This window comes from Cupriavidus ulmosensis (genome assembly GCF_977008105.1).
This window is the reverse complement of sequence record NZ_CDRMWP010000003.1, coordinates 171,628-228,212: the sequence shown is the minus strand read 5'-3', so window position 1 is coordinate 228,212 and position 56,585 is coordinate 171,628. Positions and strand designations below refer to the sequence as shown.

General features: G+C 65.1%; 50 protein-coding genes and 3 pseudogenes (2 of these 53 only partly in view). 20 read left to right on the top strand and 33 right to left on the bottom strand.

Features of this window, described 5'->3' with window-relative positions; genetic code table 11:
* The 3 genes from ACWTPI_RS35020 to ACWTPI_RS35010 form a co-directional block, all read left to right on the top strand.
* Positions 1–2,306, top strand: the 3' portion of a protein-coding gene (locus ACWTPI_RS35020; protein WP_454733270.1) for an efflux RND transporter permease subunit. Its footprint begins 865 nt before the window's first position; 2,306 of the gene's 3,171 nt are visible here — the last part of the coding sequence; its start codon lies beyond the left edge, outside the window; the stop codon is at positions 2,304–2,306.
* Complete coding sequence (locus tag ACWTPI_RS35015; protein ID WP_454731557.1) at positions 2,303–2,650, top strand: copper-binding protein; 348 nt, start codon at positions 2,303–2,305, stop codon at positions 2,648–2,650. Before ACWTPI_RS35020 ends, ACWTPI_RS35015 begins: the two co-directional genes overlap by 4 nt.
* Positions 2,651–3,073: 423 nt before the next feature.
* Positions 3,074–3,238 carry a hypothetical protein gene (locus ACWTPI_RS35010; RefSeq protein WP_454731556.1) on the top strand — a complete coding sequence of 55 codons (165 nt, stop codon included), beginning with the start codon at positions 3,074–3,076 and terminating at the stop codon, positions 3,236–3,238.
* A 64-nt stretch (positions 3,239–3,302) separates the two neighbouring features.
* Here the strand turns inward: ACWTPI_RS35010 and merA are convergent, their stop codons facing one another.
* The 4 genes from merA to merT are packed head-to-tail and all read right to left on the bottom strand — an operon-like array spanning position 3,303 to position 6,105.
* The gene (gene merA, locus ACWTPI_RS35005; RefSeq protein ID WP_454731555.1) at positions 3,303–4,988 is read right to left on the bottom strand and encodes a mercury(II) reductase; all 1,686 of its coding nucleotides are present in this window, start codon (positions 4,986–4,988) and stop codon (positions 3,303–3,305) included.
* 32 nt (positions 4,989–5,020) lie between these two features.
* Positions 5,021–5,440, bottom strand: a complete 420-nt coding sequence (merC, locus tag ACWTPI_RS35000) for an organomercurial transporter MerC (protein WP_454731554.1) — start codon at positions 5,438–5,440, stop codon at positions 5,021–5,023.
* Positions 5,441–5,465: 25 nt separating this feature from the next.
* Positions 5,466–5,741, bottom strand: a complete 276-nt coding sequence (gene merP, locus ACWTPI_RS34995; RefSeq protein WP_454731553.1) for a mercury resistance system periplasmic binding protein MerP — start codon at positions 5,739–5,741, stop codon at positions 5,466–5,468.
* 13 nt (positions 5,742–5,754) lie between these two features.
* Positions 5,755–6,105, bottom strand: coding sequence for a mercuric ion transporter MerT (gene merT, locus ACWTPI_RS34990; RefSeq protein ID WP_454731552.1), 351 nt, complete (start codon positions 6,103–6,105; stop codon positions 5,755–5,757).
* Positions 6,106–6,177: 72 nt separating this feature from the next.
* On the opposite strand from merT, the gene merR reads away from it, so the two are divergent.
* Positions 6,178–6,603: an Hg(II)-responsive transcriptional regulator gene (gene merR / locus ACWTPI_RS34985; protein ID WP_454731551.1), complete on the top strand. Its 426-nt coding sequence runs from the start codon at positions 6,178–6,180 to the stop codon at positions 6,601–6,603.
* Between the two features lie 104 nt (positions 6,604–6,707).
* Here the strand turns inward: merR and tnpC are convergent, their stop codons facing one another.
* The 7 genes from tnpC to ACWTPI_RS34950 form a co-directional block, all read right to left on the bottom strand.
* Positions 6,708–7,052 (bottom strand): Tn3 family transposase post-transcriptional regulator TnpC, encoded by a 345-nt coding sequence (tnpC, locus tag ACWTPI_RS34980; protein WP_454731550.1) that lies wholly within the window; start codon positions 7,050–7,052, stop codon positions 6,708–6,710.
* Positions 7,045–10,044 (bottom strand): Tn3 family transposase, encoded by a 3,000-nt coding sequence (locus ACWTPI_RS34975; RefSeq protein ID WP_454731549.1) that lies wholly within the window; start codon positions 10,042–10,044, stop codon positions 7,045–7,047. Before ACWTPI_RS34975 ends, tnpC begins: the two co-directional genes overlap by 8 nt.
* Before the next feature lie 99 nt (positions 10,045–10,143).
* Entirely contained in the window at positions 10,144–10,803 is a 660-nt protein-coding gene (locus ACWTPI_RS34970; protein WP_454734089.1) for a 2-deoxy-5-keto-D-gluconate 6-phosphate aldolase domain-containing protein, read from the bottom strand.
* 102 nt (positions 10,804–10,905) lie between these two features.
* Positions 10,906–11,685, bottom strand: coding sequence for a PRC-barrel domain-containing protein (locus ACWTPI_RS34965; RefSeq protein WP_454734088.1), 780 nt, complete (start codon positions 11,683–11,685; stop codon positions 10,906–10,908).
* A 268-nt stretch (positions 11,686–11,953) separates the two neighbouring features.
* Positions 11,954–12,301: a hypothetical protein gene (locus tag ACWTPI_RS34960; RefSeq protein ID WP_454734087.1), complete on the bottom strand. Its 348-nt coding sequence runs from the start codon at positions 12,299–12,301 to the stop codon at positions 11,954–11,956.
* Positions 12,302–12,376: 75 nt separating this feature from the next.
* Entirely contained in the window at positions 12,377–12,532 is a 156-nt protein-coding gene (locus ACWTPI_RS34955; protein WP_454734086.1) for a DUF3309 family protein, read from the bottom strand.
* Positions 12,533–12,727: 195 nt separating this feature from the next.
* Complete coding sequence (locus tag ACWTPI_RS34950) at positions 12,728–13,447, bottom strand: Crp/Fnr family transcriptional regulator (RefSeq protein ID WP_454734085.1); 720 nt, start codon at positions 13,445–13,447, stop codon at positions 12,728–12,730.
* A gap of 593 nt (positions 13,448–14,040) precedes the next feature.
* On the opposite strand from ACWTPI_RS34950, the gene ACWTPI_RS34945 reads away from it, so the two are divergent.
* The 3 genes from ACWTPI_RS34945 (at position 14,041) to ACWTPI_RS34935 (ending at position 23,095) form a co-directional block, all read left to right on the top strand.
* Positions 14,041–14,196: a DUF3309 family protein gene (locus ACWTPI_RS34945; RefSeq protein WP_454734084.1), complete on the top strand. Its 156-nt coding sequence runs from the start codon at positions 14,041–14,043 to the stop codon at positions 14,194–14,196.
* A 91-nt stretch (positions 14,197–14,287) separates the two neighbouring features.
* Positions 14,288–14,464, top strand: a complete 177-nt coding sequence (locus tag ACWTPI_RS34940) for a CsbD family protein (RefSeq protein WP_454734083.1) — start codon at positions 14,288–14,290, stop codon at positions 14,462–14,464.
* 51 nt (positions 14,465–14,515) lie between these two features.
* On the top strand, positions 14,516–23,095 hold the full coding sequence (locus tag ACWTPI_RS34935; protein WP_454734082.1) for a GH36-type glycosyl hydrolase domain-containing protein: 8,580 nt from the start codon (positions 14,516–14,518) through the stop codon (positions 23,093–23,095).
* Between the two features lie 30 nt (positions 23,096–23,125).
* Here ACWTPI_RS34935 and ACWTPI_RS34930 read toward each other — a convergent pair whose 3' ends face one another.
* Entirely contained in the window at positions 23,126–23,383 is a 258-nt protein-coding gene (locus ACWTPI_RS34930) for a hypothetical protein (RefSeq protein ID WP_454734081.1), read from the bottom strand.
* Positions 23,384–23,721: 338 nt separating this feature from the next.
* Between ACWTPI_RS34930 and ACWTPI_RS34925 the strand changes: the two genes are divergently transcribed.
* A complete protein-coding gene (locus tag ACWTPI_RS34925) occupies positions 23,722–23,943 on the top strand; it encodes a glycine zipper 2TM domain-containing protein (protein ID WP_420992449.1) in 222 nt (73 codons plus the stop codon).
* A 67-nt stretch (positions 23,944–24,010) separates the two neighbouring features.
* On the opposite strand, the gene ACWTPI_RS34920 is transcribed toward ACWTPI_RS34925, so the two are convergent.
* From ACWTPI_RS34920 to ACWTPI_RS34910, 3 genes are all read right to left on the bottom strand, one after another.
* The gene (locus ACWTPI_RS34920) at positions 24,011–24,529 is read right to left on the bottom strand and encodes a hypothetical protein (protein WP_454734080.1); all 519 of its coding nucleotides are present in this window, start codon (positions 24,527–24,529) and stop codon (positions 24,011–24,013) included.
* Between the two features lie 119 nt (positions 24,530–24,648).
* Positions 24,649–25,110 carry a PRC-barrel domain-containing protein gene (locus ACWTPI_RS34915; RefSeq protein ID WP_420992451.1) on the bottom strand — a complete coding sequence of 154 codons (462 nt, stop codon included), beginning with the start codon at positions 25,108–25,110 and terminating at the stop codon, positions 24,649–24,651.
* A 37-nt stretch (positions 25,111–25,147) separates the two neighbouring features.
* Complete coding sequence (locus tag ACWTPI_RS34910) at positions 25,148–25,513, bottom strand: BON domain-containing protein (RefSeq protein ID WP_420992452.1); 366 nt, start codon at positions 25,511–25,513, stop codon at positions 25,148–25,150.
* Between the two features lie 363 nt (positions 25,514–25,876).
* On the opposite strand from ACWTPI_RS34910, the gene ACWTPI_RS34905 reads away from it, so the two are divergent.
* Positions 25,877–26,158 carry a hypothetical protein gene (locus tag ACWTPI_RS34905; protein WP_454734079.1) on the top strand — a complete coding sequence of 94 codons (282 nt, stop codon included), beginning with the start codon at positions 25,877–25,879 and terminating at the stop codon, positions 26,156–26,158.
* 67 nt (positions 26,159–26,225) lie between these two features.
* Here ACWTPI_RS34905 and ACWTPI_RS34900 read toward each other — a convergent pair.
* The 8 genes and pseudogenes from ACWTPI_RS34900 to imuA all read right to left on the bottom strand — a co-directional run bounded on the left by ACWTPI_RS34900 (position 26,226) and on the right by imuA (position 32,192).
* Positions 26,226–26,761: pseudogene (locus ACWTPI_RS34900) on the bottom strand (ATP-binding cassette domain-containing protein).
* A gap of 88 nt (positions 26,762–26,849) precedes the next feature.
* Positions 26,850–27,356, bottom strand: coding sequence for a hypothetical protein (locus tag ACWTPI_RS34895; RefSeq protein ID WP_454734078.1), 507 nt, complete (start codon positions 27,354–27,356; stop codon positions 26,850–26,852).
* A gap of 3 nt (positions 27,357–27,359) precedes the next feature.
* Positions 27,360–27,770 carry a hypothetical protein gene (locus ACWTPI_RS34890; protein WP_454734077.1) on the bottom strand — a complete coding sequence of 137 codons (411 nt, stop codon included), beginning with the start codon at positions 27,768–27,770 and terminating at the stop codon, positions 27,360–27,362.
* A gap of 102 nt (positions 27,771–27,872) precedes the next feature.
* Entirely contained in the window at positions 27,873–28,160 is a 288-nt protein-coding gene (locus ACWTPI_RS34885) for a hypothetical protein (RefSeq protein WP_454734076.1), read from the bottom strand.
* Between the two features lie 15 nt (positions 28,161–28,175).
* Positions 28,176–28,493 carry a hypothetical protein gene (locus ACWTPI_RS34880; RefSeq protein WP_454734075.1) on the bottom strand — a complete coding sequence of 106 codons (318 nt, stop codon included), beginning with the start codon at positions 28,491–28,493 and terminating at the stop codon, positions 28,176–28,178.
* A 64-nt stretch (positions 28,494–28,557) separates the two neighbouring features.
* Positions 28,558–30,093 (bottom strand): annotated as a pseudogene (locus tag ACWTPI_RS34875) (PHP domain-containing protein); the annotation flags it as partial.
* A gap of 7 nt (positions 30,094–30,100) precedes the next feature.
* Complete coding sequence (locus tag ACWTPI_RS34870; RefSeq protein WP_454734074.1) at positions 30,101–31,564, bottom strand: Y-family DNA polymerase; 1,464 nt, start codon at positions 31,562–31,564, stop codon at positions 30,101–30,103.
* Positions 31,491–32,192 (bottom strand): translesion DNA synthesis-associated protein ImuA, encoded by a 702-nt coding sequence (imuA, locus tag ACWTPI_RS34865; RefSeq protein ID WP_454734073.1) that lies wholly within the window; start codon positions 32,190–32,192, stop codon positions 31,491–31,493. The genes ACWTPI_RS34870 and imuA overlap by 74 nt, the downstream gene beginning before the upstream one ends.
* 235 nt (positions 32,193–32,427) lie before the next feature.
* Here imuA and ACWTPI_RS34860 point away from each other — a divergent pair, with 235 nt between their 5' ends.
* Positions 32,428–34,440 (top strand): hypothetical protein, encoded by a 2,013-nt coding sequence (locus tag ACWTPI_RS34860; RefSeq protein ID WP_454734072.1) that lies wholly within the window; start codon positions 32,428–32,430, stop codon positions 34,438–34,440.
* 406 nt (positions 34,441–34,846) lie between these two features.
* Here ACWTPI_RS34860 and ACWTPI_RS34855 read toward each other — a convergent pair whose 3' ends face one another.
* Positions 34,847–35,089 carry a hypothetical protein gene (locus ACWTPI_RS34855; protein WP_454734071.1) on the bottom strand — a complete coding sequence of 81 codons (243 nt, stop codon included), beginning with the start codon at positions 35,087–35,089 and terminating at the stop codon, positions 34,847–34,849.
* 1,281 nt (positions 35,090–36,370) lie between these two features.
* Between ACWTPI_RS34855 and ACWTPI_RS34850 the strand changes: the two genes are divergently transcribed.
* Positions 36,371–36,694 carry a DUF6884 domain-containing protein gene (locus ACWTPI_RS34850; RefSeq protein ID WP_454728007.1) on the top strand — a complete coding sequence of 108 codons (324 nt, stop codon included), beginning with the start codon at positions 36,371–36,373 and terminating at the stop codon, positions 36,692–36,694.
* An 86-nt stretch (positions 36,695–36,780) separates the two neighbouring features.
* Here the strand turns inward: ACWTPI_RS34850 and ACWTPI_RS34845 are convergent, their stop codons facing one another.
* The 9 genes from ACWTPI_RS34845 to ACWTPI_RS34805 all read right to left on the bottom strand — a co-directional run bounded on the left by ACWTPI_RS34845 (position 36,781) and on the right by ACWTPI_RS34805 (position 47,028).
* The gene (locus ACWTPI_RS34845) at positions 36,781–37,368 is read right to left on the bottom strand and encodes a cysteine dioxygenase family protein (RefSeq protein ID WP_059414316.1); all 588 of its coding nucleotides are present in this window, start codon (positions 37,366–37,368) and stop codon (positions 36,781–36,783) included.
* The gene (locus tag ACWTPI_RS34840) at positions 37,365–38,123 is read right to left on the bottom strand and encodes a dienelactone hydrolase family protein (protein WP_059414318.1); all 759 of its coding nucleotides are present in this window, start codon (positions 38,121–38,123) and stop codon (positions 37,365–37,367) included. Before ACWTPI_RS34840 ends, ACWTPI_RS34845 begins: the two co-directional genes overlap by 4 nt.
* A gap of 2 nt (positions 38,124–38,125) precedes the next feature.
* On the bottom strand, positions 38,126–39,817 hold the full coding sequence (locus ACWTPI_RS34835) for a rhodanese-like domain-containing protein (RefSeq protein WP_059414320.1): 1,692 nt from the start codon (positions 39,815–39,817) through the stop codon (positions 38,126–38,128).
* Positions 39,814–41,181, bottom strand: a complete 1,368-nt coding sequence (locus ACWTPI_RS34830) for an MmgE/PrpD family protein (RefSeq protein WP_059414322.1) — start codon at positions 41,179–41,181, stop codon at positions 39,814–39,816. Before ACWTPI_RS34830 ends, ACWTPI_RS34835 begins: the two co-directional genes overlap by 4 nt.
* Entirely contained in the window at positions 41,181–42,191 is a 1,011-nt protein-coding gene (locus tag ACWTPI_RS34825; protein WP_059414324.1) for a Bug family tripartite tricarboxylate transporter substrate binding protein, read from the bottom strand. The genes ACWTPI_RS34830 and ACWTPI_RS34825 overlap by 1 nt, the downstream gene beginning before the upstream one ends.
* 295 nt (positions 42,192–42,486) lie before the next feature.
* The gene (locus ACWTPI_RS34820) at positions 42,487–43,395 is read right to left on the bottom strand and encodes a LysR substrate-binding domain-containing protein (RefSeq protein WP_059414326.1); all 909 of its coding nucleotides are present in this window, start codon (positions 43,393–43,395) and stop codon (positions 42,487–42,489) included.
* Positions 43,396–43,533: 138 nt separating this feature from the next.
* Positions 43,534–43,881, bottom strand: coding sequence for an ABC transporter permease family protein (locus ACWTPI_RS34815; protein WP_059414328.1), 348 nt, complete (start codon positions 43,879–43,881; stop codon positions 43,534–43,536).
* A 472-nt stretch (positions 43,882–44,353) separates the two neighbouring features.
* Positions 44,354–44,596 carry a hypothetical protein gene (locus ACWTPI_RS34810; RefSeq protein WP_059414330.1) on the bottom strand — a complete coding sequence of 81 codons (243 nt, stop codon included), beginning with the start codon at positions 44,594–44,596 and terminating at the stop codon, positions 44,354–44,356.
* On the bottom strand, positions 44,593–47,028 hold the full coding sequence (locus ACWTPI_RS34805) for a DUF6531 domain-containing protein (RefSeq protein ID WP_156173992.1): 2,436 nt from the start codon (positions 47,026–47,028) through the stop codon (positions 44,593–44,595). Before ACWTPI_RS34805 ends, ACWTPI_RS34810 begins: the two co-directional genes overlap by 4 nt.
* Positions 47,029–47,939: 911 nt before the next feature.
* Between ACWTPI_RS34805 and ACWTPI_RS34800 the strand changes: the two genes are divergently transcribed.
* The 9 genes and pseudogenes from ACWTPI_RS34800 to ACWTPI_RS34760 all read left to right on the top strand — a co-directional run.
* Positions 47,940–48,872 (top strand): DNA-binding protein, encoded by a 933-nt coding sequence (locus tag ACWTPI_RS34800; RefSeq protein ID WP_059414333.1) that lies wholly within the window; start codon positions 47,940–47,942, stop codon positions 48,870–48,872.
* Between the two features lie 292 nt (positions 48,873–49,164).
* A pseudogene (locus tag ACWTPI_RS34795) lies at positions 49,165–52,097 on the top strand (Tn3 family transposase).
* 265 nt (positions 52,098–52,362) lie between these two features.
* A complete protein-coding gene (locus ACWTPI_RS34790) occupies positions 52,363–52,692 on the top strand; it encodes an ArsR/SmtB family transcription factor (RefSeq protein ID WP_059414336.1) in 330 nt (109 codons plus the stop codon).
* A gap of 2 nt (positions 52,693–52,694) precedes the next feature.
* Entirely contained in the window at positions 52,695–53,195 is a 501-nt protein-coding gene (locus ACWTPI_RS34785; protein ID WP_059414338.1) for an ArsI/CadI family heavy metal resistance metalloenzyme, read from the top strand.
* Positions 53,196–53,260: 65 nt separating this feature from the next.
* Positions 53,261–53,773 (top strand): arsenate reductase ArsC, encoded by a 513-nt coding sequence (locus ACWTPI_RS34780; RefSeq protein WP_059414340.1) that lies wholly within the window; start codon positions 53,261–53,263, stop codon positions 53,771–53,773.
* The gene (gene arsB / locus ACWTPI_RS34775) at positions 53,770–54,834 is read left to right on the top strand and encodes an ACR3 family arsenite efflux transporter (RefSeq protein WP_059414342.1); all 1,065 of its coding nucleotides are present in this window, start codon (positions 53,770–53,772) and stop codon (positions 54,832–54,834) included. Before ACWTPI_RS34780 ends, arsB begins: the two co-directional genes overlap by 4 nt.
* A gap of 9 nt (positions 54,835–54,843) precedes the next feature.
* A complete protein-coding gene (arsC, locus tag ACWTPI_RS34770) occupies positions 54,844–55,266 on the top strand; it encodes an arsenate reductase (glutaredoxin) (protein ID WP_059414344.1) in 423 nt (140 codons plus the stop codon).
* A complete protein-coding gene (arsH, locus tag ACWTPI_RS34765) occupies positions 55,263–56,027 on the top strand; it encodes an arsenical resistance protein ArsH (RefSeq protein WP_059414346.1) in 765 nt (254 codons plus the stop codon). Before arsC ends, arsH begins: the two co-directional genes overlap by 4 nt.
* Positions 56,028–56,044: 17 nt before the next feature.
* Positions 56,045–56,585, top strand: the 5' end (the start) of a protein-coding gene (locus tag ACWTPI_RS34760; RefSeq protein ID WP_059414348.1) for an MFS transporter. Its footprint extends 674 nt past the window's final position; only the first 541 of its 1,215 coding nucleotides appear in the window; its start codon is at positions 56,045–56,047; its stop codon lies beyond the right edge, outside the window.

The following is a 56,585-nucleotide window of genomic DNA, read 5'->3' as shown; positions in this document are numbered from 1 at the left end:
TCGTGCTGCGCTCAGGCAAGAATGCCCTGGAGACCATTGAAGCGGTCAAGGCCAAGCTCGCCACCTTACAGAAGAGCCTGCCCAAGGGCGTCGAGATCGTTACGACGTACGACCGCTCGGCACTGATCAAGCGGGCGGTGGCCAATCTCACCACCAAGCTGATCGAGGAATTTGCGGTCGTGGCGCTGGTCTGCCTGGTGTTTCTGTTTCACCTGCGCTCGGCGCTGGTGGCCATCGTCTCGCTGCCGCTGGGCGTGCTGGCCGCCTTCCTGGTGATGCGCTACCAGGGGGTGAATGCCAACATCATGTCGCTGGGTGGCATTGCCATCGCCATCGGCGCGATGGTCGATGCCGCGGTGGTCATGATCGAGAACGCGCACAAGCATCTCGAGCACTGGCATGCCGACAATCCGCAGCGCGAACTCCGCGCCCATGAACACTGGCGCGTCATCGGCAAATCTGCCGCCGAGGTTGGGCCTGCCCTATTCTTCTCGCTGCTGATCATCACGCTGTCGTTTATTCCGGTGTTCACACTGGAGGCGCAGGAGGGCCGGCTCTTCTCGCCGCTCGCCTTTACCAAGACCTATTCCATGGCGGCCGCAGCGGGATTGTCCGTCACCCTGGTACCGGTGCTGATGGGTTACATGATCCGCGGCAAGATCCCGTCGGAGCAGGCCAATCCGCTCAATCGCTGGCTGATTCGCGGCTACCAGCCGCTGCTCGGCAAGGTCCTTGCATATCCGAAGACCACCCTGGCGATCGCCGCCGTGCTGCTCATCGCCACCGCGTGGCCCATTATGCGCATTGGCGGCGAATTCATGCCGCCCCTGGATGAGGGCGATCTGCTCTACATGCCCTCGGCGTTGCCAGGCCTCTCCGCAGGCAAGGCCTCCCAGCTCCTGCAGCAGACCGATCGGCTCATCAAGACCGTGCCGGAGGTGGCGACCGTGTACGGCAAGGCGGGCCGCGCCGATACCGCCACCGATCCGGCGCCGATCGAGATGTTCGAGACCACCATCCAGTTCAAGCCCAAGGACCAATGGCGTGCCGGCATGACCACCGACAAGCTGGTCGAGGAACTGGATCGGGTCGTCAGGGTGCCAGGGCTGTCCAACATCTGGGTGCCGCCGATCCGCAACCGCATCGACATGCTCGCCACCGGCATCAAAAGCCCGGTGGGGATCAAGGTCGCCGGTACCGACCTGAAGGAAATCGATCGCCTGGCCACGCGCATCGAGGAGGCCGTCAAGACGGTTCCGGGGGTCACTTCCGCGCTGGCCGAACGGCTCACGGGCGGCCGGTACATTGACGTCGATATCGATCGGGGCGCTGCGGGTCGGTACGGCCTGAACATTGAAGACGTTCAGGCGATCGTCTCATCGGCCATCGGTGGCGAAAACGTCGGCGAAGTGGTCGACGGGCTCGCGCGCTTTCCCATCAATGTCCGGTATCCGCGTGACTATCGGGACTCCATCGAGCAACTGCGCAGCCTGCCCATCGTGACCGACAAGGGGCTGCAAATCACGCTGGCCGACGTTGCGCGCATCCAGGTCGTGCAAGGGCCGCCCATGCTGCGCAGTGAAAACGCGCGACTCTCCGGGTGGATCTACGTCGACATTCGCGGCAGGGACCTGCGCTCTGCCGTGCAGGACATGCAGGCGGCGGTCGCCAAAGCCGTCCCGATGCCAGCCGGATACTCCCTGAGTTGGTCGGGGCAGTTCGAGTATCTCGAGCGCGCCACCGCGAAGCTGAAGGTGGTGGTCCCGTTCACGCTGCTGATCATCTTCGTCCTGCTCTATCTGGTATTCGGCCGTCTGGATGAGGCACTGCTCATCATGGGCACCCTGCCGCTGGCCTTGATCGGCGGCTTCTGGTTACTCTATCTGCTGGGGTACAACCTATCGGTCGCGGGGATTGTCGGCTTCATCGCACTCGCCGGGGTCGCTGCGGAATTCGGCGTCATCATGCTGCTCTACCTGAAACACGCTTGGCAAGCACGGCTCGAGGATGGGCAAAGCAATCTCGCGGCCCTGCTCGATGCCATCGAGGAAGGCGCCGTGCTGCGTGTGCGCCCAAAGGCGATGACCGTCGCTGTGATTCTGGCCGGCCTGCTGCCGATCATGTGGTCGCACGGCACCGGCTCAGAAGTGATGCAGCGCATCGCTGCGCCAATGGTCGGCGGCATGGTGACGGCGCCGCTGCTGTCCATGTTTGTGGTCCCGGCGGTGTATCTGCTGCTACGCCGCCGTCAGATCAAGCAAACTTCCCTTTCCCCCAACCTCACACCTCAGGAGGAATCGCAATGAAACACCTCAAGACCCTCGCCGCCGCCCTGGCCATCATTGCCGCACCGGCTGTGTTCGCCGTGGGTTCGATGGACGGCATGGACATGAAGGCACCCGCTGCACCCGCTGCCTCACAACAAGCGGCTCGGCCGGTGTCCGCAGAAATCAAGAAGATCGATGCGCAGACCGGCAAGGTTACGCTCAAGCACGGCCCGATTGAGAACTTGGGTATGCCCGGCATGACCATGGCGTTTCCGGTCAAGGATCGCGCCTCGCTTAGCAAGTTCAAGGAAGGCGATGCCGTGTCGGTGACCTTCGACAAGGTGGATGGCGCGCCGACGGTCGTTGACATGCAGCGCAAATAATCCGCGCCATGCGCGTACGGCTTGCTGCCAACGGCCGTGCGCGTTCTGACCCGCCGGCAGGGCCTAGCAACGTCAAGCCGGTAGGCATTGGCGCCTTTGCGCAACGATCCTGGCTAGCCAAATCCGAATCGAAATCAGACCGTGCGCCACAACCCTTTTGATCTGCCCCACGATGTCCTCGTCGTCGTCCTGAGCTCACTGGCAATCATCCTTGGTATGCTCGGACTGTTTGCTTGGTATCTGCGACGACAGCACGGCTCTCGCCGGCGAACCCCCAACCAGCATGGCACGGTCTCGCGCAAGCGCACCAGGAGGTCGACGAGACGGCGTAAATAGCGGTCGGAAAGGGGGCGTCCACGGGTTACCTGCTTGCCGCTACGGCGCGCACGGGTGGGGGCTTGGCTTCCATTGAATCATCATGGTATGGGCGACGTCGGTGCCCAGGCCGCCGCTACTTTGCTTGCATCCGGGCTAGCAACAGCTCAGGCCACCCATCATGCGCTGATGCATCAAAAGCATGCCTACCACACCAAGGATGGCAAGCACGCCGATGGCAGCGCACACAATCAAGATGACTTTCCAAATTGACGATTTGTTCACGCTTTGTCTCTCATAATGCCAGCTGATGCCGGCAAAGTGTTTCCCTTTCTCGTCATCCGGCACAACAGGATAGCTGGCTCACGTCTTTACTGAACGTCTGCGCCGCGAGCTTCAGGCCCTCGACCATTGTCAGGTACGGAAACAACTGGTCTGCCAGCTCCTGCACGGTCATCCGCGCCCGGATCGCCAATGCTGCCGTCTGGATCAGTTCGCCTGCTTCCGGCGCCACCGCCTGCACGCCGATCAAGCGGTCCGATCCTGCCTCGGCGACCAGCTTGATGAAGCCGCGCGTGTCGAAATTGGCGAGCGCGCGCGGCACGTTGTCGAGCGTCAGCAGCCGGCTATCGGTCTCCATGCCGTCGTGGTGGGCTTCCGCCTCGCTGTAGCCCACGGTGGCGACCTGCGGGTCGGTGAACACGACCGCCGGCAATGCGCTCAAATCGAACGCGGCATCGCCTCCGGTCATATTGATCGCCGCGCGGGTGCCGGCCGACGCCGCCACGTAGACGAACTGCGGCTGGTTGGTGCAGTCGCCGGCGGCGTAGATATGCGGCGCCGTGGTGCGCATGCCATTGTCGATGACGATGGCGCCCTGCGCGGTGACCCTCACACCCGCCGCCTCCAGTGCCAGCTCACGCGTGTTGGGCGCGCGGCCCGTGGCGACCAGCAACTGGTCGGCGCGGATCTCGCCGTGTCCGGTAGTGAGCACGAATTCGCTGTCGGCGTAGGCCACCTGGCTGGCCTGCGTGTGTTCCCGCACTGTGATGCCCTCGGCGCGGAAGGCGGCCGTGACGGCCTCACCGATCGCCGGGTCCTCGCGGAAGAACAGCGTGCTGCGCGCCAGGATCGTGACCTGGCTGCCGAGCCGAGCGAAGGCCTGCGCCAACTCCACAGCCACCACCGACGAGCCGATCACGGCCAGCCGCTTCGGCAGGGTGTCGCTGGCCAGCGCCTCGTTCGAGGTCCAGTACGGGGTGTCCTTCAGACCGGGGATCGGCGGCACCGCCGGACTGGCGCCAGTGGCGATCAGGCAGCGGTCAAACGCCACCTCGCGCTCCCCGCCTTCGACCACGCGCACGCTCAGGGTGTGCCCGTTCTGGAAGCGGGCCTCGCCGCGCAGCACCGTGATGGCAGGCGTGCCTGCCAGGATGCCCTCATACTTGGCGTGGCGCAGCTCATCGACACGCCCCCGCTGCTGGCCGAGCAGGCGCTCGCGCAGGATCGCCGGTGGCGTGGCCTGGATGCCCCCGTCGAACGGGCTTTCGCGACGCAGATGAGCGATGTGGGCCGCGCGGATCATGATCTTGGACGGCACGCAGCCGACATTGACGCAGGTGCCGCCGATGGTGCCGCGCTCGATCAGCGTCACCCGCGCGCCTCGCTCGACGGCCTTGAGCGCCGCCGCCATCGCGGCGCTGCCGCTACCAATGACGGCAATGCGCAGGGCGCTGGCTTGGTCCCCGCCCTTGTCGCCGCCGCCCAGCCAGCCTAGGGCCTTGTCGAGCGGGCTGCCGCGATTTTCCGCCGGCGGGGCCTCGGCGAGCATGGCCCGGTAGCCGAGTCCGGCCACGGCCGCGGTCAGCGCATCCGGCCACGTGTCGGGCTCGGCAGCGATCCGCGCCGTCCCCTTCGGGTAGGACACGACCGCCGACCGCACGCCCGGCACCTTCTCCAAGGCATCCTTGACGTAGACGGCGCACGCGTCGCAGGTCATGCCAGTGATCTTCAGGTGGGTCATGCCACAGTTCCTTCTATCATGGCCAACGCGCGTCAGCCGCGTTTGGCCAGCAGTTCACAGGCGTCCGGTGCGCCGCAGCGCTTCGCCGGCGAGACGAAGTCCCAGATCGATACCCCGACCATGAAGGCCAGGCCGACATAGAGCAGCGCTTCGCTGCACCAGCCAACCATCAAATACACCGCGGCCAGCACAAGGAGCGGGCCGATCACGCCGAGCGCGGTCCGTTGCCACTGCCGATGGTTAAGCCATCCGATCCCATTGGCGAGCAGCGCGATGCCAGCGAACGCCGGCAGCAGGATACGAATGAACAGTCCCTCGTACTGACGCAAGAAGCCCAGGCTAATGGCCGCGCCCAAGCTGGCGATAGCGGGAAAACAACTCGCACAACCCATCGCCGAGACGACGCTGCCGAGGGCACCGGCCTTGTTGACCATGCGCATGATCAGTCCCATGGCGTCGCTCCCTCGCTCCCGTGGCTTACTGCTTGACGCTGGACAGATAGCCCGCGTTCTCGGTCGCCTTGGTCAGTTTCTGCACGCTGGTCTTGGCATCATCGAAGGTGACGACGGCCTCGCGCTTCTCGAAACTCACGCTGGTCTTACTTACGCCGTCGACCTTGGAGAGCGCTTTCTTGACCGTGATCGGGCAGGTCTCGCAGGTCATGCCCGGCACGGACAATGTGACGGTTTGCATCGCGGCCCATGCGGGAGCGACGGCGGCGGCGAGAGCGAGGGCGGCAAACAGCTTTCTCATGGCGAACTCCTGATCAGTAGAACCATGGCGTGACGTAGGGAAATCCGAGCGCGACCAGAACCAGCAGGGCGACGAGCCAGTACATGAGCTTGTAGGTGGCGTGTACCTGCGGGATGGCGCAGGCCTCCCCCGGGTTGCAGACTTGCGGCGGACGGAAAATGCGCCGCCAGGCGACGAACAGCGCCAGCACTGCGGTGCCGAGGAACAGCGGCCGGTATGGCTCCAGCGCCGTTAAGTTACCGATCCAGGCCCCGCTGAAACCAAGCGCGATCAGGACCAGCGGCCCCAGGCAGCAGGTGGAGGCGAGGATGGCGGCGAGCCCGCCGGCGAAGAGCGCACGGCGCCCGGCTTGCGGTTGCGGCATGCGTTTGTCCTTTCGAAGTAGGAAAGGGATAGCGTAACCTTACTTCCGTACTAATGTACGGAGCAAAGCGATATGTGGAGCGAATTGGAGAACCTGACCATCGGCGCCTTCGCCAAGGCGGCTGGTGTCAACGTGGAGACCATCCGGTTCTACCAGCGCAAGGGGCTGCTGCCAGAGCCAGACAAGCCCGCCGGCGGGATTCGTCGCTATGGCGAAACGGCTGTGGTCCGGGTGCGCTTCATGAAATCGGCCCAGCGGCTGGGATTCAGTCTGGAAGAAATCGGCGAACTGCTTCGCCTGGAGGACGGCACTCATTGCGCGGAAGCCAGCAGCCTGGCCGAGCGCAAGCTCAACGACGTGCGCGCAAAGCTTGCCGACCTGAGACGCATGGAGGCCGTGCTGTCTGAGCTGGTGTGCGCCTGCCATGCCCGCCAGGGCAACGTATCCTGCCCGCTGATCGCATCGCTGCTAGCGGGAAAAGTTCGCCAAAGGGCGTAGTGGATGCGGCTACGCTGCTCCAGCTCGTTCCGGCTTCTGCTTCTGCCGCTTCGTCGCAGCCGGCCTCACATGTGCCGTCTCGACGGGCAAGCGACCTGGCCGAGTCAGACATCGTCGCGGGGGCGCAGCGGCTCTAGTGGGCGCAGCGCATGCACGGCGCGCTTGAGCAGCACGATCCAGTCGTCCAGTTCTTCTATGATGGCCTCGGCTTGGTCCACGAGGGTCGGACCAGTGGTTGGATACGACAATGCGGCGCCGTTGATCAGAGTATGTGCCATGCCGTGCAAGCACAGCAGATCGTCGCGCAGCCCGGCTGGCTCACAGCAACGCGCGCGGATCGCATCGAGTTGGTCCACCACGCGCAGGATGGTGGTCGTGTCGAACGTGTCCCGAAGCGCTTGCAACGCCTCGGCGTCGACCCTGCCGTAAGGGGTATCGGTGTCAGGCATGACGCGGTTTGCGGACGGAATGGGCGGGGCCGGCAAAGAGGCTGTCGCGAATCCAGGCTTCCGGCAACCGCTCCAAATTGAGTTTATAGTCGCCGAAGCGCTTGATGTTGCTGGTGAGGTAGGGACTCAGGAAGCCGATGTCGGCCACGTCGACCTTGATCCCTTCCTTCACCATCGCGCGCAGGGCCTGCATCATGTCCGCCGTGTTCTGAAGAATCACGGCCGAGGCGATCAGGTCGTTGTAGCGCAGGCGCTTCTGCTGTTCGTCGGGGTCGTTTTCGGCCAGCACGTCACCGCCGAATGAGAACCATTTGGCAAAGCCATTGTAGGACTCGATCTTGTTGGTGGTCGCGGTGATCTCCTGGCGCAACTCGCGGCTGCCGATCCATTCGAGCAGGAACGCTGTGCGCACGACCTTGCCGAGTTCCTGCGCCGCCAGAAACAGGCGGTTGCGGCGGCTTTCCGAGCCGAACCGGCGCAGCAGGAGCGGCGAGGAGATTGTTCCGGCCTGAATCGATAGCGCTACCTGCATCAGGTCCTGCCAGTGGAAGGCGATCAGCTCCCAGTCCACGATGTCCGAGAACAGCCGGTCGATGTGCTTGTATTTGGTGTTGGCATCGGCTCGGTAAAGCTTCAGATCCTGCCAGTTGCGGATGCGCGGCATCAGGTTGATGCCCAGCAGATGCGTGAAGGCGAACACCGCGGCCGACTGGCCCTGGGTGTCGGCGTGCACGGTATCGGCCTCGACACTCAAGCCGGCCTTGAGCAGACCCTCGATCACGTAGATGGCTTCCCACACGCCGGGCGGAATGAAATGCCGGAACACCGCGATGTAGTTGTCGGCCACGTGCCGGTAGGCCACCGCGCCCATCTTGCGGTAGCGGAAGTGGTAGCCGGCCAGCAGGTTGTTGTCGTAGAAGTCGTACTGAGTGCCGTCAGCCGCGACGGTCTTGCCATCCCCCCAGTGCTTGGGCAGGTCGAGCCGCAGATACAGTTCGATCAATTCCCGCTGCGCGGTTTCGAGACGCTCCAGGCTCAGATGCCGGCGGTTGACGAACGACATCATGTGCGGCGTGACCCGATCCCCCATATGGCGGGCGGCCTGGGTGGGCCCCAGGTTGCAGCCCATGGCGAAGATAGTCAGCAGGTAGCGCTCGGCGGCATTGCGGATCTTGGGGTCGCTGCCGGAGAGCGGGCCGAAGTGCCGCGTGAAGTGGGTCCAGTGCTCGATGTTGGCCAGCACGTCCAGCAGATTGCGCGTGGGCATGCGCCGGATCAGCGCCTGTTGCAGGGCCACCGCGCTGGCCGGGATCTCCCTGGCGATCGTCCGCTTGAGCACGGGTTCGCCGTCCTGGCCGATGGTGACGTGCTGGCGCTTGTCGGGAAAACTGGCATCCAGCGTACGCGCCGTGTCGGTCAGCCACTGGCGTAGATGCGCCACGAAGTCCTGCGCGTTGGCCGGCATGTCCAGCTTGGCGCAGTATTCGGGCAGGCGCCGTTCGCATTCCCGCCAGGGCAGTAGGTGCGCACGGTAATCGGCAAAGGCATCCGACCCCACCACGCACAGGTCGCCGGAGCGTAGCTCGTTGACCATATGCGAGAGCACGCAGAGTTCCAGGTAGCGCCGATTGGTGGGGGCGCCCTGGTCGTGGGGGCGGCGCACCAGCTTTCGCCAGCGTTCCGAGGCGAAGCTCACATCGACGTCGGCGGCAATCCATTCGCGATGCAGGGATTCGTTGTCCAGCACCACCGCAAGTGCCGCCAGCAGCGTGCGCGACTGGCTGGTCGACTCCCATTCAAGCACCTGCGCCAGGCGCAGCATCACGGAGCGGTGCGCGCGGAAATGCCGCCATAGCAGCGGCAGGTAGTTGTTGCCGCTGAAGGCCCGCACCTCGGCGCAGCTCTCGCGCAGCGGCTCCAGATCGCCGGACGGCGCGAGGAAGCGGCGCACCTGCCGGCCGATCAGCGCGTCGTCCTGGCCATCGGCGACGATATCGACCACGCCGTCGAGCAAGGTGACCAGCTTCTCCATCTGCGCGCGCTGACGGGACTGGATGCGCTCCATCTCATCGCGCGCCCGCTTGTGGATGGTGCCCATGCGACGGATGAACATCTCCGCGAGATCGTCGCGGGTGCGCACGCGCATATGGTTAAGCAAGGCGACGATCAGCGTGTAGCGCTTCTCAGGCAGGATCTCCCGTAGATTGGCCGCGTCCAGGCTCATGGCCTGGCTGGCCAGCGAGCGCAGCTTCGAGGCGGGCACGCCTGCGATTGCGCGAGAGAAATCGCCAAGACCGTCGAGTAAGGTCAGGTGTTCTATGAGTAGGCTGAGATGCTTGCGTGATGGACGGCGCGCGTGGCGCTTGATGTTGTTGTAGGCGGTCAGGCGGTTGGTGAATTCCCGGGTGAGAAGCCGGTCCAGCCGCTGCCGTTCCTCATCCGACAAGCGCCTTGCGACGCGTCGAAACAGCGCGGTCTGCGTGCGGGTGTGAATCTGCTCGGCGATGTTGTCTAGGGTGGAGAACGCTGGCAGCTCGACCTGGCGCAGGATCAGCGCATCGATGGTGGCATTGATGATGTCCACTTGCTGGTCCATCGTTTCCGCGGCTTCGCGCGCGGCGCGGATCGTGACCTCGTTGGCATCCGTGCCAATATAGGGCTGGACGCCGAGAAATTCGCGTACCGCCGTGTAATGCCGGTACAGCGTGGGGGACAGCTTGCGGTCATAGCCAAATGCGGCATCTAGCGCCAGACCAGCGCTGGCGCGCACATGGTCGATCACGACGACGGGAATGCTGTCCAGGTTGGGGAAGTAATGCAGTTGCTGGAAGACCTTCAGCAGCACCAGCAAGCCAAGTCGCGGACCTTGTCCACGGGTTGAGCGGGTGGCCCACTCCAGTTCCTCGGCATCCGGCGTGTAACACGCCTGTAACTCCTTGGTGGAGAAAACCTTCGGGAAACTCGGGTAGGCGGTACGCTCGACGGTGGCCATACAGGATCTCGGCAATCTCTGAAGGGCCAGCCAGTCTAGCCGAGGACGATGGCAAAGTTCCAGACCAGAGTTATAACTAACCGAAATGTTTTTGCTTATCTATATAACCCCAGGGCTTATGATCGCCGATTGGCCGCATCTTGGCATGATCCCGACATCGGGTTCGACGCCCGCGTCCTGCAGGGCGCGGATCGCCTGGCGCATCAGCGCGGGGCGTGTGTGCCGGTCATAGGCATCCTTGTCCATCCCGGCCTGCCACATCTGCGCTTCGGTGGCCGGCACCAGCAACTCGAACATGAAGCGCTGCCCGGCGTGCCGGCAGTAGTCCGCGAGCCGCCTCAGGCGCGCCGTCTGCCGGAGGTTGAGCGCGGCGTCGTCGGCGGGGTTGTAGCGCACCAGGACCTTGGCGAAGGTCGGCCTGAACGCTTCGATATGCTCCGCGAACGCTTCGCCGTACTCGAACTCGAATTCGCCCGGGCTGCTCTTTTCGACCGAGAGCGCGGTCACGTAGCCGTTTTTCCTGGCGTCGTGCAGAATGCTCGCGCCGAATTCCTCGTCGACCAGGATGCCCGCGCAGGACGCCGGCACGCCGTTGTCGACCGCTTCCTGGAAGCCGTCGTAGATGATCTGCTTGCTGCTGGCCACCGTATCGCGCTCGGCGGGCGTCAGCGGCGGCTGGAAGCGGAACATGCCGGCCACATAGGACTGGCGATGATCGAACGGCAGCAGGTAGAGCGATGCGTTGTAGCCGGGCTTCATGATGGTCCCTCCCGGAGCCGGCGCTGGCGCCGGATCCCTGGGTTGATGACGCCGCCGTGTCCAGCCGTGGTGCATGGCGTGCAGGCTGATACTCCGCCCGTTTCAGTGCGGGCGGGCGGAAACGTCGCCGGCGGGCTGGTTGAGCCAGTAGCCCGGCTGGCCGTAGTACCGGTGGATGCTGGCTTCCTGCCGCCGGTCCAGGCGTACTTCGTCGTCGTAGCGCGGCGCGGCCTTTAGCACCGCGCGCGGCAGGTCGAGCGAGACCGTCGCGTCGGGCCAGTTCACGCTCTCGATGGCTTTCACGGGGATGACGATCCGGTCTCCAAGTAGCCAGTTGCTGGTGCTGGCGATGACGTAGCGCAAGGCCCAGGTCCGCACGTCGACGAGCAGGCCTTCCAGGTGGCCGATGTCGCCGTCGCGGGCATGCATGGCGTAGTGCGCAATGGCCTCCGCGCTGCGCAGATGCGTGCCGCCGCCTTCGCCGCGTTCCTGGTCGGATTCGCTGTGGCCCGCCGCGACTTCGCCCGCGGATAGAAGTCCTTCCCGGAAGCCCGCGCCGCCCCAGTAGTCGGCATAGCCGTTGTAGGCCAGGTAGTCGGTCTCGTGTTGCCGCGAGGCCGGCTTGCACGCGTCGACGTCGGGGCTGTGCATCACCTGCGCCTTGGTGATCGTCACCTCGATGACGTTGTCCAGCCATTCCGACCGTCCGACCGACAGGGCCGGGATCAGGACGCGCCGGCTCGACAGCCAGTTGCCGGTTTCGACCAGCAGGTAGCGCACCACCCATGCCTTCTCGTCGAAATAGAGGTCCTTCATCACGCCGATTTCGCCGTCCGTCGCGCGGATGGGGTAGCTTTCCAGTTCTTCGATGCTGCGTAACATGTCTTGTCCTCCTGCAAGCGCGCCGGGGCCGGGCTCGCCTGGATACAGCCGGCCCGGCCGTGTCCCGCGCAGCCCATGCGTGGGACACGGTGCTGCCGCGGCCGGGGCAGGCGGCTCCAGCAGCGCCGCCGCCATGGCGCTGGGCAGCGGGAGGGGCGTCTCGGGCCGGAAGCGAGGGAAGGCAAATGCCATGAGGCGGTCTCCGTTGGGTGGGGCGGGTGTGGACCGGGCGCGTCGCAGGATCGCAGGCACCGGGCCTGCGCGCCCGTCAATGGATCACAATCCTCCGCGCGCCATGGGAACGCAGCCTGTATAGCAAGGCGTGCCACCAGGACGCCGCGGCGCGCGGCACCAGCGCTACCCGGCCGGGTGGCGCCGGCGCGGCGAGCGTGGCCGCGGCCAGCAGCCCCCCGGCATCGTCGCATTCGCCAACCAGCGCGAGCGCGGCGCGCTGCGGCAGCGTGGCGTAGATCACCGCGAGAACGTCATCGAGTGCCTGCGCGCTGGCGAAGGGGCCGAAACGATAGATCCACGCCCCGTCGACCTCGGCGAAGAACCAGCTGGAGGGCGTGGTGCGATACGTCACCACCGCGATGCCCGGAATGCCCGATTGCATGAAATGCTCCCTGCCCATGCGCGTGGCATGGACGTCGCCGGCAGGGCCGCCTCAAGAAAGGGGCGCTGCCCGCATTCAGATCCTGCCGAAGAGGGCAAGGATCAATATCACCAGCAGCAACGCGCCCAGCACGCTGCCGGGCATATAGCCCCAGGCGCGGCTGTGGGGCCACACCGGCACGACTGCCATCAATGCCATCGCCAGTACGACGACCACCAGAACGCTCAACATGGTTCTCTCCCTGCGGTTCGCTGCGCGGCAGGGCTTGTCATCGGCCCGCCCGCATGGCGGGCACGAGGCCGGCCCATGAGCGAAGACTGGCACGGTAGCGCCGTGGTGTCGGTACGATGGCGGACATGTGCGCATGGGTACGCGTACCGGCGTCGCACCGGCGCATGCCCGGGGCGGGCGTGCTCTCGCTATCCGTCAAACGGCCTGCATGTCCGGCAGCAGGCGGTCGAACTCCTTCTTCACCACGGCATAGCATTCGCACGCGTGTTTTTCGAGCCCGGGCCGGTCGAGTACCGAGATATGGCCGTGGCTGTAGTGGATCAGGCCGGCGTTCTGCAGCTTCAACGCGGCTTCGGTGACGCCGGAGCGCCGCACGCCGAGCATGTTGGAGATCAGCTCCTGCGTCATGGTCAGTTCGTTGGTCGGCAGGCGGTCGATGCTCAGCAGCAGCCAGCGGCAAAGCTGCTGTTCGATGGAGTGATGCCGGTTGCAGACCGCGGTCTGGGCCATCTGCGTGATCAGGGCCTGGGTGTAGCGCAGCAACAAGCGCTGCACCGGGCCGCCGCGCGCGAACTCCTGTTTCAGCAGCTTGGCATTGAGCTTGTAGCCGTGGCCGGCGCTTTGCACGATGGCGCGGCTCGGCGTGGTCTCGCCGCCCATGAACAGCGCGATGCCGACGATCCCCTCGTTGCCGACGATGGCGATCTCGGCCGATGAGCCGTCTTCCATCACGTAGAGCAGCGATACGATCGCGCTGGTGGGAAAGTACACCGAGCCCAACTGGTCGCCGGACTCGTAGACCACGTGCCCCAGCGGCAACTCGACCGGCACGAGGTGCGGTGCGATGCGCAACCAGTCCGCTTCGGGCAGCACGGCAAGCAGATGGTTGGCCTTCGGGTCATCCAGGGCACTCATGTTGCGCCTCCAGCGCCGGCCAATCGGAGGAGCCGGCATGTTGGCGGCAAATTCGCGCGGGCTTTTTGGTCGCGCGAATTTGCCGCCGCTAAAAATATAGTCCAGCGCGATGCCAGGATCATGGGATGATGGCGACACATTGCAGCGGCGCATACGCGCCGCTTGCTGCACCCGGGGCCGATGCATATCCATCACTTTTGTCCCGCCGCCATGCTGTGGCCGGACTGTTCACCGAAGCGTTCTTCAGTCCCGTTTCTCGCACCCGTTCCAGACCCTGTCCGTACCGCGCCGCCTGCGGATCGATGCGCGTCGTCTGACCGGCATCGGTGCTCCCATTGTGAGTCATGGTGCCCGTGTTATGGCGTGGGCCTTTGTATTTTTTTCCGCATGGCCTTGCGCGCTGCATTCCCGCCTGCGTCATTGTCCGTCAGCGTACCGACATTCTCCCCGCCAGATGGCAAGGTGGCGGCAACGGTCAGGCCGGTTCCAAGGTAACGCGGCCGGCTACGCATCGGGCTCGATGATTCTGGCACCGCTGGCGCAGCGCAGCGGTGGCCTGGCCAAAAACGCGGAGTCGGGGAAAGGGGGGTTCCATGTTAGGAGCCGTATTGCTGGTCGTGCTCGTGCTGGTCCTGCTCGGCGCCATGCCGACGTGGCCGCACAGCCGCTCGTGGGGCTACATGCCCAGCGGCGTGCTGGGCGTGCTGCTGATCGTGGTGCTCGTGCTGGTGCTGACAGGCCGCTTCTAGGCCCGCCGGGGCGTCGGTACACCGGCCGGCGTCGCCGCGCGCAGCGCCCGGCTGGCCAGCCGGCCAGCCGCCTTCTTCAAGGAGCGATGTCATGAACGAAAGCCAGGTGAAGGGCCGTCTCGAAAAGGCGAAGGGCAAGCTGCGGGAAATGTTTGGCAAGACCACGGGCCGGAAGACCACCGAGATCAAGGGCAAGGCCGAACAGGTCGTCGGCGAGGCGCAGGCTTCCTACGGAGACGCGAAGGAACAACAGCGCAAGCAGCCGTAAATGCGGCAAGCGCACGCGGCAAGCGCGCGGCAGCCCAATTCAAAGGTGTTCATGTATTCAGCACTGCTCCGTACGTTCGACTCTTCCTCACCAGCATCACCATGGACCAACGCCGCGCCCATACGCGAGGAGTTGTTCGGCACCGAACGGCTGGAGCAGCATGCGCAAAGCCTCGCCGCGGCCCAGCCGGTCACGCCGCGGCCGCCGCGCGTGCCGACCTTGCGCAGCCGTCTCAATGACAATGCCAAGGTGCTGCTGGCAGCCTACCGCGCCAGCGCGGCCGAGCTGGAAAGCGGCAAGGGCGTGGAGCCCGCGGCCGAATGGCTGCTCGACAACTACCACCTGGTGGAAGCGCAGATCCGCGAGATCCGCGACGACCTGCCCGCCGGCTACTACCGCCAGCTGCCCAAGCTGAGCGAGGGGCCGTTCGCCGGCTACCCCAGGATATTCGGGCTGGCATGGGCCTTCGTGGCCCATACCGACAGCCATATCGACCCGGACATGCTGCGCCGCTTCATTGCCGCCTATCAGGGTGTCCAGCCCCTGACCATCGGCGAATTGTGGGCGGTCGCCATTACCCTGCGCATCGTGCTGGTGGAAAACCTGCGCCGGCTGGCCGAGCAGATCACCACCGGGCGCGCCGCGCGCGCCGACGCCGACGAACTGTCGAAGCGGCTGCTGGTGTCGGGCTGCGCCGGTTCCGCGCTCGACATCGACATCGCCTCGCGCTCGGCGTCGCCGCTGTCGGAGCTGTTCGCCGCGCAGCTCGCCAAGCGGCTGCGGGACCAGGATCCGCGCACCACGCCCACGCTGGGCTGGCTGGAGCGGCGGCTAAGCCTGCAGGGCGTGTCGATCGACGACGTGGTGCGGCACGCGCAGCAGCGCCAGGGCGCGGCCAACGTCACCGTGCGCAATGTCATTACCAGCATGCGGCTGATTTTGGATATCGACTGGGCCGAGCTGTTCGAAAGCGTGAGCCTGGTCGACCGGCGGCTGCGCGACGGCAGCGCGTTCGCGGCGATGGACTTCGCCACGCGCAATCTCTACCGCAGCGCCATCGAACAACTGGCGCGCGGCTCGCCGCTGCCGGAGCTCGAAATCGCCGACGCCGCGCTGGCGGCCGCGCGCGCCGCGGCCGCCAGCGCGCACAGCGCGGCGCAGGCCGAACGCACCGGCGACCCGGGTTATCACCTGATCGCGGAGGGGCGGCTCGCCCTCGAGCAGGCCATCGGCTTCCGCCCGCCCGCGCGGCTGCGTTTCAGCCGCCTCAACATTGCCTTCGGCATCGGCGGCTACGTGGGCGCGATCCTGCTGACCACCCTTGCCGTGCTCGCCGCCGTCCTGTGGGTGCTGGCCGCGGTGTCGGAACCCGTGCTCGCCGGCGGCTGGCTGGTGCTGCTCGGTGCCCTCGGCTTCGTGCCCGCGAGCGAGGTGGCCACCGCGCTGGTCAACCGCGCGATGGCCTGGAGCTTCGGCGCGTCCTTGCTGCCCGGGCTGGAGCTGACCGCCGGCGTGCCGTCCTCGCTGCGCACGCTGGTCGCCGTGCCCACGCTGCTGGCCAGCGAGGCGAGCCTGCGCGAGCAGATCGAGCGCCTGGAGGTGCACCACCTGGCCGGTGCCGGCGGCGACCTGACCTTCGCTTTGCTGACCGACGGCGCCGACGCGGACCAGGAAGCGGTGGCGGCCGATGCTGCGCTGCTGGCCGTGGCCGCGGACGTCATCGGCGAGCTGAACCGCCGCCACGGGCCGGGGCCTGCGGGCGAGCGCTTCCTGCTGCTGCACCGGCGCCGCCTCTTCAATGCCAGAGAACGCACCTGGATGGGCTGGGAGCGCAAGCGCGGCAAGCTGCACGAACTCAACCGGTTGCTGCGCGGCGCCACCGACACCAGCTACGTCGGCGCCGACGGCGGGCCGCCGCAAGTGCCCGCCGGCGTGCGCTACGTCATCACGCTCGACGCCGACACGCGCCTGCCGCGCGACGCGGCGCTGCGGCTGATCGGCAAGATGGCCCACCCGCTGAACCGGCCGCGCTTCGACGCGCAGTTACGGCGCGTGGTGGGCGGCTACGCCGTGCTGCAGCCGCGCGTGACGCCCTCGCTGCCGGTGGGTAACGAGGGATCGGTGTTCCAGCGCATCTTCTCGGCGCCCGGCGGCATCGATCCCTACGCGGCAGCCGCGTCCGACGTCTACCAGGACCTGTTCGGCGAGGGTTCCTATACCGGCAAGGGCATCTACGACGTCGACGCCTTCGAGCGCGCGCTGCACGGCCGCATCCCGGAGAACGCGGTGCTCAGCCACGATCTCTTCGAAGGCGTGTTCGCGCGCGCCGGACTGGCCTCGGATGTCGAGGTGGTCGAGGATTTCCCGTCGCGCTACGACGTCGCCGCCAAGCGCCAGCACCGCTGGACGCGCGGCGACTGGCAACTGCTGGGCTGGATCTTCAAGGGTCGTGCCGGCAGCGAGGCGGTGCCGATGCTGGGCCGCTGGAAGATGCTCGACAACCTGCGGCGCGCGCTGCTCGCGCCGGTGCTGCTGCTGGCCCTGGGCGCATGCTGGCTGCTGCCGCTGGCGGCCGGGCTGTGGGCCACGCTGATGCTGCTCGCCGCGATTGCGTTCCCGGCGTTCTTTCCCGGCCTGTTTTCGCTGGTGCCGCATCGCGCGGGCATCCAGATGCGCAACCACGTGCGGATGCTGGCGCGGGACCTGCAGGTCGCGGCCACGCAGGTGCTGCTCACCATCGCCTTCCTGCCGGACCAGGCCTGGCGCATGGGCGACGCCATCGCGCGCACGCTGGTACGCCTGCGCTTCACGCGACGCCATCTGCTGGAGTGGAGCACGGCCGCGCAGTCGATAAGCAGCCCGCGGCTGGATCTTGCCGGTTTCTACCTGAAGATGGCGGGCGGGGTGGTGCTGGCGGTGGCCATGATGGCCGGCGCGCTGGCGGTGGCGCAGCCGTCCTGGCCGCTGGCGCTGCCGTTCGGGCTGCTGTGGCTGCTGGCGCCGGCGCTGGCGCTGGGCGTCAGCCGTTCGCCCACGGTGGCGCGGCGACTGCTGCCGTCCGAGCCGGACGCGCGCGACCTGCGCCTGACCGCGCGCCGCACCTGGCGCTATTTCGAGACCTTCGTCACGCCGGCCGACAACATGCTGCCGCCTGACAACTTCCAGGAGAGGCCGCGGCCCGTGGTGGCGCACCGGACCTCGCCCACCAATATCGGCCTCTACCTGCTCTCCGCCGTTGCCGCGCGCGATTTCGGCTGGAGCGCCACGGTGGCGACGGTCGAGCGCCTGGAAGCGGCCTTTGCGTCCATGCGCAAGCTGCCGCGCCTGCGCGGGCATTTCTACAACTGGTACGACACGCAGGACCTGCGCGCGCTCACGCCCGCCTACGTGTCGTCGGTGGACAGCGGCAACCTCGCCGGCCACCTGATCGTGCTGGCCAATGCCTGCGAGGAATGGACCGATGCCGCCGCGGCGCCGGACTTGCGCCCCGGCATGGCGGACACCGCCAGGCTCGCGCGCGAGGCGCTCGCCAGCCTGGCCACCCCGGGCGGCGAGCGCGGCGGCATCCTGGGCGGGCTGATCGAAGACATCGAGGCGCGCCTGGCCGGCACCGAGCCGATGGCCACGCTCTCGCCCACGCTCCGGCGGCTGACGGAGAAAGCCGCCATGACGGCCCGCGAGATCCTGCCCGCGGCCGGCGACGACACCCTGGCCGACCTGGCGTTCTGGGTCGAGGCGCTGCGCAGCACCATGGCCGGCCACGAGCAGGACCGGCTGCAGATCGCCGCCGCGCCCGCGGCGTTCGCGGCCCGCGTGCACGCGCTGGCGGCCGAGGCGCGCGAGATGGCGCTGGCGATGGACTTCTGCTTCCTGTTCGACCGCGAGCGCAAGCTGCTGTCGATCGGCTATTCGCAGGAGGACAACCGCCTTGACGTGAACTGCTACGACCTGCTGGCCTCGGAAGCGCGGCTGGCCAGCCTGTTCGCCATCGCCAAGGGCGACGTGGCCACGCGCCACTGGTTCCACCTGGGCCGCACGGCCACGCCGCTGGGCAACGGCTCGGCGCTGATCTCGTGGTCGGGGTCCATGTTCGAGTACCTGATGCCGTCGCTGGTGATGCGCGCGCCGGGCGGCAGCCTGCTGGAGCAGACCAACCGGCTGGTAGTGGAGCGCCAGCAGGCCTACGGGCGCTCGCTGGGCGTGCCGTGGGGCGTGTCCGAGTCCGCCTACAACGCGCGCGACATGGAGTTCACCTATCAGTACTCCAACTTCGGCGTGCCGGGGCTCGGCCTCAAGCGCGGCCTGTCGGACAACGTGGTGATCGCGCCCTATGCCACCGCGCTGGCCGCGATGGTCGATCCGCAGGCGGCCCAGCGCAATTACGTGCGGCTGGCCGGCATGGGCGCCAAGGGCCGCCATGGCTTCTACGAGGCGCTCGATTTCACGCGCTCCCGCCTGCCGGAAGACGAGGACTTCGCCATCGTCCGCAGCTACATGGCGCATCACCAGGGCATGACCATCGTCGCCATCGCCAACACGCTGCACGCGGGGCAGATGCGCGAGCGCTTCCACCGCGAGCCGATGATCCAGGCCACCGAACTGCTGCTGCAGGAGCGCATGCCGCGCAACGTCGCCATCTCCCATCCGCGCGCCGAGGAAGTGAAGGCGTCCCGGGCCGAGGCGGGCCACGAGGATTCCACCGTGCGCCGGTATCCGGGGGCCGCCGCGGGCACCACAGCGGGCGCCGTCGTCACGCATCTGCTCTCCAACGGCCGCTACGCCGTGATGCTGACCACCGCCGGCGCGGGCTACAGCCGCTGGCGCGACCTGGCCGTGACGCGGTGGCGCGAGGATGCCACGCGCGACGACGCCGGCTCCTTCATCTTCCTGCGCGACACGCAGGGCGGCAGGGTCTGGTCTGCCGGCCCTCAGCCTGGGCAAGGCGAGGCGGAGGAAGAGGACGCCGGCAGCGACGTGGTCTTCGCCGAGGACCACGCCGAATTCATCCGCCGCGACGGCAGCCTGCTCACCACGCTCGACGTACTGGTCTCCGGCGAGGACGACGGCGAAGTGCGGCGCGTGTCGCTGGCCAACAGCGGTCGCCGCCCGCGCGAGATCGAACTGACCTCCTACGCGGAGCTGGCGCTGGCCACGCCGGCCGCCGACGACGCGCATCCCGCGTTCTCCAAGCTGTTCGTCGAGACCGAGTACCTGGCCGAGTTCGGCGCGCTGATTGCCACGCGCCGCCCGCGCACCGACGGCGAGCCGGGCATATGGGCCGCGCACTTCACCGTGGCCGAGGGCGACGTGGTCGCGGATCTCCAGCACGAGACCGACCGCGCGCGCTTCCTGGGCGCCGGCCTGGCGCCGCGCGCGGCCGGCGGCGCGCGGCTTGCGCAGCCGCTGTCGGATACCACCGGCATCGTCCTCGACGCGGTCTTTTCGCTGCGCCAGCGGGTGCGGGTGGCACCGGGCGGCGTGGCCCGGGTCGCCTTCTGGACGCTGGTGGCGCCTTCGCGGGCCGAGCTGATGGTGCTGATCGACAAGCATCACGACCGCAGCGCCTTCGAGCGCGCCAAGACCCTGGCGTGGACCCAGGCCCAGGTCCAGCTGCGCTATCTCGACGCCAAGGCCGGCGAGGCGGCGGACTTCCAGCGCCTGGCGGCGCCGATCCTGTACGCCGACGCGCGCTTTCGCAGCCCGCCGGAGACCATCCTGCGCGGCGCGGGCCCGCAGTCCGGCCTGTGGCCGCACGCGATCTCCGGCGACCTGCCCATCGTGCTGCTGCGCATCGACGACGTCGAAGACATGGCGCAGGTGCGCCAGTTGCTGCGCGCGCACGAATACTGGCGCCTCAAGCGCCTAGGCGTGGACCTCATCATCGTCAACGAACGCGCTTCCTCCTACGCGCAGGACCTGCAGGCCGCCATCGACACCGCGGTGCGCAGCAGCCAGTCGCGGCCGCGCCTGGGCGACGGGCTTGGCCAGGGGGCGGTCCATACGCTGCGCGCGGACCTGATGCGGGTCGAGGAGCGCGCGCTGCTGCAGTCGGTGGCCCGCGTCGCGCTGGTCGCGCGCCGCGGCGCCATCGCCGAACAGATCGCCCGCTTGCCCGAGGCGCCGGTCCGCGCGGCGCCCGAACGCCCGACTTGGCTGTCCCGGCTGGCGTTCCCGCCGGCCCACGCCGTGCCGGCGCCGCATGCGCCGGCATGGGACCCGGCCTCGCTGGAGTTCTTCAACGGGCTGGGCGGCTTCGACAAGGACGGGCGGGAATATGTGATCGAACTGGCGGGAGAGGCGTCGACGCCGGCGCCGTGGCTCAACGTGATCGCCAACCCGGCGTTCGGCTTCCAGGTGTCCGCGCAAGGCAGCGGCTACACGTGGGCGGAGAACAGCCGCGAGAACCAGTTGACGCCGTGGTCCAACGACCCGGTGCTGGACCCGCCCGGCGAGGCGATCTACATCCGCGACGAAGACACGCTCGACCTGTGGACGCCCACCGCCCAGCCGGTGCGCGACGGCGGCGCCTACACGGCGCGCCACGGCCACGGCTACAGCCGCTTCGCGCATGAGGCCAACGGCATCGCGGCACAGTTGCTGCAATACGTGCCGCTGGACGATCCGCTCAAGATCTCGCGCTTGACGCTGCGCAACCTGTCGGCCAGGCGCCGCCGCCTGTCGGTCACGGCGTTCGCCGAGTGGGTGCTCGGCACCGCCCGCGGCGCCTCGGCGCCGTTCATTGCCACCGCGCTCGACGGTGCCACCGGCGCCATGCTGGCGCGCAATCCGTGGAGCACCGCGTTTCCGGGGCGGGTTGCCTTTGCCGATCTCGGCGGCAGGCAGGTGGCGTGGACCGCCGACCGCACCGAGTTCCTCGGCCGCAACGGCGCGGCCGCCGCGCCGGCGGCGCTGCTCGGCACGGCGCCGCTGTCCGGCGCCGTGGGCGCGGGGCGCGATCCCTGCGCGGCCTTGCAGTGCTTCGTGGAGCTGGCTCCCGGCGAGAGCGTGGAAATCGTCGCGCTGCTGGGGCAGTGCGGCTCAGCGGGCGAAGCCAGCGCGCTGGTCGCGCGCTATCGCGCCGCCGATCTCGACGCCGTGCTGGCCGCCGTGACGGCGCACTGGGACAGCCTGCTCGGCGCGGTGCAGGTCCGCACGCCGAACCGCGCGATGGACATCATGCTCAACGGCTGGCTGCTCTACCAGACGCTGGTCTGCCGTATCTGGGCACGCTCGGCGTTCTACCAGGCCAGCGGCGCCTACGGCTTTCGCGATCAGCTGCAGGACACCATGGCGCTCACCTTCGCCAGCCCGGCCACCACGCGCGCCCATCTGCTGCGAACTGCCGCGCGGCAGTTCGCCGAGGGCGACGTCCAGCACTGGTGGCTGCCGCACAGCGGGCAGGGCGTGCGCACCCGCATCTCAGACGACTGCGTCTGGCTCGCCTTCGCGGCGGCGACCTACATCGCCGCCTCGGGCGACGCGGCCGTGCTCGACGAGCCCGTGCCGTTCCTGGATGGCCCGGTGTTGCAGGCCGGCGAGCACGATGCTTTCTTCCAGCCGCAGGCCGGGGCGGCGCCGGCTTCGCTGTTCGAGCATTGCGCCCGCGGCATCGACCGCTGCCTGGCGCTCACCGGCGCGCAAGGGCTGCCGCTGATCGGCGGCGGCGACTGGAACGACGGCATGAACCGCGTCGGCGCCGCGGGCAGGGGCGAGAGCGTCTGGCTGGGCTGGCTGCTGGCGCGCACGCTCGCGCTGTTCGCGCCCTACGCCGAGGCGCGCGATGCCGGCCGCGCCGGCCTCTGGCGCGCGCATGCCGCGGCGCTGGGCGAAGCGCTGGAGCGGCACGGCTGGGACGGCGGCTGGTACCGCCGCGCCACCTTCGACGACGGCAACTGGCTGGGCTCGCAGGCAAGCGCGGCGTGCCGCATCGATGCCATCGCGCAGTCGTGGGCGGTGCTGTCGGGCGCGGGCGATCCCGCGCGCGCGGCGGCCGCGATGGCCGCGCTGGAGCAGCACCTGTGGCGCCGCGAGGACGGGCTGGCGCTGCTGTTCTCGCCGCCCTTCGACGGGGACGGCCCCGACCCCGGCTACATCCGGGCCTATCCGCCCGGCCTGCGCGAGAACGGCGGCCAGTACAGCCATGCGGCGATGTGGTCGGTGCTGGCCTTCGCCCGGCTCGGCGCGGGCACGAAGGCCGCCGAGCTGTTCTCGATGCTCAACCCGGTCAACCACGCGAGCACGGCCGCCGCCGCGGCGCGCTACAAGGTGGAGCCGTATGTGGTGGCGGCCGACGTCTATTCGGTGGCGCCCCACGTCGGGCGCGGCGGCTGGACGTGGTACACCGGCGCGGCGGGATGGATGTACCGCGCCGGCGTGGAGGGCATCCTCGGCCTTCGCCGCGAAGGAGCCTGGCTGGTCGTCGCCCCGGCGCTGCCGGCCGCGTGGCCGGGGTTCGAGGCCACCGTCAGGCTGGGCGCCGGCCATTACGCGATTCGCGTCCAGGCCACGGCCGGCACGCCGGATGCGCGTCTCGACGGGTTGCCGATTGCCCTGGAAGGCGGTGGCGCGCGCGTGCCGCTCGATGGCGGCAGGCACGAACTGCTGCTATGCATTGCACCGTCTGCGGCATGAGGGGGCAAGCCGTGCCGTCGTCCTTGCGGCCTACTGCATCCATCCGTTGCGCAACCCGGATTCCCGCATCCCGCCGTCGCCGACGCGCTCGGTCGCGTTGACCCGCTCGCGGTCTCCCGGGCGGAAGGCGGAGCCGTCCGGGCGGCCCTCATAGCGTTCGTCCTGTCCGTGGCGATAGCCGCCGTCGCGGCCATCGCGGCCATCGCCTCCGTATCCGCCGGGCACCCACAGGCACCCCATCTGCACGAGTGAAAACGCCACGATACAAAGCCAGCGATAAGTTCGCATGTCATTCTCCGGTCGACACCAGCGGCGCGTGGATGAGCGGCCCGGCGGGCCATCGGACCACAGCGGCCATGAGGGCTGCCAGGGCAGGGCGGAGGCGTTTCATTGCGGAGCGTCATCATCGCGACGAGCCATCATTGCGCCGGCGCAAGCGCGGCGTCGGTACGCTATTGGACAGGCGCCGGCATCAAGCCCGGCGCGCGGCGCAGCGCGTACGCTGCCGGACCGACGCGCGGGCGCTGCCGGGCTAGCCTCAGGGCAGGCTGGCGATGGCGGTCTGCATTGCCGCTTCCAACCTGGGCCTCCGGCCGGGGCGGACATCAGTAAATCGAGGTATCAAAATGAACAGCAACAATATCGGTGTCATCCTTCTGCGCGTGTCCATTGCCGTCACGGTGGTGGGTGTGCTCGGATGCAGCGGCATGTCCCGGCGCGATACGGATACCGTGGCGGGAGCGGGGATCGGCGGCGTGGCCGGCGCGGTGCTGACCGGCGGCAGCGCGCTGGGCACGGTGGGCGGCGCCGCGGTTGGCGGCATTGTCGGCAACCAGGTCGGCAAGTAACGCGCCCGCGAACAACGCCCCCGCGAACGCGCCCGCGCAAAGGCGGGCGCTCCGCGCAGGCGGCGGCTCATGCCCGGCGGAAGTCCGGCAGCACCTCGTGGCGTTCTTCGACGCTCTCGCCGCCCAGGGCGTTGACCACCAGCTTCACGGACGCCTTCGTCCCGCGGGCGCAACTGGCGACCAGCAGCATTTCGCCGGGCGCGAGGCTGGCCCGTTGCCGGGCGACCGCGCCGCGCGGGATCGACCCGCCGAGCCACCGGCCCAGCCACGCGCCCGCCAGGCCACCGATCGCGCCGGCCGCGACGCAGGCCAGCACGCTAGCGAAGGTGCCGGCCGAGGTGCCCAGGGCCAGCGTCGCATAGACCGCCAGCGCGGCGCCGGGCAGGATGCCGGCGATTTCCCATTCGCCGCGGTAAGTGGTCTGGGCGGCGGTGGCATTGCGCAGTCCTTCGACCGCGTGGCCGTCACGCTGGATGAACCACGGGCCCTTGATGCGCACGGTGGAAGCGGGAAGCTCGGCCAGCGCCGATTGGATCTTCGCCGCGCCGACGGCGTCGCGAAGCCGGAAATACAGTACGGTGCGCATGTTTTCACCTCGCAGCAAGCGTGCTGCTTTCACCGGATCGGAAACGGAGCGGTGCCGGTGCGGCCGGCGGCTTTCCGCGCGCGCCAGGGCGCGCGGAAGAGCTCGCGGCCGCGCCGCCGTCAGGGCTGCGCTTCGCGCTCGTAGCGGTAGTCCTTCCAGTACGGCGAGGCACCGTAGTACTCATGGATGGTGGTGCCCCATTGCGGATCGGCCATGCTGGGCCAGTGGTCCTTGTCGAAGCCGGGCGCGGCCTCGAGCATGGCTCTGTCGATGCCGAGCACGAAGCTCTTGCGCTGGGTATCGAGGGTCAGCGCGGACCACGGCACGGCGAACAGCTTGCTGCCCATGCCGAGGAAGCCGCCGAACGACACCACGGCATAGGCAATGCGCCCGCCGCCCACGTCCAGCATGATGTGATCGACCGTGCCGAGCTTGTCGCCGCCGGGGCCGACCACGGCATTACCTTCCAGCGTGTCGGCCGCCATCACGAAGGGCCCCGGGCCGGGGTTGTCCGGGTCGTTGGTGCCGACGATGGCGGCGCGCGGGCCGCCGCTGTTGCGATCGAGTTCGTTCGGGTTCATGGCCTTGCTCCAGGGTTGCGGTTGTGCCGCCGGCGCATCACAGCTTGCGCACGGCCAGATGGTTCTCCACCGACCTGACGCCGTCGGTGGCGCTGGCGATGTCCGCCGCCGTCTGCTTTTGTGTCGCCGACGGGACGCTGCCGGTCAGGCGCACCACGCCTTCGCGGGTACGCACGTGGACCCGGGTGGAACTCAGGTGCTTCTGTTCGAGCAGGCTTGCCTTGATCTTGGTGGTGATGGTGGTGTCGCTGACGCCTTCGCCCACCGTCTCATGCGTGGGGTTGGGGTTGGAGAGCGACGCGTCCGTGCTGCCGGCGGCCCCGTGGCTCAGCGGCGCGTAGAGGGTGGCGAGCGCGATGCAGGCAGCGCTGGCTGCGAGTCGGATGGAATGGATGGTTTTCACTTGGGCTACCTCGATGCGGATCCGGTCAGGGATCCAGTCAACGGCCGGGAAATGCGGCCGTTCGGCGCGGCGTGGCGATGGATCTTGTCCTTCGCCGCGCAGTGCCAACAGGCTGAGACTGGCATCGATTCGCCATGCTGTCGGTACGATGGCGGACACGCATCCGCCGCATCCGGCGTGCCTCCCGGGGCAAACAAGAATCGCTCGCAAGTGCACGGCACCGTACCGATTTGTTGTAGGCGGGCCTACACTGGCAACAGATGCGATTCCCCGGCCCGAAGGCGCGGCCGCTCAGGCTGACCCGGGCGGCCGTTGCCGCCGGGCCGCGGAGGATCCGTCGCAAACCGTAACGCTGGAGGGTGCATGCAAGCCCAAAGTCAAGATCACAGTGTGATTGTCTATCCTGATCTGGCTGGTGGATGGTACTTCGCGGAAATCGACGGAAAGGCCGTCTACCGCTTCGGGCCATTCGATTCACGCAAGATCGTGAAGGAGCTGATCCCGGTGCTGTTTCCCGAGTTGCCGGTGCTGGAAATGGCGGATTCCCCGGCGCGCGGGGATGACGAGGCGCTGATGATCCTCGGCCATGCGCAGCGGATGGAGAAGATCACCGAGGGCCAGCCGGGCAGCGCGGCGCTGGTCTGAGCGGGAGCCAGGCGGCCGTGCCGGACGTGTGCGCCACGTGCGGCACGATCGCCTAGACGCGGACCGCTCAGGCGGCCATCCCCAGGAACTGCTGCAGCTCCGGCGTGGCCGGCCTGGTGAACAGTTGCTCCGGCGAGCCCACCTCGTGCACGCGGCCCTGGCGCATGAACACCACGCGGTTGCAGACCTCGCGCGCGAAGCGCATCTCGTGCGTGACCATCAGCAGCGTCATGCCTTCGCTGGCCAGCTGGCGCACCACGTTGAGCACTTCCATCACCAGTTCCGGGTCGAGCGCGGAGGTGATCTCGTCGCACAGCAGCGCGCGGGGCTGCATCGCCAGCGCGCGCGCGATGGCCACGCGCTGCTGCTGGCCGCCGGAAAGCTGGTTGGGGTAGCTGTCGAACTTCTCCGCCAGCGCCACCTTGGCCAGGCACTCGCGCGCGCCTCGGCTTCGCTCACGCCGGCGGCCACGGTGGGCGCCAGCATGACGTTGCGCCCGGCGCTCAGGTGCGGAAACAGGTTGAACTGCTGGAAGATCATGCCGACCTTGCGGCGCAGCGCGCGCAGCTCCAGCTCGCTGGTGCCGAGCTTGGCGCCGGCCACCGTGATGTTGCCTTCGTCGATGTTCTCCAGGCTGTTGATGCAGCGTAGCCGCTCTTAATGCAGGTCTCCGAGGCTTTTTTCGTTCCGTTCATGACCCCGCCAACTCATGCAATTTCCGGCGATCGGCGAGCTGTTCAGCGTCGCAACCTTTCGAACCAGGCTCAAAGGTGGCAATTTCGAGGAGTGCGGCAACAAGCTCGTCGAGTGAGGCACCTGTCAGACGCATTGCGATCCGATCTGCCAAGAATTCCTCGCCAGTGCGCGCAGTGTCCGACCTGGACAGCAGCGAGGACCAGCGTCGTCGGAAGTGGCCGCACTCATGCGCGACGGCAATCCGCAATAGCCGCTCATCCGCTTCCATCAGCATGCGAGCGGGGACGGAAATCGTGTTTGAAAAAGGCGCGTAGGCAATGTAGTGCTCCGCAATACGTGCTCTTGGTGGTTTTCGCTTACCGAGCGCCACAGTGAAGCTGTCGATCCATAATTGTGCTAGCTTGAGCTTCTGCAGCAGGCGGTTCTTCTGGTCTGCGGACAAGCCGCTGACCCAATCAGATGAACGGACCGCCCTGGGCCGACTCTGCGTTGCCTGCGCCATCAACTACTCTCCCGTCGGGATCCGGCCCGCGCGTCGAAGGATAGTGGCTGTGAGTGCGCGAGCCCTATTGCGCTTGCACCGAAGTGCCCATCCTTCGACCACCAATGCACCGAGGCCATTGATCGCAACGAAGACGAGAAGCCAAACTGCCAGCGTCAGCAAGATGGACGTCATCTCGTTGAGCTTTGTATGGGGCTCTGGCAAGACCTTGCTCCACCCAGCCACCATGGCGCCAAAAGCGAGGGTCCCGCGCTGAATATCGACAATCAGCGCAAGTGGCAGCAGGACGGAAAATTGCCAGAACAGCGCGCGCTCAGCCGAGCTATCGTCAGCTGTGGAGAGATGCAACCAGGCTTTCGCCGCGCACATGGTGGCGACTAAGAGAAGGGCAATGGTCCAAAGAGTATGTAACATCGGACGGGTTCCAAGTTCTAATCAGAACGACGCTGGCGCGGCGCCGATACCTCAATGCGGTGAGGCTCCATTGTCAGGCTTTTTTTCCTATCGTGCGGTCAATCAATGACCGAAGTTTTTCCACTTTGGCGCGGGTGCCGAAATGGCTTTGGGAATGGGCCGCTTGGAAGGCTGGGTCACCAGCGCGACCACTGCGTTGTCGCAATCAGTCTGATCTTCCACGCCTGGCGAGATGTCTGACTTCTGCTTGGCTTGACATTGCATGTCACGCTTCTTTGCCTCCTCAATGTGATCGGAGTACCAGGCCACCGTGTGGGCATGAACTGCGTGCGACATGAGCGAGGCCGCGACAGCAGCGACGCCCAGAGTCATCGCGAAATTCCTCTTCATTTGCTCTTTTCCGTCCTACAGCACCTGATGCATCGAGAACCGTCCATCGTCCGTTGCGACCGCTGCGTTGCGACCAACGTCCGTCTTGATGTAGACGCGCCCATGCTCGCGGCGCCTAATGGCCTGCCACACTTGCTTGAATACTTCCTCGCCTTCATCACCACGCGGGCCGAAGAGAACCAGGTGGATGACGGCTTCATAGAGGAGGGCTTGTTTTTCGCTCTCGCTCGCTGCGCGGAGATAATCGACCCACAGCAGGCAAACATGGTGAAGTCGGTTGAACCCCGGCGCGTCCTGCGGGCGGGAGTCAGCGGATGGTGCAAGTCGCTGCATGTTCTTTTCCTATCGGATCGGTTGCTTCAGGACAGCGGCGCGATACCGGGAGCGCAACAGCAGATCCGGAACCGGCGCAAGCACCTCGGCCATGAACTGAAGCTCTACGCAGGAAGCCAAGCAACTGCGTTGCCATGCTGGCCCAACGCTGGGTGAGTTCGGCGTCGGTGTCCAGCCCGCATTCTGCGAAGCGCAGCAGCAGGTCGGCCTTTCCATCGAACCAGTGATGTGCCTTGGCAACCATGTCAACGATGGCCGGATCGACGCCCAGCGCCTTGCCGGCCTCCCGCAGGGCGCCACGGGGGCGATAGGTGGCCACCGCCGCGGCCAGGGCGGCGCGGTTGCGCCCGTACTTGCGGTATAGGTACTGGATGACTTCCTCACGTCGCTGGTGCTCGAAGTCCACGTCGATATCGGGCGGTTCGCCGCGCTCCTTCGAGATGAATCGCTCGAACAGCAGATTGCCGCGCGCGGGGTCGACCTCGGTGATGCCGAGGCAATAGCAGACTGCCGAGTTCGCGGCCGAGCCGCGCCCCTGGCACAGGATGCCGTTCGATCGGGCGAAGCGCACGATGTCGTAGACGGTCAGGAAGTAGGGCTCGTAGTGCATCTCCGCGATCAGGGCCAACTCGTGCTCCAACTGCGTCTGGATCGCGAGCGGGATGCCCTTGGGGAAGCGGCGGTTCGCGCCGATGTAGGCCTCCTCGCGCAGGTACTCGGTCGGAGGCCGGCCGTCGGGTACCAGCTCATCCGGATACTCATACCGCAGTTCATCCAACGAGAACCGGCAGAGGTTCGCGATGTGTACGGACTCGGTGAGCAGCCGGTGTGGATAGACGTTGGCCAACCGCAGTTGCGAGCGCAGATGCTGTTCCGCGTTCGGCGTGAGATCGTAGCCACACTGAGCCACGGGCTTGCCCAGGCGGATGGCGGTCAGCAGGTCCAGCAATGGCTTGCGCGAACGCACGTGCATGAGGACGTTGCCCGTGGCCACCAGCCGCAGGTGGTGATCCGCCGCAGCCTGTTCGACGCCGGCGCGGTGGATGTCGTCCATCGGCCGGTAGAGCAGGTTGAGCGCCATCCAGGCCCGGCCGGCGAAGGTGGCAGAGATCCACGCGGCCTGGCTGCCGAGTTTCTCCGCCGGCGCGCAGTACTCCGGTGTGAAAACGATCAGACAGTCAGGCAGGCCGCGCAGATGGGAGTAGGGTGGTTCGGGGGAGGCCAGATCCCGCAGGGTTAGCTGGTAGCTACCTTTCGCCGCACGCATGCGGCCGAGCGTGATCAGCTCGCACAGATTGCCGTAGCCTGCACGGTTGCGGGCCAGCGCAACGAAGGACAAGGCCGTGCCGCCATCGGCATTGACGAGACGGAAGGAGGCGCCGACGAGGAGTCTCAGGCCGTGCTGCTTGGCAACGGTGTGCGCGCGCACGATGCCGGCCAGAGAGCATTCGTCGGTGATCGCCAGCGCGTGGTAGCCCAGTTGCACCGCGCGCTCGGCCAGCTCCTCGGCGCGAGAGGCGCCCTGCAGGAAAGAGAAATTCGAAAGGCAGTGCAACTCGGCGTAGTCGGGAAGCCCGCCGCCGGAAGAAGTGGGCAACATGGCTCGATCACCCGAACAGCCCGTGCAGGTACCAGCGTGCGGCGTCTCCTTCGCGACTGCCCATGCGCTCCTGAAAGATCCAGTAGCAGGCATGGTCGCGGCCCTCGGCCACATAGTAGTCACGCGTGACCACCTCGCCTGCCCACCATCCTGCCTCGATGCGCTCTGGCGGGGACACCATGCGCAGCGGGGACCCATAGTAGGGGCGATGCTCGCGCTCGAGCAGGGGGATCGGCTGGTCCAGCAACCAGACCGGCCGCGGCAAAGCCGGCGCGGCGGCTCCGGCCGGGATCTTGTCCGTCACGGGCACCCAGGCGTTCGCGACGGCGGGCCGGTAGTCGGGCTGCAGCGCCGGCTGCAGGACGCGATCCGCGCCCAGTCGCGCGACGAGCAGCTCCAGCAGCCGGGTGTGGTCCTCCGGCGTGCCGCCCGGTTCAGGGAACAGGCTTTGGCTCGGCGGGGCCAGCGGCTGGGTATCGATGGCCGCCAATTGCACGGCGATCATGGGCGCGTCGACGCTCAGCCGTGCCAGCCGCTCGCGCAGCAGGCGGACCAGGTGATCGGCATGCCAGTTCGGCTCGGCCAAGGCGATCTCCACGACCGTCGGCGGGATCGCCTCCCGACCCCGCTCATGATGCAGGGACACGGCAAAGCGCGTGATGGCCAGGTGCCGCGCCGTGAGCCAGCCGATCAGCTGCTCAATCAACCCGGAGGCATAGACCAGGGTGGCCTCCACATGCTCGATACGGTCGGGCAGGTCCACCCTCGCGGAAAACTCCGGCGGCGCCTCCAGCCAGCCGAACACTTCCGCTGCCTCGCCCAGTGCGCGGTCGAGTGCTTCGTTGATGGCGGCGCCGCAGTGCCGCTGCAGGCCGGCCCGCGGCAGGCGGCGCAAGTCGCCCAGAGTGCGGCAACCCAGACCGTCCAACCACTCGGCATGGATGCGCGCGGCCGGCAGGGTTGCAGCGGGGAGGGCGCCCAGCCGATGGCCGAGGCGGGTTGTCTTGAGCGACACACCGCCGCCAGCGCGCGCGAGGAGCCATGCGGCCTGCGCTGTGGACGCGCACCCGGTCACCACGGTATAGCCCAGCGCGTCGGCGGTCGCACGCATGCGCGCGCGTAGCCGACGGGCACCTCCGAAGAGCCGCAGGCTCGCGGAGACGTCGACCAGCACGGCGTCTTCCTCGGCGCCCACGACACACGGTGAAAACTGCAGGAGGGCGAGGGCCAGCGCACGCAGGCCCTCCGCCTCTCGCGCCGGGTCGCGCTCGATGAGCACGGTTTGCGGCGCGATCGTCTGCACGCCGCCGCGGCGCATATGCGGCCGCACGCCGGCGACGCTGGCCAGCGGCGAGGCGTGGTGTACACGGTCCTTGTCGAGGACTGCCACGGCCAGCTCAGTGGACCAACGAGGCCGGAACACTTCGAGGCATAGGCGCGGCAGGCGCAGGCAGATCCACAGGCGATGCATGACGGCGAAGCAGGATGGGCGAGGGCGCCAGCGGAACAAAGACGGGCTTGTCCTGCTGCGGGCCGCGGCGCTTGAAGAAGGTAAGATCGGCGCCACCAGCTGCTGGGACGATGCCGACCCGTAGCGGCGCCGGTGACGCGTCTCGCGCGCAGGCGAGAGGGCGTATGAGGTAAAACAGCGCTTCCCCCGATTGCGCGGCCAGGTGCAGCCGGCGCAGGGCGTCGTTGCGCATGTGCTGCTGCCACAGCAACACCGCGCCGCACGTACCGGCGCGCAGCATCTGTTCCGTCGCCCAGAGGGCGTCGGCGGTGCGTTCCGCGCGGACCCAGAGCAGTTGCCGGGGAGATAGGCCCCAATTGGCGAAGGCCAGTGCCTGGGGCGCATGCGGGGGCTGTATCAGCGCGATAGGGCGCGTGTTTGCCAGCAGGGCTGGCCGTAGCAGGCGCAGTTCGCCGACGCCGGGCTGCTGGACCAGCATTTCCACCAGTGTGCTGGCCGGCCAGCCGCCGCCGGGGAGTTCACCGACCAGTTCCTGGTAGCCCGTGGGCACGGTACGACCGATGGCCCGGGCGAGTTGGGACGCGCGCCAGAGGGCAGGGTGGATGGACTCGGGGAGAGGAATGGGCATGGCTGGTTTCAGAGCAATCTGTAAACCAGTCTACTGTATATTTATACAGTGGTCATGTGGAAGCAAGAATAAGCTCTATGCAGCTCATCTCCGGCCTTCTTTGTGATTTTTTGTGCATTTTACAAAAACTTGATAGCCACAAAGGGGTATGGAAGAGTGGGAAGCATGTCGCTAGAGTCGCCCGAGCACGCCGGCGGCGCGCACTTGCCAACAAACAAAAAACGGGTCAGGTCACATGTTCCAAGGTATCCATGCCGGCGCGCGGTCTCGCGCGGCCGGCCTGCTCTCGCTTGTCCTCGCCGCTGGCCTGCTGTCCGCCTGCGGCAGCGACGAAGCCCCATCTTCCCCAGCCACCACGCAGGCGCCCAGCAGCCGGCTCGTCGTCGACACCGGCACGGCCGCGCCCGCGCAGGGCGGCACGTTGACGCTGAAGGCTACCTTGCTCGGCGCCGACGGCCTCGAGGTCAAGGGCGCCAGGTTCGCGTGGTCGTCGTCCAACGAAGCGGTCGCGGTAATCGTGTCGGCCTCCGACCAGGCGCCGGCGGCGGCCAGCATGATGCAGCCGGTGGGCACCTATGCCTCGGTGCGCATGCTCGCGCCCGGCGAGGTCGACATCGTCGCCACGGCGACGCTGCCCGACGGTACTCAGGCCACCAGCACCACGCACCTGACGGTGCAGGCCGCGCCCGCGAAGACTTATGTGCTGACGTTGTCGCCCTCCACGCTGACGGTCAACTACGGCGCAGCGGCGCAAGTCGTCACCGCGGTGGTGCAGCGCTCGGACGGCGTCGACGGCGCGGCCGACCTGACGGACTGGTCGTGGGCGGTCGACAACGCCACGTTCGCCGCCGCGCCGGCGGCGGACAGCCATTCGGCGCAGGTCTCCACCATGGGCACGCTGGCGGGCACGGGGCAACTCACCGCGTGCGCCAGCACGCCGGCGGGCGACCGGCTGTGCGCCAACGCGGCGCTGGCGCGGCCGCTGGTGGCGCTGCCCTCGATCGCGTTCTCGGCGCCGTCGCTGAGCGTGAAGCCGGGCCGCACCGGCACCGTGACGGCGACGCTGACCGACGGGCCGGGCGCCGACCTGGCCGGCCGGGCGACGCTGGCGTGGTCGATCCAGCAAAGCGGCACGGCCGCATCCATCGTCGGCATGCCCACCAGCACCAGTCTGACGATCGGCATCGATGCCGCACAGGTCGACGCCTATGCCGCGACGCTGACGCTGACCGCGACCTACCCGGATGGCCGCACCAACAGCAGCACGCTGCAGCTGACGTCCCCGGGCATTTGGAGCCGCCTGCCGGACGCGCCCATCGCCAGCCCGTCGGTCGTCAGCCTGGCCATCGACGGCACACGTGTGTGGCGGCTGACCGCCGACGGCAGCCAGCCGGCGCGGCTGGAGCGTTTCGGCGTGGCCGGCGAAGGGCCGGTCGAGCCCGCCACGGCGCTGCCGGCGGCGGCCCGGGGCGTGTGGCTGGCGGCGGACACGAGCGTGGTGAACCCGGCCGATCCGGCGGTGGTGGTGCAACTGGGCGCCGATGGCGCGAGCGTGCCGTTCGGCAGCTTCGACGCGGCCTTCGCCAATCCGCGCGCGGACTTCACGTTGACCGGTTGCGCGCAATATGCGGCCGATGCGACGGCCGGGCGCCGGTTCGTGAAGACCACCGGCGGGGCCAGCATCATGACGACGGGGTGGTGCACGACAGACGCATCCTGGTGGGCACAGCAGGTCGGCGTGACCGCAATGCGAAATAGCAATCATCCGTCCGGCGAGCACGTCGTCGACGCGCGTCCCTTTGCCAACGGTAGTGCCGTGGGATTCTTTTCGACCGGCGAACGGTTGTTCCTGAACGCCGGGAATGCCGGCTGGAGCTACTGGTATCTGAATCAGGCCCGGCTCAGCCTCGGGGCCATCCCGGCTACGGCAACCGACCCGTATGGTGCCTTCTACGGTTATCAGGGCGGGGTAGGCATGATTGTCACCCAAGAGCCAAACGCGCCCTATGCGACATTGCCCGGCGCCGTCCCGACGCTGACCAAGCTGCAGGCGACACAGAACTTCCTGGTCGGCCTCGCCGGTCCCGCGCTGTCGCTGCTCGACCTGAGCGGGCTCGTGCCCTCGACGTTGATGCTGCCGGGCGTCGGCCAGGGCGCCGATTTCGAGGCAACGCAGGATGCCAACGGCAAGCTGCGCGTCGCCGTGCGCCTCACGGACGGCTCGGTGTGGGTCTACGACCAGCCTTGAGATGGGCGTCAGGGGAAAGCCGAGCCGAGAAAGAGCACGAGAATGTGCACGCTGAGAAAAGTGGCGTTCATCCCCATGCGCCAGGCCATGCCCATCGCCAACAGGGGCACTATTCGCGTGTGTGCCGGTTGGTTTGCGGGATGGCCCCGGCTGAAGGCGTCGAACAGCGCCTGGACCCGGGCCTCATCTTCGGGGAGGCGGCGGGTGCTGGCGCTTCAGCGCCGCCATTCCGTCCGGCAACGCCTCTAGCACTGCCTTGCTAGGGCCAAACCTTGCCATCGGCAGCTTTCAGGCTGGCCAGCTGGTTTCGTGCTCTGCAGGCTCCGATTTGGAGCCTATCCGGGCGGATCGGGATACGTTGCTGTGGGCCTCGGCTGGCACGCGTCGATCGTTCGTCCGTCTTTCCTTACCTGCGGGTGCCCGAGCGGATCTCGCCGACGATCCGTTGCACGTCAGCGCGAGCGGCGTCCCACTCCGAGTCAGCGGCAAACAACTCGGCCAAGTCCTGCTGCGCCGGCACACCGCTGCCCGAAGGGACAAATTGCCGGGTGACAGCGATGAAGGCGGCTTGCCGTCGGTCAAACGCGCGGCGCTCTCGCTCTAGCGCCGCGCGCTCTTCCGCCCGTTGGTTTTCTGGAGTGCCGGTCATGGTGCACTCGCGCTCGGTGGGTGGCCCTGGGCCGCCTCGTCGCTGTCGTTGTCGGCCATTAGCACGGCGGCCACCTTGATTGCCGTATGCCAGCCAGGGATGGCCTCGACAGAGCGCACGGTACCCGTGGTTGTCCCGCCCACGAGTACGTGGACCGGCGCGCTGCCCAACCCCTCATGTGAGATCGCCTGCAATGCTGCAATTAGCTGGTCCACGCTCAGACCTTCCGGTGGCAAGATTTTCATGTGTTCCGTGCGAGTTTCGATGCCAAAAATCCGGAGGAGCAGAATCGTTTACTCAATCGATTATTGTCTGCTCGCTGGCGTTAACCTCTCTGACCTCATAGTAGCTGTTCGGGGTCGTATTGACGAAGACTACGCGTGGTCGCTTGCCATCCAATAGATGCTGCTGCATTTTGGCGCGGGCGCCGCGGTGGATGCCGACTTTGCCGGCTCGTCTCTGGGCCAGGGCGCTCACCTCAAACGGCCCACCGCAAGCCGGGCACTGGTACTGATAACCGCGGTCAGGGAGGCGACTGCGCTCAGCGAGCGGGTCCAGACACAACGGACATTTTGCATGTTCGAAAGTCATGATTGGCCTTTATTTTACATAATTATCATTATGAATTTAAGCTTTGTCAGGGCTAAGTTGTAATGTCCGCTATAGCCAAGTTCAAATGTCCGAGTTTGTCGGGCGTAACCTGAGCGGTTTCCAGTCTGCTGGAGGCTGCCATGACACCGGACACCATCACCCTAACCACGCGGCAAGTGTATTGACGGGCTTTAATCGTGCGGGCCATGGTGCAGATTGAATCCGTACAGCTTTCGCTAAAGGCCGATCCACGCCAACCTAGTTTTTCGGCAGTCTACCTCGCAATCGCGCTAGTCTTCCCGCCATTCGCTTCCCTGTCTCGTGAAATGCGACGCGTTCCCGCCGAAGCACGGCGCGTTAGCGTGCAGAGAGCGCCTATGGCGACGGGGAAAAATCACCACCGCCTCGCGCTGGCCTCCGCGGACTATTTAGCCGGCCGTCGGGCCACAAGAGCCTGAGTTAGCACGCTGCTTGCCTCCCCCAGGATCCTCTTAAGTGTGGCTTGTTGGAACTCTCTGAACGACGAGACCGTTAACGCGTTGAACACCTCTCGCAATAGCTCTTGGTCTAGGGCATGCAACGTTTGGCATGGTGCCCCCGCCGCCGCCAGCATCCGAGGGTGGTTGATGCGACGACGACAAGAGCCTTCCCAAGCATTGACAATGGATTGCGCGGTGTACCTTGGGGCCTATGTCCCCCTCGGTATCGCGACATGTCCTTCAAAACAGATGCGCTGCAATTCGGGCCTGCATCCCTCGAGCACCCATAGACAGCTCCCTGCCCCCACCCACTTTTCGATTGGTGCTGATGGCTTGCTCTGGTCCAAAGGACGAGCAGCGCGCACCGGCGTTGCAGCTTTACCGAGGTGTCATAAACCAGACCTATCGTGCGGTCACGCTCGCAGGCGCGGTGCCGAAAGTGATGATCCTCTCCGCCCTGCACGGATTTATTGGCCCGGATCTCGAGGTTGAGCCTTATGACGTTCGGCTCGCGCTCGAGCCCGCAACAAATTAGCGCAATGTCCGCGCTCAAGCATTCTGGCTTCGCTAATTATCACGATCCGGAGTTGCGCGGTGAGCATTGCTGGTCGTTTTCGCCCGTCAAATGGTCGAGACGCTCGGACGAAAATGCTTTTCGTTGTAGGGATAGCGTTTTCCGGACTCCAGGTCGAAAGCCACTCTGTCCGTCAGTGTTTCCAGCGCCTTGCCATACAGGTGAAAAAGCAGCGCCGGCTGGCCGTTCAGCACATGGATACTATGCACATCATCGGGCTGGTAGAGCGCAGGGTGACCAGGCTCGACCTTGAACTCCCTGTCGACCACCACGGCGGCCGGCCCGTCGTCGGCAGTGATCCGATAGACCCGGTTGGTCTCTTCCCCCTCGATCCCCACGATGATGGCCCAGGTGCCATGGTTGTGCGGCACGCTGGTCTTCCCAGGGTGCAGCGCGTTGACGTAGAGTGCAAAGCCTTGATCCGGATCAGCGTGCAGTACGTAACGCTGTGATCCAGACCCACCGGGCGCCGGCAGCGGAAAGTTGGCGAAAGAGAACCACTCGCGGCGGGCGGCAAGTTCCTCTAGCACCTGCGCCGTGCGCTCCAGCTTGTGCTCCGCGCTTTCCGCATGGATGCGCTTGATCCGCTTGACGGCCGCGGCCACGAGGGGCTTCCAGGCGGGGGAATGACTCATGCGGGTTCTCCTGTGCTACGTTGATGAACGGCGATATCGCCGGATGTCAATGTCCCGTTAACCAAGCGCCCGAGCAGCGCATGCGTGCGCTGCTCCGCCAAGGCAGCCGATGCCGGATGAAAGGGCGGATGGCCGAAGCGTCCGAAGCCGTGATCGGCCTCGGCATAGACATGAACCTCGGCGTGTGGCTTCCCTGCGAGATCCTTGCGCAGGCCGTCGACAAGTTCGGGAGGCGTGCGGAAGTCGAGATGCCCGATATGGACCAGGGTGGGCACGTCTATGGTCTTTCCAGCGCCCCCATGATCGCCCATGCGCGTCGGGTAATATGCCACGGCGGCATCAAGCACGCCCTGCGCCGCACCCAGGTAGGCCAATTCGCCGCCAAGGCAGAAACCCACGGATGCCACCGCGCCGGCACCATGGCGCGAGCGCAGCCACGCGGCGGTCGCTGCCAGGTCCTGGACGGCCAGCGTCCTGTCCAGGCCTGCGCTGAGCGCACGCCCGCGCTGTTGATCCTGCGGGTTGTATTCAAGGTCGACACCAGGCTCCTGGCGCCAGAACAGGTCGGGCACGAGGGCGACATAGCCCAGCGCGGCGTAACGTTCGGCAACCTCGCGAATCCAGCTGTTGATGTTGTAGATCTCCGGCAGAAGAATCACAGCCGGCAGCGGCGTGTCGGGTTGGATGATGGGTTCGACGAACCAGGCGCGAATGGCGCCATCGTCGACGGGGATGGAGAGGGTTCGAGCAGGCATTGTCATTGTGGTTGGGTGGATTCGAGGGACCGATGCACGCGAGCCAGCGGAAATCCCGCTGGCTCGCGCTGTGCTTGCGCGGTCAGCTGTTTTTCCCAGTCGAGATAGGCACGCATCGATGCGGCATTACCGCTTCGGCGGTCGTGAGCCCAGAACAGGAAATCGATGCGTTGCTCACGCGTCAACGCATCCGCCGGGGGAGCCTCGACCGGCTCGCCGGCGGCTTCCCAGCTCGCTTGCCCGCCGCGTACCACGAAGACACTGGCATGCTGGACGGAATCCAACAGGTCTGCCGCGGCAAGATGCGCCAGGCGGTCGTCCTCGGAGAACAGGATGACGTCCTGCCCAGATGCCGCTGCCGCGATGGGGCCGTCCAGGCGCGCCCTGGTTGCCCACGCCGCGCCGGGCGGGTGCGCCAGCAGGTAAGCCTCGCTGCTGCCCACGCACCACGCGGAACCGCCCTGCCCAATCCGCGCTCGGGCTTGGTCGACGTCCAATTCAGGGGCAAGCCTGAGAACGTCGCTCCAGGGGGGATCGATACGTGCCGCCTGGTCCGCCGACACGCCCTCCTTGCCCGCGCGCGCCACCGGTTCAGCCCGCGGCGCCCTGCTGCCATGGAGTGCCAGGGCGTAGGCATCCCAACCCAGCCGGCGCAACCAGAGCGCCGACTGGATGGCCCTGACGCCGTCGTCATCCACCAGCACGACCCGCGCGTGCAACGTCCCAAGCCAGCGGTCGCTGGCCTGGACCAGTTGGCCGCCAGGCGCGTTGTGTGCGCCCTCCAGATGGCCCTGGGCGAATTCCGCGGGCGTGCGGACGTCGAGCACGTAGGTCGTCCGGTGGTCCTCGGTGCGCCAGCGAGCCAACTGGGCTGCATCGATGGCGGGCACGTCCTGAGCTTGGGCGATGCCAAGGCTGCGCTTGCGCGCCTTCTCTTCCTGGGCAAAGTCCGGAGCGGGCGCCTTGTGCCTCAGGCCCGTCTCCAGATTCAGTCCGGCCAGTTGCCAGCCGTGGTTGCCATCTGCCAGGGCAACGACACGGTGGCCGACGCCGGCATCAATCAAGGTCTGTGCGCCCACGATGCCCCGCGTGCGTCCGCCACAAGCCACCACGATCAGCGTGTCGTACGACGGCGCCAGGGCCTCGAAACGCAGCAGGATCTCGCCATTCGGACAGGACAGCGCGCCAGGGATATGGCGTGCGGCATGTTCGGCCTCGCTACGCGGGTCGAGCACGACGAGCGGTGCTCCTTCCGCCTGAAGTCGGTCGAGCGTAACGGCATCAATGGACGGTGTCTCCAGGTGTTCTTCGGCCCATTCGCCCAATACTTTGCCTGGGACATAAACGCCCTGGAATACCGGATGCCCCGCAGCCTCCCATGCGTGGATGCCGCCGTCCAGCGCGAACACCTGCAGGTAGCCGAGCGATCGCAAGCGCGATGCCGCGCGCTGCGCGACATTGTCACCGGCATCCACCAGGACGATCATGCTTGCGTGCCGGGGCACCAGCGATGGCACCACCGCCTCCAGCCGGCTATAGGGTGCATTCACTGCCCACAGCATATGTCCCATGCCGAACTGTCCCTCCTCGCGCACGTCGAGCAGCGCCAGTTCCGTCCGCGGGTCGCAAAGCCGCGCGATGAGTGCCTCGACATCGATGCGTGGCACCGGCTGCCCGATCTCTGCTTGCGTCACGCCATGTCTCCCTGTCCGATCAAGCTAGTGATGGCATCCAGGCTGCTAGCCCGGCCAAAACCGGCTACCGCATCGGCCAGCGATGCCGCATGCGCTCCCAGCACCGGCTCGGCCAGGTCGAGGAACTTGGCGCGAAGATCGTTCCACCGCATTGGCCACGCCACGCTGCCATAGCCAGCGGTGACGGCATGTTCCAGCGTCCGCCCACTGGCCGCATGCAGTTCAAGGCGAGCCGAGGAACGTGTCGCCGCCGGGTCCGGGACGAGCGCCACGCGTTGGCTCAGCGCCTGCACGGTAGGATCGCCAAGTCGCGTCCGTTCGAAGTCGCTGGCCCTGCCCGTATGGCCGGCCAGCCCAAGCGCGATGCAATAGGGAAGGCTGAATTTCGCCTGCGTGGCTGTATGGGCGTCGGCGCTACCCGCGATGCGAATGGCCAGCGGGTGCACATACGCGATCACCTGCTCGACACCGTCCGTGTCCAGCGACGCATGCAATGCCCGCGCGGCGTCGATGGCTGCATGGGTCAACTGGCACGAGGCATAAGGCTTGAAGCTGATGCGTGAGATCTCCCAGGCGCCATCCAGGTCGACGTCGATGGCCAGCGCTTCGTCCTGGAGCAGGCTTTGCAGCAAGCCACGCGGGCCGTCCAGCACGCCGGGTGCGCCTTCGCAGCCCTGGCTGGCCAGCTCGACGGACATGACGGCATCGAGCGCCGCATAGCCCGCGTGCAGTGGCTTCGCCGGCGTACCAAAGGACGCCGCGAGACCACCGGCCTGAGTCGCGGCCAATGCGACGGCGTGGCTGGCCTTCGACGCATCCAGCCGCAGCGCGAGCGCGCCGGCCAGCGCTGCCGCGATGCGCCCGAGCACGGGCGTCACGTGCCAACCATGCGCCGTCAGCCTTTCACCACGCCCCTGCATGCCCAGCCTGGCGCCTGTCTGCAGCCCCACGGCGAAGGCAGCGATGAGGCGGTTCTCCGGCAGCCGGTATTGTTGGCCAAGCGCGAGCAACGTCGCCCAAAGGGGCCCGCTGCCATGGAGAATGGCGTCGACATGAGTGTCGTCATAGTCCAGCACATGGGACAACGAGCCGTTGACCCAGGCGGCCACCGGCGCCGCCGAGCGCCCGCCGGACAGCCACCATGCGGCTCCGTGGCTGGACCACAGGCGTGCGGTATTCGTGATGACGACGGCCTGCGGATCCCGTCGCGCGCCCAGACATACGCCAAGCCAGTCCAGCAACGAGTTTCGGGCGGCGTGCAGCACCTCGGGCGGCAAGCCGTCGGCGCCCAGCAACTGGTCGAATTTGCGCTGTGCGTCGCCGGCGATGCGGGGCAGCAGCAATGGAGGATGGTCGATGTGCATCAGTTCAAGGCGATGCCAGCCGACTGGATGGTCTTAGACCAACGCTGGTAGTGCTCGGCAATGCTCTGCTTCAAGCCCTCCGGAGAACTGAAGCGCAACGTGGCGCCGTGCTGTTCGAGAAACCGCTTGAACTGTGGGTCCTGCGCAATGCGGCCGATCTCCTTGTTCAGGCGCCGCGTAATCTCGGAGGGTAGGTCTGCCGGCGCCAGGACGCCGGCCCAAATGGTGACGGCCAGCTCGGGACGGCCCAGTTCCACCAGGCTGGGAACATCGGGGAGCGCCGCGGAGCGCTTGGGGCTGCTGACCGCGATCGCCTGGAAGCTGCCGCCGCGGATCTGGCCCAGTGCGGATGGCAGGGTCGCGAACATGGCATCGACATGGCCGGCCGCCACATCTGCCATCGCGGGGCCGCCGCCCTTGTAGTGCACATGCAGGACCTGGGTGTTCTCGGCCTCGCGAAAGAGCTCGGCCATCAGATGATTGGTCGTGCCCGCACCGGAAGACGCAAACGACACGCAGCCAGGATGCGCTTTGACGTCGGCGACTAGGGCTTGATAGGTCGCCGGCTTGTTGGGCGCGGTCACGAGCACGGACGGAAAGTCCACGACAGAGGCAATGGGCGTGAAGGAGTCGAACGGCGTGTAGCGCAGGTTCGGATACAAGATTGGACTGACCGCGATCTCGTTGGCGGTGGCGAACAGGAGCGTGTAGCCGTCAGGCTTGGACGCCGCGACGTGTGCAGTTCCCAAAGTACCCGAGGCGCCGCCACGGTTCTCGACGACCACGGGCTGCTTTAACGCGATGCTCAGCTTCTCCGCCAGTGGTCGGGCTACCAGATCGGCAAGGCCGCCCGGCGGAAACGGCACCACCAGACGAATGGATTGCTCGGGCCACTGCGCCTGTGCCGCAGGGGTAACGAAAACACCGGCCAACGCCAGAGATGCCATCGACAGCAGGCTCACTATGCGTCGCGGCATGAGCGAGGTCGATGGGCGGAAAGAAACAAACATCACACACTCCAGAACAATTTCCACGTCCACTGAGTGGCCGCCGCAAGTAGCGGCATCCCGTGGGGTCAGGTCATTGTCTGGGGCGCCGTGGTGTATTCAAAATGCCCATCGCGACTTTGCTTATATATTGCTTGTCGCAACTGAGCCGCCACAGATTTCCAAGGGTGGCTAAGCACCTGATTCAGAAGGGTTTTGGCGGATATCCAACGGCGCTTGCAGCCGCCATCATCACGCCCGCGATCAGTAGCGGTGATCATTTCGGTGCTGTTGCTGATGTTTCAGACGGGCTCGCCGCTCACGCAATAGCACCGGCATCCTGATGACGAAAGAACAACCGGAGCATCTGGAACGCCTGGGACACCACCGGGTTCACCGAATTCTGTCGACAGTAGAGGTAGTAGCTCACGTCCGGCATTTGCGGCAACCCTTCGCGATCGCCAAGGATGCGCATATCCGGCGTCAGCATCTCGACGGTGCGCGGCGTGATGCCTAGCCCCGCCCGCACCGCGGCGCGCACGCCGACCGGACTCGACGACGTATAGATCTGGCGCCACGGCTGGCCATGTCGTGCCAAGGCCTCCAGCGCAAAGCGACGAAACACGCTGGGCTCGTCGCCAAGCACCAGCGGCAAAGGTTCGCCGCGCGCGAACTTGAAATTGGCGGAACAAAGCCAGAGAACGGGCGCACTGCGGACGACGAACGATTCCAGCGCATCGTCGCGCCGGGTCGCGAGCGCCAGATCTAGCCCCGCATCATGCAGATTCTTGAGCAATTCCGGACTGCGGCCGATCGTCACCTCGTAGCTGAGGTGGGGCATGAGCCGGGAGAGCTGGGCGAGTATCATTGGCAGCAAGGCTTCCGCCGCATCATGCGATGAACCGAGGCGCAGCGAGCCGCGCGGACTTCGCGCCTGCAGGAAGGCCATCGCATCGTCGTGGAGCGCGAGCATTTCCTGCCCGTATCGGAGCAGATGTCGGCCCGTATCCGTCAACACCTTGCTACGGCCCGTACGCAGGAACAGCGGTTGCCCAATCAGTTGTTCGAGCTTCTGCATGCGCTGCGAAATCGCTGATTGCGTGCAGTGGAGTGCGGAGGCGGCGGCGTGGAAAGTCCCCTGGCGCTCCACCTCAACAAATGCGCGCAGCAAGATCAGGTCAAGGGTAGCCGACGCATCGGCTGGAAAGCGTTCCGATTCTTCTGCCATTATTGCCAACCCGCCTTTGTCCGGATAAGGCCTCTTCCGGTGCATGGCGAGAAGGCGATTAATCGCGCCGCTCGCATACGTAAGAGAAAAATTGTGCTTCGTCGCGAAAGGCTGTGGCCCTCGCTTTCCACAATGCCGCTAACCTTGTTTTCCACGAGTGTCGATCAACGCCGATCCCGCCAGCCACAGCGTGTTGATGAGCCGGCTCGCGATCTCCGGGCCGATATCGATGCGATTGGCCAGCGATTGCCTGGGATTGCCGGTGGCCATGCCGCGCAGCCATTGCCAGTAACGGACGGCCGCCGGCTTCTCGAGGCCTAGTGATTCGTGCGCGGCGGCGAGCGTTTCGCTGAGGGCGGATTGGCCTGGCGTGGCAATCGCTACGTCTCTCGGCAAGACTTCAGTGCCGGCAAAGATCAGCAACGTGACGAGGAGCAACGTGACAGCACCTTGCAGCAGCAGCCTTCCGAGAAGCAGGATCATCATCCCGATCGAAGCAGTCGATCATATGTGTGGTGCCCCCTGTTCCCAACGAAGAATTCCTGCTTTGCAAATTTGGGGTCAACGAGAGTAGATATCTCGCGTCTGCTCTATCCGGAACCAAAGATGCAACCCGCCTTGTCCGCGGTGGACTTTCCCAAGCCCTAAAAGCTACCCACCCACGTAATCTGCACCGCCTGATATGGTATCGCTCTCCCCTACACTACCTATGATCGGCTGGCCGAGATCGATTAGGGCATGCTCGTGGAGCACAAGCGGCCGGAGCATGTGCCGACCATTGCGGCAAAGGTCCAGGCATTGTGGGATGATCAGCACCAGATCTACCTCGCACGCACGCTATTGCGCGAGCCGCCGCGCCAGGCGCACCTCGCTCAGAACACGAAACGCCTGCGCTTGATCAATCGGCTGGATCCGGGGCACGCTATATTTCCCGGTCCGGATCCGTCCCATGATTCACTTATGGTTTCGCCGGCGGAACAGTCCCATCGTCTGACCACAAATAATCCTTGAACATTTCTTTGTAGACGGGATGCATTAGCAGGACTTTTTCGCCGATGAACGCTGCGGCTTCTGCGAACGTCATGTTCTTCAACGTCAGATTCTTGATCTCGTAGGGACGCAGCATTGGCTTGTCAGGATATTTCACGAGCAAGCATTCTTTCTCGGCGTCATATTCGAACTGGATACCTTTGGAGTTCATAGTGGTGTCTCAAAGCCAGATAGTGGTGTACGAATCCCACCTGTTCCAAAACGGAGGCATTCGGCATATCGGGTCATTGCCGATCTCATGCAAATTGCCGCGCCGGCTGAGCCGTAGCGAGCTTTCACAGTGGATTGGCAATTTCCCTCATCTTGGTCTCGTTGGCGTTCACAATCATCATCATCGCCTCCACTCATGTCACAAGAAAGCAAGCGAGCCGCACCAATGACTGTTCCACTGACATGTCTGACCATGCGGATGCCTGCAGAGCCCAGTTCTGCACCTAGGCGCGTCAGTAATGTATCCGGACTATGCTTCTCCCCATTGCCCGGCTCTAGCACGTCAGCTGGCACCGGCATTGGAGCCATCCCAGGTCCTGATTGTCCATTCCTGGGATTTACCGGAATTCGTATCAGTTGTGTCGGGCTAGCCTGCGCATGAGCATTTGTGAACAACCATCCGAACCAACCTTTGATCGTATTCCACATCGACGTTAGCCAACTAGCGTTTTCGCTTGTTGGCGGAACGCTGATGGCGGATCTGGCCGCTTGACCAAAAGGATTTTCGGATAATGAAGTCAAGCTCTGCGTAGTCAGCTCTGCAGGCAACCAATATGCGACCAATCGGTGTGCATTGTCGTATTCCAATTCATATCGGAATGAACCCGGTCCGGACACCGTTGTGAGAAAACCCGCTTGGTTGTACCCGTATACGACGGTGTCTGTTCCGCGCTGGTACAGCGTCATGTTACCCCGATTGTTGTACCGGATCTCAATTTGCCTACCAGACGTGTCGATGGCGGTAAGAAGTCTTCCCGCGCTATCATAGGTCAGCGCTCGGCCGATTTGCCCCTGAGGATTCGTCAAGATGGCAAGATTGCCTGACGTATCGTAGGAGTAGGTCCATCTTGCACTCTCTATATTGTCAATGGTATCCATCGCCGCGATGACAAGGCCATTTGCATCGTACTCCCATCGCAGACCGGTGCTTTGACCGAGTTGGATCGCTCCGAAGCCCAGCGATCCGTTCTGATCGCTCGTTGCATAGGTGACATAGCTCGTAGTCTGCCCCTTTGCATCGTAAGTAAATCCATCTACCCGATTTGGAGACGCAACCCTTAGCGGTAAGTTGTAGGTCGGATGCCACTCGGTGGTCGTTGTCTTCGCGCCAGCCGTTCCGTAACCTTCGATGCGTTGAGTCTCACGCCCGAGCGCATCATAGGTGTAACGGATTTCCTTGTCGGCAAAATCGACCGTGCTCGACAGGTTGCCGCTTGTGTCATAAGTGCTGGTTTTCGCAACGTCACCACACTCGACACACGGTGCCGACACGTTCGTCGGCCGCAATACATTGTTTTGCAGATCGAATGTATAGGTCCGGTTGCTGCCGTCCGCGGATGTCACGACGCTTTGACTCTGACTCAAGTATTGCACCTGGACTTTATCGGCACCGCCAGCATGCTCCGAACTGATTGCGCGTCCCTGCTCATCGTATGCGTAGGAAGCAAAACGTGCTCCGGCTTCATCGGTGATACCCGTTAGCGCTGTGGTGAAGCGTGTATCCTCATAGTGATAATGGCGAGAATTTCCATCCGGCCAAGTGACGCTAGCTAGAACTCCGGCTGAATCGTAGCTATATTGGATGACTTTGCCATCAGGCGTTGTAACCGACGTAATGCGGGCTTGCGCATCGTAGCCAAAACTCAGGATCTGGTTAAATTGGTTCTTGACATTAATAAGCAGGCCGGTCCGCGGAGTTACCCCAGCCGGCGTGTTGGTGTCGCTGTAAGTTAGCGTTGTCGTCCAGCCATTTCGCTCACGGACAGTCAAGAGTTTGCCCGTACTGTCATATGACTCGATGGTATCGGTAGCAGCCTCCACATATGTCCACCCGGAAATTAAGTTTGTGTTATCGAGCGCGACCTTAAGTGCATCATGATTTCCATCTGCCGCAGTCCACGTGTTTCCGCCCGTGGCAATAAACTGCTTGAATGCGCCATCTGCTCTAATGACAAAAAGGCGAGCCCCATTACCCTTATCAAACGGGACAACTAGTCGTCTTTGCCATTGATGCATCCAGAGCTGCGAGAAACCGTCATAGGGGCCAGAAAAGTAGCTTGATCGATAGACCCGGCTGAGCGTGAGAGCATTGAGACCTGCCCCTTGGAAATCCACCTCAATTTGCGCTTTTATGCTCGTGCCCGGATAGATAGGATTCCCGACCGGACAAGATTTCTCGATAATTTGGTCACGCGCTATACCGGTCGACCAGTATTCAGCTCCTCCACACTGCTGACCAAGTGGCTTGGCAAGATTCGGTGTAGACCCGTCAATACAATTGGTCCCTACGACGTAAGTATCGGAGTGTACAAACCGAGGATTTGGTCCATACTCATATTGACAAGTAGGGGTAGCGCCGACGAAATGGTACATGCCTTGGCCACGATCTGCTCGCGCTAAATAGGCTAGGCATGCGAGATCCTGGCTGGGTTGCCAAACGTCATAGGTGGTAACGCGATATGATGTAACTGGAATCTCAGCGAGCACTGCTAGCGGAGTCAGTATAGATGCTATCGCCAAGAAACGGATGAACAACCTGGAAAGAGCTAAATTCGTTGTCTCCGGAAACAAATTGGGAGTGCCTCGATTGCACCAACCGGCCCATTCCTTTATTCGTTTCAATTTCTTTCCTCATATTATTCATCATCTAAAGTGACGGACCCGTGCATATAGGGCTCGCTAAACCATATTTAGCGTATGATGGTTGCTACCAAGTACTTTGCATTATGCAAGGACTGCTGAAGAAACCATCGGGACCAGATCTGAGTTTAAAATTCCCTATGTATGGGGCAGAAAAAACGTCACACGAACATCACACAGCGCTTGTTCAGAAGAAAATGGTCCGCTTATGTCGGCACCTGGGTCGTCCAAGCATAAAGTTCCACCTGTACCAGGCGAGCGTGAAACAACATCAAGAGCAGGGTGAGGAAGAGGCCCTTCGTCGAGGGGTCTCGTACGAGCGTCAAAATACAGCGGAAAGGCTCACTAGTGCGGCGATCTGTTGGTTGCATTTGGTCGATCGATGAGCTCGCATGGCTCACTCCATAGTCTCACCCGTGCCCTCCTTTGTTTCGCCGACCGACTAGAGTGTACGGATCCCTATATCGTTAATGTATCGTTTTATTTACAACTGATATGTGATGTGTTCATATCTATGGATATTCGAAAGACGCAAGGCACAGTTCTCTTCTCTTTCCCGGTGGGAGATGTGTTTAACCGCTCGGAAGTCTTGCGGTTAGGGTTACCGTATCGTAGTATTATCATACGATACGATTGGAGCCAACATGGCCAGAACGGGTGTTTCCTATGAGAGTGTGGCGGTGGCCGCAGATGCTCTCGTCGCTGAAGGGCAGAAGCCAACCTTGAGTGCGGTGCGAGAGCGGCTGGGCAACACCGGCAGCATGAACACCATCCATCGGCACTGGACGCTTTGGAGCGGTCAGCACAAGCCGGCACCCCGAAAAATCAACGAACCGAATACCAGGTTGCTGCAGGCTTTGGGTACAGAGCTATCGAAAGCCGCGGAAGAAGCTGCGAGCGAGGCAGAAGCGAACCTGGCTCAGGCCATGAAGGAGTTGGCGGTCTTCAGCGCCAACGGCGAGGCCTTGGAAGCCGAGCGCGACGCCCTGGCTGAGCAACTGTTGCAGGTGGCCAAAGAGCGCGATGTCCTCGCTGGCAAGGGCGAGGAGCAGTTGGCGGAGATGGCGCGGCTGAACCAAGAGCTTGAGCGGGAGCGGAATGAGCTCGCATCCGTCCGACGGCACCTCGTGCAGGCCGAACTTCGCGTTGAGGCAGTGCCTCGTCTCGAAGCCGAGATCTTGGAGGTTCGCGCCTTGCTGGCAGCCGAACAAACCGCGCGCGTGGAGGCGGACAAGACGGCCGCGACTGCCGTTGCGGACGCGCTGCAGGCGGCTGCGGTCGCGGAGGCCCAGCGCGCGGCCGCGGTTGCGGCGCAGACCCAGGCTGAGGCCAGGCTGGCCACCGTTGAAAAGCGGGAAGAGCAGGCCCATTCGGATTTGGTGGCCGCGCACACGGCGCACCAGGCCACTCGGGAACAACTGACCTCCGCTGTGGGTAGCGCGGCTGCAGCCCAAGCAGAGCTGAAAGCGCTCCGTGAAGCAGTCAAACCACGGAAAGATCCCGCGGTCGGCGAATCGGGCCGAAGCGAGGAAACGGCCGATGCCACCGCCCCGACTCGGGCCCGCGGGAAAAAATAGGCAAACAAGGACTGACTGGCGCCGGGCGGCCGCCCTGCGCCCTTGACTCGCGGGCGAGGTCTGTAGATTGGAAGCTCACCTTCCATCTCCAGTGCCCGCCCATGCGAGTTCCGCAGCCCTCCCTCCTCGGGGTAATCGTACTTTCTGTGCAAAATCTGGCGGTTTCCGCGCAAGGCCTTTGTTTATAAGGTGCCCCGGTCGCTCGCGACAATTGTCTGCTGCCCTCGGGTGACTTTGGGAGTACCATGTTCGCCCGCGATTTCGGATCGCGTCACCTGCATGGGGGCGGAAGATGCCGGGCTTGGAATTTCGCTATGTGGGAAAGAGCAGCTTGCCCACACGCTTGTCGGAGTTTGACGTCGAGCACTATTTTGCGCTGACCGCCAGTGACCTCGCTGCGATCAACCAGAAATTTTGACCTGACGGGCGCGCCGGCGCCGCCATCCAACTGGTCTTTCTGCGTGCAAGTGGCCACACCCTCGACCAGCTCAACACAATTCCCCGACAGTTGCTGCGCCACGTCGGCGAGAAGCTCGGTGTGGCGACCCCAACCATTGCTTCGCTGCGCACGATCTATCACCGCTACAAGACGCTCCACGAGCATCAAGTCTGGGCATGTGGATATCTGGGGCTGACGCGACTCGATGAGGATCAGTGGAGTGGCCTCGCCGCCTGGATGCGACAGGATGCCGCCGAATCCCTGTCGCTTGACGAGTTGCTTCAGCACGCCCATTTCTGGCTGTACGAGCGACGGATTCTGATCCCGTCAATGCGGGCGCTGCAGGGCCTAGCGCGTTCAATCTGGGCTGGCATCGAGCGTGACTTGCTGGCCACGATTGAGAGGGTCGTCCCAATGGCGCAGTTAGCACGAGCCGAATCTGCCGTGTTCGCCCCGCATGCGACATCGGGAGTGTACGCACTGGAGTGGCTTAAGACCCCGCCGGCGCGACACAGCCCATCGACCATGAGCGAGACGCTGGCCAAGATCCGCTTCCTGAAGGATCTCGGAGCGCATACCTGGGCGTTCGATGCTATTCCGATCGAGAAACAACGTGCCTATGGTCAGCGTATCCAGGCTCGCCGTCCCGCAAAAGTCCGCGAACTGAAGACACCCACGCGCACGATCGAGCTGGTCTTCTTTCTACGCTTCACTCTGCTTGAACTGACGGACGCGATGCTCTACCAGACCGGGCGACGCGTGTCCGATTTTGTCCGGCAGGCTTATAACAAGACCACAACGAAACAAGCCCGTTCGGCGGTCGAATACCGGCAGCAACTGGTTGAGATCAAGGGACTGGTTGACGATACCAGTCGCACGGCCGAGGAGCGACTGGCAGACATCGGCAACCTGCTAGTAGACTTGCCGCCCAAGCCCCCGGCGAGCCATGCTGCCGGCGTGCGCGAAGCGCTTACGGATGACCACCACCGTATCCGCAACCTCTTGGCGCCGCTGCTGGAATTGGAGATTGCCAGCACGAGCAACAATCCGGCCATCAGGCAGCTTGAGCTCATCAGCAGCCTGCACGACCAAGGCGCAATGGAACTGCCGCCCGATTGCAATGTGCCGGTGAGCGCGAGTTGGCGCGACCTGGTCGACGGCAAAGACCGCAAGCGCGCGTTGCGCGCAATGGAAGCCTGCGCGATTACGGGCTTGCGCAAAGGCCTGCGCCGCGGCACGGTGTGGATCAGCCACAGCCTGTCGTTTCGGGAGCGCGATCAACTGCTGATCCCGCCGACACAGTGGGAATCCGAGCGGGACCGATATTTGTCTTCGCTCGACTTGCCGACCCAGGCTGACATCTCCCTCAACCGTCTCACGGATCATCTGAAGGCAGGCCTCGCGGCATTGGATGAGGCTCGTGAGGCCGGTCATTTCATGATCGACACAAATGGTGTTCTACATCTGTCGCCGCTCGAAGCAACGGAGACCGACGGCAGACCTACACATCCCCGAGATCTGCTATTCAAGGACATTGGAAACGCACAGTTTGCCGACATGATTCTTGAGATGGATGCCCTTACCAATTTCAGTGAAGTGCTGCTGGCGCGCAAGGCCAGGGACGCGCACGAGCTGATTTCGCTCTATGCCGCGCTGATTGCCCACGGCACCGAACTGGATGCCAAGGGTATCGCGGCCATGATTCCGCAACTCGACGCGGCCCATGTCTCAACGGCAATGCGCGCGCTTGAGATGCCTGGGCGGCTGCGTAGAGCAAATGAACGTGTGGTGGAATTCCAGCGCGCGCACCCGATCACTGAGCTGTGGGGAACAGGTCGACAGGCGTCAAGCGATTCAATGAGCCTGGATACCTCCCCGCACCTGTTCTATGTGCGTGCCGATCCTCGTCGGCGCACCCATGCCGTCGGAATCTATACACACGTATTGGACAGCACGGCATAGCCTACAGTCAGCCCATGGTGCTCAACGAGCGCCAGACCGGAGTGGCGATCGAAGGCGTCATACGCCATAACGAAACCCGCGCCGACGGCGGGTTGCTCAGGCTCGCGGTCGACACCCACGGATATACAAATGTGGGAATGACAGTGGCCAAGCTGCTGGGCTTTGACCTATGCCCCTGGCTGCGCAACCTGTCAGAGCGCAAGCTGTATTTATCACGCGGCCTGAAGGTGGCTGATGGACTGTCGGCCGCCGTGTCTCACGAGATCTCGCTCAAGGCGATTCGTGATGGCTGGGATGGGCTTCTCCGCCTGGTGGCTTCGATCTATTCGGGCCGGGTTAGTGCCGTCGTCGCGCTGCAGCGGTTCGGCAGCGCTGCCCACGGCGACCCCATCCATCGGGCCGGCGATCATTTGGGCAAGATGCTGCGCACGCTATTCTTGTGCGACTTCTTCAGCAATGCCGTGTTTCGGCGGGAGCTGCGCACACTGCTCAACCGAGGTGAGTCGGTCCATCAACTCCAGCGAGCCATCTATTCCGGTAAGGTGGCGCATGATCGCGGGCGCCGGCAAGATGAAATGATCGCAATTTCCGGATCACTGACGCTGCTGACAAATCTGGTGATTGCCTGGAATACCCAGCGCATGCAAGCCGCGGTCAACACCTGGCGCCGCAAGGGGCAACGCGTCGACGATGACTGGCTGCGTCGCATGGGGCCAGCACACTTCGCACACGTGAACTTCCGAGGTATCTTGAGTTTCCCAATCCATCTGTACCAGGATTCGCTACTGGAGGCGGTGCCCCAGCAGCGTGAGAGTGGCGCATGACAATTAGCCCGATATTGGTCAGCGAAACTTGGTTTCGGTACCGCCACGCCGCAATAGGCGGCAGGCGGCTCCTGCCCGTTGGCGAAGCGTAGCGGAGCTCCGTGTCGATCAGGCGCTTGCCGGCCATTAGCTGCCGGTCTTTCCCCCTTGGTCCAATGGCCGATTAGCTTCTGACTCCAGTCGTTCGACCCGACCACGAACGGTGTCGGATATAAATTTTCCAGGGCCCGTTGCGCAAATTCCATATTTCGACTATATTCGAATCATGGAAACAGATAACGCCCTCGAAGCGCTTGCCGCGCTGGCCCACGCCGTCCGCCTGGCCGTCTTCCGCCTGCTCGTGCAGGCCGGCCTCGAAGGCCTGCCGGCTGGCCGCATTGCCGAACTGATGGAGATGCCGGCGTCCTCACTGTCGTTCCACCTCAAGGAACTGCATCGCGCCGGCCTGCTGGCCAGCTGCCAGGAAGGCCGGTCGATTATCTACATGGCCCGCTTCCAGACCATGAATGACCTGCTGGGCTATCTCACGGAGAACTGCTGCGGCGGCAATCCGTGCTCGCCGGTTTCCCGCTGTTCCGTCACCACGGAGTCGTGATCATGAAGCGCTTCCACGTCCACGTCCACGTCCACGTCAGCGTGGCCGACCTGTCGGCCAGCATCCGCTACTACTCGGCCCTCTTCGCTGCAGAGCCGACCGTCGTCCGGGACGATTATGCCAAGTGGTCGCTGGACGATCCGCGCGTGAACTTCGCCATCTCCAATCGCACGGAGAAGCTGGGCGTCGACCATCTGGGCATCCAGGCGGAGACGGATGGGGAGCTTGCCGAGATTCAGGCTCGACTGGCCAACGCCGACTTGCCGATGCAGTCCCAGTCCGCGACGAACTGCTGCTACGCGACCTCGAACAAGCATTGGTCTGTGGATCCGACGGGTATCGCCTGGGAATCGTTCCACACGCTTGGCAACGCGCCAACCTATGGCGAATCGCGCGATCGTCGCGCTGAAGCCGCTGCGTGCTGCGTGCCTGTCCAATTGAACGCCGCGCCGACGCAACCTGCCAAGACCGCCCGCTGCACGCCGGACTCCGGCTGCTGCTGAACTTTCCCTAAGACGCCTCCTCTACGAATCCTCGCACGAGGAGGCACTCGTTCGCCCCTACGATCATGTCCGACAAGACTTTCAATGTGCTGGTGCTGTGCACTGGTAACTCCGCCCGCAGCGTGATGGCCGAGGCGTTGTTCAATGTACTCGGCAAGAGACGCTTCCACGCCTACAGCGCCGGCAGCCATCCGTCCGGTACGGTGAACCCCTTCGCCATCGAGCGCTGCCAGTCGATTGGCTACGACACCTCAGGCCTGCGCAGCAAGAGCTGGGACGAGTTCGCCCTGCCCGGAGCGCCCAACATGGACTTCGTCATTACGGTCTGCGACCAGGCCGCAGGCGAGGTCTGCCCGATCTGGCCAGGCACGCCCATCACGGCACACTGGGGCTTCATGGACCCGGCCGCCATCCAGGGATCCGACGATGAGAAGCGCAAGGTGTTCGACCAGGTCTTCCGTCAGATCCTGAATCGCGTGAGCCAGTTCGTGAACCTGCCGCCGCACATCCTGGACCGCAATGCCATTCAGAAGGAGATGCGCGCCATCGGCGAACAGCCTTTGGAGGCCGGGCAGTGAGCACGGCGCAACAGTCCGCCGCAGCGGCACAGCCCAGCGCCATTGGCTTCTTCGAGCGCTATCTGACTGTCTGGGTGACGCTGTGCATCGTGGCCGGCATCCTGCTCGGCCAATGGCTGCCACCGGTCTTTCATGCCATTGGTGCGATGGAATTCGCGCAGGTGAACCTGCCCGTCGGCGTGCTGATCTGGGTCATGATCATTCCGATGCTGATCAAGATCGATTTCGGCTCCATGGGCCAAGTCGCGGGACACTGGCGCGGCATCGGCGTCACGCTCTTCGTGAACTGGCTGGTCAAACCGTTCTCGATGGCGCTGCTGGGCTGGATCTTCGTGCGCCATCTGTTCGCGGGGTGGCTGCCAGCAGATCAACTCGATAGCTATATCGCCGGCCTGATCCTGCTGGCGGCGGCGCCTTGTACGGCGATGGTCTTCGTCTGGTCGCAGCTCTGCAAAGGCGATCCGTATTTCACGCTGTCGCAGGTGGCGCTCAACGACGCCATCATGATCGTGGCCTTTGCGCCGGTCGTCGCGCTGCTGCTGGGCCTGTCGTCGATCACCGTTCCATGGGACACGCTCATCACGTCAGTCGCGCTCTACATCATCGTGCCCGTGCTGATCGCGCAGGGTATCCGCAGGGCATTGCTGGCACGCGGCGAAGCCACCTACAAACGCGTCGTCGATGCCCTCGGCCCCTACTCGATCACCGCATTGCTTGCAACGCTCGTGCTGCTGTTCGGCTTCCAGGGCAACGCCATCGTGCAGCAGCCGCTGATCATCCTGCTCTTGGCCGTGCCGATCCTGATCCAGGTCCTGCTGAACTCCGGCCTGGCCTACCTGCTCAACCGCAAGCTCGGCGTCGCCCACTGCGTGGCCGGGCCCTCGGCGCTCATTGGCGCGAGCAACTTCTTCGAACTGGCCGTGGCCACCGCCATCAGCCTGTTCGGCTTTCAGTCCGGCGCGGCATTGGCCACCGTCGTCGGCGTGCTGATCGAAGTCCCCGTGATGCTGTTCGTCGTTGGCGTGGTCAACCGTTCGCAGCACTGGTACGAATCGCACTGAGGCACCCCCATGACCGTCACCATCTATCACAACCCCGCTTGCGGCACGTCGCGCAACACGCTGGCCATAATTCGCAATGCGGGGATCGAGCCGACCGTTGTCGAGTACCTGAACACGCCACCCGACCGGCAGACCTTGCAGGCAATGATCCGCGACGCCAGGCTCACCGTGCGGGAAGCGATTCGGGAGAAGGACACGCCCTACGCCGAGCTTGGCCTGGGCGATCCAGCACTGACCGATGACCAGTTGCTGGACGCAATGCTGACCCACCCGATCCTGATCAACCGCCCCTTCGTCGTCACCAAGTTGGGCGTGCGGTTGTGCAGGCCGTCGGAAGTCGTCCTGGATATCCTGCCGGCGCCGCAGCAAGGCGCGTTCACCAAGGAAGACGGCGAGGCCGTGATCGACGCGCAAGGCCGGAGGATCCCGTGACCACGGATCTGCCCAACATCGTCCCCGTGGTGCTCGATACGCCCGACCTCTACAAGCTCGAGCCCGCTCGCGTCAGCACCCACCCGCCACGCATCCTGCTGCTGTACGGCTCACTGCGCGAGATCTCCTACAGCCGGTTGCTGGCGCAGGAAGCCGAACGGATTCTGCAGCACTTCGGCGCGGAGACCCGCGTGTTCGATCCGCGCGACCTGCCGATGGCGGACAGCGTCCCTGCGGATTATCCGAAGGTGGTCGAGTTGCGCAAGCTCTCCGAGTGGTCGGAAGGCCAGGTCTGGTGCAGCCCCGAGCGTCACGGCACGCTGACAGCCGTCTTCAAGAACCAGATCGACTGGCTGCCGCTGGAGATGGGCGGCATTCGCCCGACGCAGGGTCGCACGCTGGCTGTGATGCAGGTGTGCGGCGGCTCGCAGTCGTTCAACGCCGTCAACGCGCTGCGCGTGCTGGGGCGCTGGATGCGCATGGTCACCATTCCGAACCAGTCGTCAGTGGCCAAGGCATATCAGGAGTTCGATGCCAACGGCCGCATGAAGCCGTCGTCCTACTACGATCGCGTCGTCGACGTCATGGAAGAACTCTACAAGTTCACCCTGCTGGTGCGCGACCGCAGCGACTACCTGACCGACCGCTACAGCGAGCGCAAGGAAGCCGCGCCCGCCCACGCGACGACGCTCGCGGCGGCAGCCATGCATCACGAGAACGACGCGCAGACCAGCGACACCGATAGCGGCGAAGTGGAATAACAGGGAACGGACCGGCCATGGAGCCAAGCAACAGCGTGATCGCCAGGCTGGGAGTCGCCCAGACGGTGGCGTGGGGTTCGACGTACTATCTGCCGGCCATGCTGGCAACACCGATGGCAAAGGATCTCGGCGTGTCGACGCCAACGATCTTTGCCGCATTCAGCGTTGCCCTGGTGGTGTCGGCATTGCTGGGCCCCACGGCTGGCCGGCTGATCGACCGGACCGGCGGCCTCGACCGGACCGGCGGCCGATCGGTGCTCGTGGCCACGAGCCTGGTGTTCGCCATCGGACTCGCCGGGCTTGGCCTGGCGCAGGGAGCCGTGGGCCTCTTCGCGGCCTGGGTGATTCTCGGCATCGGCATGGGCGCGGGGCTCTACGAAGCCGCGTTCGCCACGCTGGTCGCGCTGTACGGCAACCGTTCGCGTGGCGCGATCACCGGGATCACCTTGATCGCCGGTTTTGCCAGCACGGTCGGCTGGCCCCTCTCCACCTTCATGGAGGCGCACATCGGGTGGCGTGGCGCCTGCCTGTCCTGGGCGGCGCTGCATCTCACACTAG

Excerpts from the sequence above, each read along its gene's own strand:
- ACWTPI_RS34940 (WP_454734083.1), top strand. The coding sequence starts at position 14,288 with ATGAACGAAAGCCAGGTGAAGGGCCGTCTCGAAAAGGCGAAGGGCAAG.
- ACWTPI_RS34815 (WP_059414328.1), bottom strand. The coding sequence starts at position 43,881 with ATGATGATCCTGCTTCTCGGAAGGCTGCTGCTGCAAGGTGCTGTCACG.
- ACWTPI_RS34965 (WP_454734088.1), bottom strand. The coding sequence starts at position 11,685 with ATGTTACGCAGCATCGAAGAACTGGAAAGCTACCCCATCCGCGCGACG.
- ACWTPI_RS34860 (WP_454734072.1), top strand. The coding sequence starts at position 32,428 with ATGTTCCAAGGTATCCATGCCGGCGCGCGGTCTCGCGCGGCCGGCCTG.
- ACWTPI_RS34850 (WP_454728007.1), top strand. The coding sequence starts at position 36,371 with ATGTCCCCCTCGGTATCGCGACATGTCCTTCAAAACAGATGCGCTGCA.
- imuA (WP_454734073.1), bottom strand. The coding sequence starts at position 32,192 with ATGCCCATTCCTCTCCCCGAGTCCATCCACCCTGCCCTCTGGCGCGCG.
- ACWTPI_RS34975 (WP_454731549.1), bottom strand. The coding sequence starts at position 10,044 with ATGGCCACCGTCGAGCGTACCGCCTACCCGAGTTTCCCGAAGGTTTTC.
- merP (WP_454731553.1), bottom strand. The coding sequence starts at position 5,741 with ATGAGAAAGCTGTTTGCCGCCCTCGCTCTCGCCGCCGCCGTCGCTCCC.
- ACWTPI_RS35010 (WP_454731556.1), top strand. The coding sequence starts at position 3,074 with ATGGGCGACGTCGGTGCCCAGGCCGCCGCTACTTTGCTTGCATCCGGG.
- ACWTPI_RS34820 (WP_059414326.1), bottom strand. The coding sequence starts at position 43,395 with ATGGCAGAAGAATCGGAACGCTTTCCAGCCGATGCGTCGGCTACCCTT.
- ACWTPI_RS34845 (WP_059414316.1), bottom strand. The coding sequence starts at position 37,368 with ATGAGTCATTCCCCCGCCTGGAAGCCCCTCGTGGCCGCGGCCGTCAAG.
- ACWTPI_RS34885 (WP_454734076.1), bottom strand. The coding sequence starts at position 28,160 with ATGAAGAGGAATTTCGCGATGACTCTGGGCGTCGCTGCTGTCGCGGCC.
- ACWTPI_RS34790 (WP_059414336.1), top strand. The coding sequence starts at position 52,363 with ATGGAAACAGATAACGCCCTCGAAGCGCTTGCCGCGCTGGCCCACGCC.
- ACWTPI_RS34955 (WP_454734086.1), bottom strand. The coding sequence starts at position 12,532 with ATGTTGAGCGTTCTGGTGGTCGTCGTACTGGCGATGGCATTGATGGCA.
- ACWTPI_RS34785 (WP_059414338.1), top strand. The coding sequence starts at position 52,695 with ATGAAGCGCTTCCACGTCCACGTCCACGTCCACGTCAGCGTGGCCGAC.
- merR (WP_454731551.1), top strand. The coding sequence starts at position 6,178 with ATGTGGAGCGAATTGGAGAACCTGACCATCGGCGCCTTCGCCAAGGCG.
- ACWTPI_RS34915 (WP_420992451.1), bottom strand. The coding sequence starts at position 25,110 with ATGAACCCGAACGAACTCGATCGCAACAGCGGCGGCCCGCGCGCCGCC.
- ACWTPI_RS34890 (WP_454734077.1), bottom strand. The coding sequence starts at position 27,770 with ATGTTACATACTCTTTGGACCATTGCCCTTCTCTTAGTCGCCACCATG.
- ACWTPI_RS34830 (WP_059414322.1), bottom strand. The coding sequence starts at position 41,181 with ATGCACATCGACCATCCTCCATTGCTGCTGCCCCGCATCGCCGGCGAC.
- ACWTPI_RS34895 (WP_454734078.1), bottom strand. The coding sequence starts at position 27,356 with ATGGCGCAGGCAACGCAGAGTCGGCCCAGGGCGGTCCGTTCATCTGAT.
- ACWTPI_RS34920 (WP_454734080.1), bottom strand. The coding sequence starts at position 24,529 with ATGCGCACCGTACTGTATTTCCGGCTTCGCGACGCCGTCGGCGCGGCG.
- ACWTPI_RS34945 (WP_454734084.1), top strand. The coding sequence starts at position 14,041 with ATGTTAGGAGCCGTATTGCTGGTCGTGCTCGTGCTGGTCCTGCTCGGC.
- ACWTPI_RS34870 (WP_454734074.1), bottom strand. The coding sequence starts at position 31,564 with ATGCATCGCCTGTGGATCTGCCTGCGCCTGCCGCGCCTATGCCTCGAA.
- ACWTPI_RS34855 (WP_454734071.1), bottom strand. The coding sequence starts at position 35,089 with ATGACCGGCACTCCAGAAAACCAACGGGCGGAAGAGCGCGCGGCGCTA.
- ACWTPI_RS34880 (WP_454734075.1), bottom strand. The coding sequence starts at position 28,493 with ATGCAGCGACTTGCACCATCCGCTGACTCCCGCCCGCAGGACGCGCCG.
- ACWTPI_RS34960 (WP_454734087.1), bottom strand. The coding sequence starts at position 12,301 with ATGCAATCGGGCATTCCGGGCATCGCGGTGGTGACGTATCGCACCACG.
- ACWTPI_RS34780 (WP_059414340.1), top strand. The coding sequence starts at position 53,261 with ATGTCCGACAAGACTTTCAATGTGCTGGTGCTGTGCACTGGTAACTCC.
- merT (WP_454731552.1), bottom strand. The coding sequence starts at position 6,105 with ATGCCGCAACCGCAAGCCGGGCGCCGTGCGCTCTTCGCCGGCGGGCTC.
- ACWTPI_RS34905 (WP_454734079.1), top strand. The coding sequence starts at position 25,877 with ATGCAAGCCCAAAGTCAAGATCACAGTGTGATTGTCTATCCTGATCTG.
- ACWTPI_RS35015 (WP_454731557.1), top strand. The coding sequence starts at position 2,303 with ATGAAACACCTCAAGACCCTCGCCGCCGCCCTGGCCATCATTGCCGCA.
- merC (WP_454731554.1), bottom strand. The coding sequence starts at position 5,440 with ATGGGACTGATCATGCGCATGGTCAACAAGGCCGGTGCCCTCGGCAGC.
- ACWTPI_RS34935 (WP_454734082.1), top strand. The coding sequence starts at position 14,516 with ATGTATTCAGCACTGCTCCGTACGTTCGACTCTTCCTCACCAGCATCA.
- tnpC (WP_454731550.1), bottom strand. The coding sequence starts at position 7,052 with ATGCCTGACACCGATACCCCTTACGGCAGGGTCGACGCCGAGGCGTTG.
- ACWTPI_RS34925 (WP_420992449.1), top strand. The coding sequence starts at position 23,722 with ATGAACAGCAACAATATCGGTGTCATCCTTCTGCGCGTGTCCATTGCC.
- arsC (WP_059414344.1), top strand. The coding sequence starts at position 54,844 with ATGACCGTCACCATCTATCACAACCCCGCTTGCGGCACGTCGCGCAAC.
- ACWTPI_RS34805 (WP_156173992.1), bottom strand. The coding sequence starts at position 47,028 with ATGTACCATTTCGTCGGCGCTACCCCTACTTGTCAATATGAGTATGGA.
- ACWTPI_RS34840 (WP_059414318.1), bottom strand. The coding sequence starts at position 38,123 with ATGCCTGCTCGAACCCTCTCCATCCCCGTCGACGATGGCGCCATTCGC.
- ACWTPI_RS34800 (WP_059414333.1), top strand. The coding sequence starts at position 47,940 with ATGGCCAGAACGGGTGTTTCCTATGAGAGTGTGGCGGTGGCCGCAGAT.
- ACWTPI_RS34970 (WP_454734089.1), bottom strand. The coding sequence starts at position 10,803 with ATGAAGCCCGGCTACAACGCATCGCTCTACCTGCTGCCGTTCGATCAT.
- merA (WP_454731555.1), bottom strand. The coding sequence starts at position 4,988 with ATGACCCACCTGAAGATCACTGGCATGACCTGCGACGCGTGCGCCGTC.
- ACWTPI_RS34930 (WP_454734081.1), bottom strand. The coding sequence starts at position 23,383 with ATGCGAACTTATCGCTGGCTTTGTATCGTGGCGTTTTCACTCGTGCAG.
- ACWTPI_RS34950 (WP_454734085.1), bottom strand. The coding sequence starts at position 13,447 with ATGAGTGCCCTGGATGACCCGAAGGCCAACCATCTGCTTGCCGTGCTG.
- ACWTPI_RS34825 (WP_059414324.1), bottom strand. The coding sequence starts at position 42,191 with ATGTTTGTTTCTTTCCGCCCATCGACCTCGCTCATGCCGCGACGCATA.
- ACWTPI_RS34810 (WP_059414330.1), bottom strand. The coding sequence starts at position 44,596 with ATGAACTCCAAAGGTATCCAGTTCGAATATGACGCCGAGAAAGAATGC.